Origin of the sequence: Amycolatopsis sp. lyj-112, from assembly GCF_046549055.1 — a bacterium.
In the GTDB taxonomy this organism is placed as follows: Bacteria; Actinomycetota; Actinomycetes; order Mycobacteriales; family Pseudonocardiaceae; genus Amycolatopsis.
This window is the reverse complement of sequence record NZ_JAJPWS010000002.1, coordinates 844,325-900,212: the sequence shown is the minus strand read 5'-3', so window position 1 is coordinate 900,212 and position 55,888 is coordinate 844,325. Positions and strand designations below refer to the sequence as shown.

The window sequence follows — 55,888 nt, the reverse complement described above, 5'->3', positions numbered from 1 at the left end:
TTCGGCGTCTGTGATGGGTTTTGCGTTTCCTTGTAGTTGGAGCAGGTCCTCGTTCGCTACGCAGCGGGCTGGGTAGGTGGCTGAGGCTGCTCGTCGGGTTAGGGCGGTTACGGGGAGTTCTTGGCGTGCGGCGGTGACGACGATGTTGCCGAAGCGGCGGCCTCGTAGGACGCCTGGTTCGGCTAGGAGGGCTACGTGGGGGAACGACGTGGCCAGGGTGGCGAGGAACCGCCTTAGGAAGGGCAGGTTGGGGCCGTCGGAGATGTTGGCGATGTAGGTTCCGGCCGGTCGCAGGACTCGTGCGATCTCGGTGGTGAATTCGGTGGTGGCCAGTCCGCCTGCCAGGACTCCGCGTTCGAAGGCGTCGACGATCACTAGGTCGGCGGAGTCGTCGTACCTGGCGGAGACACCTTCGCGGCCGTCGCCGACGCGGACTTTCAGGCCCTTGAGGCCCAGTTGCTCGCGGACCAGAGTGACCAGTTCGCCGTCGGCGTCGAAGATCAGTTGACGTGAGCCCGGGCGGGTCGCCGCGAGGTAGCGGGGGAGCGTGCAGGCCGCGCCGCCGACGTGAAGTGCGTCGAGCGGGCCTTCGGCGAGGCAGTCGATGACGTCGCCGATCCGGCGGATGTAGTCGAACTCGAGATCCGTGGGGTCGTCGAGGTCGACGTGCGACTGGGCGACGCCGTCGACGGAGATCGTCCAGGCGTTCGGGCGGTCGGCGTCGCGCTGGAGTTCGGCGGTGCCGAACCGGACCGGATACCGGCCCGCTGTCGGTGCTGCTGTCGGTGCTGGTGTCGGTGCTGGTCTCACCCTGTCGGCCCTTCCCGGTAGTCTCGCGCCCGTGGCATTAGCGCTGTACCGAAAGTACCGTCCGGCTACCTTCGCCGAGGTCGTCGGTCAGGAGCATGTGACCGATCCCCTGCGTATCGCGCTCGCGGCCGGGCGCATCAACCACGCCTACCTCTTCTCCGGCCCTCGCGGTTGCGGCAAGACGTCGAGTGCGCGGATCATGGCGCGCTCCCTGAACTGCGCCAAGGGCCCGACGCCGGATCCGTGCGGCGAGTGCAACTCGTGCCGGAACCTCGCCCCCGAGGGCCCCGGCAGCGTCGACGTCACCGAACTCGACGCGGCCAGCCACGGTGGTGTCGACGACGCCCGTGAGCTGCGGGACAGGGCCTTCTACGCCCCGGCCGACTCGCGCTATCGCGTGTTCATCATCGACGAGGCGCACATGGTCACCACGCAGGGCTTCAACGCCCTGCTGAAGATCGTGGAAGAGCCGCCCGAGCACCTGATCTTCATTTTCGCGACCACCGAACCGGACAAGGTGCTGCCCACCATCCGGTCGCGGACGCACCACTACCCCTTCCGGCTGATCCCGCCCAGCGCGATGCGGGACCTGCTCGAACGCAACGTCGCCGCCGAGGGCGCGCAGGTCGAGCCCGCGGTGTATCCGCTGGTCATCCGCGCGGGCGGCGGTTCGGCGCGGGACACGCAGTCGGTGCTCGACCAGCTGCTGGCGGGTGCCGGGCCGGACGGCGTCGACTACCCGCGCGCGGTGTCCCTGCTGGGCGTCACCGACGTCGCGCTCATCGACGGCATGGTCGACGCGCTGGCCGACGACGACGCGGCCGCCGTGTTCAGCACCGTCGAGCAGCTCGCCGAGGCCGGGCACGACCCGCGCCGGTTCGCCACCGACCTGCTCGACCGCCTGCGGGACCTGGTGCTGCTGCGCTCGGTGCCGGACGCGGGCGAGCGCAGTCTGGTGTCCGCGCCGGAGGAAGAGCTCAAGAAGATGAAGGAGCAGGCGGGGAGACTGGAGCCCGCCACGCTCTCGCGGTACGCCGACATCGTCCACAATGGACTTCTGGAGATGCGGGGCGCGACCTCGCCGCGGCTGGTGCTGGAACTGCTGACCGCGCGGATGCTGCTGCCGTCGGTCGCCGAGGGCACCGACGCGCTGTTGGCCCGTCTGGAACGACTTGAGCGTCGCGCCGCCGCCGCACCGGCCCCCGCCGCCCAAGCCGTCCCGGCGGTCCAGGCCGCTCCCGCCGCTCCCGTCGCCGCCGCACCGGCCGTCTCGGCCCCTGCTCCCGCTCCGGCCGCCGCCGCGCCGGGCGAAGCCGGCCGCGAGTTCCAGCGGCCGTCGCGACGACCGGCCACCGCACCCGAACCCGCACAGTCGTCCGCACCGGCTCCCCAGCCGGCCGCGCGGCCCGAGCCCGCCGTCGAACGGCCCGCCCCCCAGCGACCCCCCGCCCCGGCCCCGGCGGCGGCGTCCTCGGGCGAGGAGGACACGGACGGGATCCGCGGCCGCTGGCCGCACGTGCTGGCCGCGATCCGCAAGGCCCCTGGCGGAACGGTGACCGCGTCGATGCTCACGCAGGCGAGCGTGGCGAGCGTCGAAGGCCATGCCGTCACGCTCACGCACAACGCGGAACCGTTGGCGCGCAGGATTTCCGAGCCGCACAACGCCGAACGCGTCGCCGCCGCCTTCAAGGAGGTCTTCGGCGGCGACTGGCAGGTGCGGTGCGTCCACGGTGCCGCCGCGTCGGTCCGGCAGGCCGCCGCGCCCAAGGCCGCGGCGCCGTCCGCGCCCGAGCGGTCGTTCACCCGCCGCTCCGCCGAGACACCTGGTGCGGCGCCCTCGGCGCCGCCGCCCAAGCCGGAGCCTCAGCGGCCGAAGGTGGCGACCGCCGAACCCGACATCCCGCTCCCGCCCGAACCGGTCGAGGACGACGAAGAGCTGTACTCCGAGGACGCGAGCCCCGCTCCGCCGCCTCCGCCTCTCCCGCCCGAGAAGGACCCGGAAGAGATCGCCCGGAAACTGCTCACCGACCACCTCAACGCGCGCCCGCTCGAAGAGCGCTGACCCCGACCTCCCGCGTTTCGTCCTCTAGTTGCGGTCCTTGCACGCGCAACTACCGCAACCAGAGGACTAAACGCAGCCGGTCAGCAGGGTCAGCGGGTCAGGGTGACGCGCCAGGCTGGGTGGTCCGTGCCCGGGATCGTGGTCTTGCCGGAGCTTCCGAAGCCGAAGGCGCCGCCGGCGATGATGTGCTGGACGCTGCCGTCGCCCTTCCGGAACGAGCCCGGCGGCACGCACGCCTGCGCGCTCGGATCCCCGGGGTAGCGCAGGTTCAGGTCTCCGCCGAACACGGTCCCCGAGCCGTACTTCGCCAGCAGCGCCTTCAGATCCTGGCACTGCTGCTCGACGGCGGGCCGTTTCGTCGAAAGGTGCGTGGTGCACGCGTTGACCGTGCCGAACTTCGCGCACAGGTAGGCCCGCTGTTCGGACCCGCCGTCCTGCGGCCCGTAGTACCCGCCTTCGCGCGCCTTCACCGCGCCGAGGTCCTGTCTGGCCAGCACCGCGATGCTGTACTCGCCCCGGCCGCCGGTGCACAGCAGCGGTTTGGTCTGGCCGTCCACCCGCTTCCCGACGGCCTGCCGGACCAGCGTGTACACCCGGCCGGATTGCGCCTTCACGTCGTTGACCAGCTTCGTCGTCTCCGACGAGCAGGCCTCGTTGATCGTCACGACCGCCGGGTTCGCCGAAACGATCGTGCTCGCCGCCTTCGCCATCGGATTGTTCCCGCCCTGGTCGAAGCACTGGGCGACACCGCTGCGGCAGAGGTTCAGCTGCAGCACGGTGAAGTTCGTGGCCGCGGCGGCGGCCGGTGCGCTCGTGCCCAGGATCAGGGCGACGGCTGCGAGTACCGACTTCATGTCCAGTTCCCTTCGTGGATATCGGCGGTGAGGAGCGCCATGCCGAGGCGGGTGAGGTGGTGCAGGATGGCGCCGCCCTGGCGGACGCTGGTGACGAGCCCGGCCTCGCGCAGCACGGCGGCCTGTTTGCTGGCCGTGCCGATCGAGGTGCCGAGACAGGACGCCAGCTTGCTGGTCGTGCGCGGTACACGCAGCGCGCCGAGGCTCTCGGCGCGGGTCCGGCCGAGCAGTGCCACCAGTTCGGGTGTGGTGACGGCGTGCCGGGTGGCGGCTCGCCGGGCGGGATAGATCAGCACCGGTGGCAGCGCGGGGTCGATGAGCGTGACCGGTCTGCCCGCGCAGAAATGGCTCGGGACCAGGATCAGCCCCCGGCCGTCGAGCCGGACGGTTCGTGTCGTGGGATACGCGATCTCGAGCACGTCGCCGTCCCAGCCGCGAACGCCGGGGATACCGCCCAGCAGCGCGCCCGCTCCCTCTCCGGCAAGCGTGCGGATCCGTTTCGCGCGGTCGATGGCGACGGTTTCGCGCACGCTGTGCCAGACCGGCGCGATCATCAGGTCGTAGGCGTCGCGCAGGGCGCCGACGACCCGATGGACCTCCTCACGATCGCCATCGGCGAACCGGTTCACCCACGGTGGGGCGGCCCCGGTGAACACGGTCCGGAGTTCGGTGCGCAGCCGGCCACGAGGCGTGCAAGCCACCGCTTCGCATCCGCTTTCGAGTGAACCCGGCAGGCCGGCCGGGGTGAGGAAATCCGGGAAGTTTCCTTTCGGTGGAACCAGCGTGAACAACGTCTTCAGTGCTCGCGCCGAGTGTTCGTCCTGGCGTGTGCTCAGCTGGACCCGCTGCCGCCAGTGCGACGTCCGGTGCTCTCTCAGCCGGTGCGAACTCAGGACCAGTTCCCACATCGGGTCCGGTGTTTCGGCGACCCGGATCCGTTGGAGATCATCCCGGTCGAAGACCATGCGCAAAGTCATGCCTCGTCCCCCTCAGAACGGCAGTCCATTCCCCGGGGCAACCCAAACGCCCTTGGTACGACGGAGCAAGCGGTTCGGCTCGATCCGGGACGCTGGGATGAGATCCCGACCCTGACCTGCGGAGACGTAGCCGCCTGGGATGCCGGTGTGCTGCCCGGAGGCACGCGGGTTTTCGTCACGGGGAAAAGGCATGTCGCGTCGTTCGCCCATCGATGACGCTTCTCAGGCCACCCGGGAACGCCCGGAGGCGCCGGAAGAATCGAAGGGGAGACGATGAAATCGGTAATCATGAAGCGGGTCGGTGCGATCACGGCCTTGCCGGTCACCGCGGTACTGGCGTTCGGCGGGACGAGCGTGGCCGACACGGCGCCGTCCTTCACTCCGGCGGGGATCTCGGTGATGGGCGGGACCTGCGACGCGGAGCACCACAACTACGACTCCGGCAGCGGCACGCTGGCGGAGGACGCGGCGAGGCGCCCCGGCCCGGGCACGAACTGCGGCACGTTCGGCACGATCAAGAAGGGCAAGCACATCCAGTACCACTGCGAATGGGCCAGCTGGACGCACGGCAGGGTCGACGGCACGAACCAGAACGGCTGGTTCTACTCGGCCAAGCTCGACGACGGCGGCTCCAACGAGAAGTGCGCTCGGTAGCACTGCCGGGAGGGGGAGGACATGCGAGGGAAAGTGACCTTGCTGGCCGCCGTGCTGACGGCGCTGGCACTCGGGGGAGGCACGGCGACGGCCGCACCGGACGTCGCCGTGAGCGAGGCGGAGATACAGGCGGCCAAGCCGAAGTTCCAGTTGCCCTTCACCTGTAAGACCCACGTGCGGGTGGACACCTGGGACGGCGGCCACGACCCGGCGCTGGACATCACCCATCTGCCGATCGGCGAGACCGAGGGCCTGTGGGTCCGCGCTTCCGCGGCGGGGACGGTGGTCCAGTCCTACAGCAATCCCGAGGGAGCGGGGAACATCATCCAGGTCCGGCACAGCGGGAACTGGTTCACCACCTACATCCACCTCAAGTACCGCTCGGTGAAGAAGGGCGACAAGATCCAGCAGGGCAAGAAGATCGGGGCCGTCGGGCATACCGGCGAGACCTCGAACGGACGGCCGCACCTGCACTACGAGCAGAACTACTCCACCGGCACGACCGCCACGTGGGGTTATGAGGGCTCGCAGCGCAAGGCCGCCCACTTCAACGGCACCAAGTACACCGGGTCGGGCAAGACGTGGAAGCTGTACAGCCACAACGTCGGCAGTCAGGACGGCTGCGGCTGACCCGGTGAGACGCCCTCTCTTGCGCCCCATGGGATTATCGGGGCCGGGGAGGGCACATATGGCAGGGGGAGAACACGACAAGGCCTTGGCGGAGACGCTCGAGGAGCTGAAACGGAGTAGCGGCTACAGCTACGAACGGATCGGCGCCAAGGCCCATTTGAGCCGCTCGACGGTGCACCGCTATTGCACCGGTGGCAGCGTTCCGGCCGCTTTCGGGCCGCTGGAACGGATCGCGACGGTCTGCGGTGCCGACCGTGACGATCTGTCGAGGCTCTACCGGTTGTGGGAACGCGCGGACGTGGCACGCGGTGACGCCGCCACGTCCGCGCCTTCCGTGCCCGGGCAGGCCCCGGCGCCGCTTCCCGAGCGGGAACCGGTCATCGCCGCGGCCCCACGGACGCGATGGTGGCCGTTGCTCGCCACCTTGGCCCTGGTCACGCTGGTCGGCGCGAGCGCCTTGCCCGTGGTGAGCGCCGAAGCCCCGTCGTCGCGGCGGATCCAGGCTCCGATGTGGACGGTCCGGCCGGGTCCGGTCGCGGCGGAACTGTTCGGAATGACGGTGAACAGCGCGACCGGCCTGATGCCCACGTTCGGCGTCGGCTCCGTCCGGTTGTGGGATTCACGCACTCGTTGGCAGAACATCGAACCGGAGCGGGGGCGGTTCGAGTGGTCGACCCTCGACGGGTTGGTCGAAGGCGCGGGCAAGGCGGGATTCCCGGTGCTGTTCGTCTTCGGTGGCACTCCCGGCTGGGCCAGCCCGGGCGGGCCGCCGACGGCCTATTCGGACGGCTCGAAGGCCGCGCCTCCCGACGATCTGGCGGAGTGGGACAGGTTCGTCGGGAGGGTGGTCGAGCGCTACCGCGGTCGTATCGAGGCGTACGAACTGTGGGACATGGCCAACCACCCGAAGTTCTTCAACGGCCCGGTCGAGCGCCTGGTGGAGATGACCCGGCGGGCGAGCGGGATCATCAAGGCCGGTGATCCCGAGGCCCTGGTCGCCTGCCCGTCGATGGGACATCTGGCCGAACCCGCCTACCGCCGGATTCTCGAACGGTTCGGCGAACTGCGGGGCTACGAAAGCTGTGACGCGGCGGCCGTGAAACTGCACGCCAGGCGCGCGGCCGACCCGCCCGAGACCATGCTCGCCACCGCCGACGAGATCGAACAGGTCTTCCACCGGGCCGGCGGGCACGCGAACGTGTGGAGCACCGGCACCGATTTCGAAACCCCGTACCAGCCGCCGGTCGCTCCGGACCTCGCCGCCGACTACGCGGCCCGGTTCTATCTGACCGGTCTCTACGCCCGCTACCAGCGGATGTACTTCTACAGCTGGGGTGGCGCGCGAGTGCCGATCGTGGTGCAACCGGTCGGCGGCCCGCCGACGAAAGCGGCCGCGTTCGTCGAACGGCTCGGCCAGTGGCTCGCCGATGCGCGGATCAGCTCGTGCCGCCAGGGAACGCAGGCCGGTCTGCCGGAGAACCTGTGGCAGTGCGAATTCGAGCGGGAAGGCGAGAGGTTCCGGATCCTCTGGACCCACGAAGGCACCGCCCGCCTCGCCTCGCCAGCGCCCGCCGAGCGCCTCGACGGCACCCGTGTCGACGCCGGTGCCCTCGAGATCACCGGGACGCCGGTGTTGTTGCGGGCTTAAGAGCCTCAGCCCGCGAGGTAGTCCTCGATGGCCTTCGCGATGACGGCGGCGTAGCGCTGACGGCCTTCTGCGCTGGCCATCGCGGCCGCCTCGCCGGAGTTGCGCATGTTGCCGCATTCGACGAGCGCGGCAGGCCGGGTCGAGAGGTTGAGCCCGGCGAGGTCGGCCCGCGGCGCGAGCCCGTTCGAGCCGATGTAGTTCGCCGTCGTGAAACCCCCGGCGCGGAGGCCGTCCCGCAACGTCGTCGCCAATTTCGTCGAGGGCGCGCCCTGCTGCGCGTTCAGCGGCGGAGCCGAGTAGGCGACGTGGAATCCGTTGGACCCGGCGGAATTCGAGCCGTCGGCGTGGATCGACACGACGGCGTCCGCGCCTGCCTCGTTCCCGATCGCGGCGCGTTCGTCGACGCACGGCCCGATCCCGCTGTCGTTCTGCCGGGTGAGCACGACCCGGACCCCCTTGGCGCTCAACGCTTCGGCGACCCGCTGGGCGACGTCGAAGGTGAACGCGTGCTCGGGATAGCCGGAATTCGTCGACGTTCCGGTGGTGTTGCACGGTTTAGTCTTGCCGCGGCCCGCGGGCACCTTGCGGTTGATCTCCCCGGGATTGCCGGAGTTGCCGCCGTTGTGCCCGGGATCGAGCACCACGACCTTGCCGGCCTTCGGCGGCTGCTGCGTCGAAGGCGGGGGCTTCGGGGCACTCGACGGTGGCGTGCTCGGCGCGGAACTCGCCGAAGGGGAGGAAAGGGAGGGCGGCGCGGGCGGATTCCGCGGCTCTGGCGCGGGGGTGTCCACGCCACAGGCCGTGAACAGCACCAATCCGATCGCCACCAGGAGGCTCAGCCGTCGTCGCACGGCGACCACGGTGCCATACGAGTGACGGCTAGGCTGGTAGGCGGCACAGGATTTTCCAGGAGAGGACCGATCGGATCATGGTGCAACCCGGTGGCGGCTTCGACCTGTCGCAGATCATGCAGCAGGCCCAGCAGATGCAGCAGAAGCTGGTCGAGGCCCAGGAAGAGCTGGCCAACACGGAGGTGACCGGCACCTCCGGCGGTGGCCTGGTCACCGCGACCGTGTCCGGTGACAGCCAGCTCAAGTCTTTGTCCATCGACCCCAAGGTGGTCGACCCCGACGACGTCGAGACCCTGTCCGACCTGGTCGTCGCGGCCGTGCGGGACGCTTCGGCCAACGCGCAGAAGCTCACCGAACAGAAGCTGGGCCCCCTCGCGGGTGGCCTCGGCGGCGGGATGCCGGATCTCGGCGGCTTCCCCGGGCTCGGCGGCTAGCTTGTACGAGGGTGTCGTCCAGGACCTGATCGACGAGCTCGGGCGACTGCCCGGCGTCGGTCCCAAAAGCGCGCAGCGGATCGCCTTCCATTTGCTGGCGGCGGATCCCGCGGATATTTCGCGCTTGCAGGAAGTACTCGGCAAGGTCAAGGAAGGCGTGCAGTTCTGCGAGATCTGCGGCAACGTCTCCGAGCAGGAGACCTGCCGGATCTGCCGCGACACCCGCCGCGACCTCACGGTCATCTGCGTGGTCGAGGAGCCCAAGGACGTCCTCGCCGTCGAGCGGACGCGCGAGTTCAAGGGCCGGTACCACGTGCTCGGCGGTGCGCTGGACCCGTTGTCCGGCATCGGCCCCGAGCAGCTGCGGATGCGGGAACTGCTCGCGCGGATCGGTGGCGCGGAGATCAGCGAGATCATCATCGCGACCGACCCGAACACCGAGGGCGAGGCGACCGCGACGTACCTCGTCCGGATGCTTCGCGACTTCCCCGGCCTGTCGGTGACCCGGCTCGCGTCGGGGCTGCCGATGGGCGGGGACCTGGAGTTCGCGGACGAGCTCACGCTGGGCCGGGCACTCTCGGGCCGGCGGGTTCTCTAGGTTCCGGATGCTATGAACGACTCGTTACTTGCAAAATTTGCAAGTAACGAGTCGTTCATAGCACGCCGTGGCCGGGAACCTCAGCAGTAGCCGAGGCGCGCCAGGGTGTCGACGATGATCTCCGACGGGTGGAACTTCTCGACCCAGGACTCGCCGCGGCGGTTCTGGTAGGTGTCGAGGAAGTTCTGCAGCTTGTCCCCGCGCATCTCGGTCAGCACGACGGTCTCGCCGAGGTGCTGCGGAGTCTCGGTGCGCTCGCGGTGCACGGCGCACGGCAGGCCGAGGTAGTAGCACTCGGCGGACAGGCCACCCGAGTCGGTGACGACGTATTCGGCGCGCGCGACCAGCGGCAGGAACTTCAGGTACCGCATCTTCGGCTGGATGATGAAGTTCTTCTCGTCGAAGAGGTTCGCCAGGCCCAGTGCGCGGATCTTCTCGCGCTCGGGCGCGCCGGCCATGTAGAGGATCGGCATCTGCTTGCTCTGCTCGCGCAGGATCTCCAGCGCCTCGCGGTACTTGTCCGCGCGCGAGACCAGCTCGAAGCGGTGCAGGGTGGCGAGGCCGAACTTCTCCGGCAGCCCCTCGATGTCGAGCGGCCCGTTGATGGCCAGCCGCATCGCGTCGATCGCGGTGTTCGCCTCGGTGTCGACGACGACGCCGCGGGCGTTGCGGAGGTTGTTCACCTCACGTGCGCTCGGCGCGAAGTGCATGTCGACGATCTTCGCGGCGATCTTCCGGTTCAGTTCCTCCGGCAGCGGCGACATGATGCTGCCCGACCGCGCCCCCGCCTCGACGTGCCCGACCCGCGACTTGAGGATCCGCTTCCCGATGAGCGAGCCGTACGGCGTGGTGAAGGTGTCGCCGTGCACCAGCACCAGCGGCGGGCGGCCGTCCTCGACCAGTGCGGCCTTCAGCTCGGCGCGGCGGCTCCACGCGGTGCGCAGTACCTGCGCGGCCCAGCCCGGCACCTGCGCGGGCGACTCCAGGTTGTGCGCCTTCTCCTTCGGGACCAGCCAGACGTCGGGCTCCGGGAGGTTCAGGTCGGCGAGCACGTCGGAGACCTCGTCGACGTGCTGGGCGGTGAACCAGATCTTCGGCCGGACACCCCGCTCGAGGATGCCGTGGTAGACCGGCGCGATTTTGATCAGTTCCGCCGTGGTGCCGAGAATGAAGGAAATCACCGGAGAGCCATTCTGTCGGGGGACTGCAAGTCTGCGGTGCCCGAAGGATACTGGTCGGCCGCGCAAGGTAGCCTCGCCGGGGTGAGTGCGAATTCGCTCCTCCCGGCCCTGTCCGTGGTGATCCCGGTCTACAACGAGCAGAACTGGATCGATCGCAGTGTGGGCGCGCTGATCGCGTCGGCACAGGCGGCGAACTGGCCGGTCGAGGTCGTCGTGGTGGACGACGGCAGCACCGACGCCACCCCGGAAAAGCTCGCCAAGCTGCAGGAGCTGTACGGGATCACGGTCCTCTTCCAGGCGAACAGCGGCCGGTTCGAGGCACGCCGGGCGGGGATCGCGAAGGCGTCCGGGCGGCAGATCCTGCTGCTGGACAGCCGCGTGATCGTGGACGCGGATTCGCTCACCTTCCTGCGGGACCAGCTCGTGGACCACCCGGAGCGCACGGTGTGGAACGGCCACGTCAACGTCGCGTCGGAACACAATCCCTATGCGGGATTCATGGCGGGACTGGTCAAGATCCCGTGGCGCCGTTATTGCGCGAACCCGCGGTTGATGTCGTTCGGTATCGAAGAGTTCGACGTGTTCCCGAAAGGCACCGGATTCTTTTCCGCGCCCAAGGACGTTCTCGAGGATTCGTCCGACGCGTTCGTCTCGCTCTTCGAAGACGTCCGATTCGCCAGTGACGACACCGGTGTTCTGCGCTGGATCGCCGAACGTCACCGCATCTTCCTGTCGCCGGAGTTCTCCGCGACCTACCACGGCCGCGATTCCTTCAAGAAGTTCCTCGGGCAGTCGTATTTCCGCGGCACCACGTTCGTCGATTCCTATCTCGCGTCCCCCGGCCCCGCGCGCAACGGCCTGTTCGCCGCGATGGCCGTCGGCACGGTCGGTCTCGTCGTCGCCGCGAAGCGCCCGAAGACCGCCGTCACGCTGGCCGCCGTGGGTTCGACGGCCGCCGGTTTCGCGGTGACGAAGTTCGGCGCGACCAAGGCCGAGGCCAACGCCGTCGCCCGGCTCACGCCGGTGTTCGCCGCCGGCTTCGGGGCCGGTGCGCTCCGGGGCCTCTTCATGGCGCTGCGAGCCCGGCTGAGTCGGCAACAGCAGGGTCGATGAGCGCGGAGCCGATGAGCAGCGAAAAACTGGCCAAGGACACCGGGAAATCCGCCGGGCGGATCGGCGTCTACCTGCTGGTCGCCATCGCGCTCGGCTATGTCCTCACCGTCGTCTGGGGCCGGACGCTGTCGAAGCCCGACAACGCCGTCCTGCTCTCCTTCTGGGGTGTGCTGATGGGACTGGGCGCCGCCCTGTCCCCGCTCGAACAGGAGCTTTCCCGCCAGTCCGCGCACGCCGCGCTCGAAGGCCGCAAGGCCGGACGTCCCGCGGTGATCGCCTTCGTCACCAGCCTCGTCGCGGTCACGGTCGCGGCCCTGTTCACGCTGATCCCGGCGGTGACCGACAAGGTCTACGGCGGCCAGTTCGCGCTCGCGGTGATCGTGCTCGCCGGCGGGGTCTCGTTCGCCTTCCAGTTCGCCGCGCGCGGCCTGCTCATCGGCCAGGACCACGTCCGGTCCTACTCGTGGCTGATCCTGGTCGAGGCCGCCGTGCGGATCCTCGTGGTCGCCGCGCTGGTGGTCGCCGGGCTCACCCAGGTGTTCTGGTTCGCCATCGCCGCCGCGACCGGGTCGTTCGCCTGGCTGCTGTTCGCCCGCGGCGCCGTCCGATTGGTCGACCCCAGGCTCGACGCCGCCGAGCCCGCGAAGCCGATCGTCGCGAACATGCTGATGCTGCTCGCGGGCGCGGGGCTCACCGCGAGTGTCATCACCGGCTACCCGGCCCTGGTCAGCCTGCTCACGCCCGGTGGCGACAAGGAAAAGCTCGGCGTGCTCTTCCTGGCCCTTTTCGTGGCCAGGACGCCGCTCACGCTGCTGTCCCCGGTCCAGGCGCTCGCGGTGCCGACCGTGGTGCGCCTGTCCAGCACCGATGAGGGCAAGCACCGGCTTCGCAGGCTGCTCGCGCTCGGTTCGGTGGGTGCGCTGGCGCTCGCGGCCCTCGGCGCCCTGGTCGGCTACCTGATCGGCCCGTGGGCCGTCCGGCTGGTCTACGGCGCCAAGAACGACCCGGAGGCCTGGTGGATGGCCGGGCTGGTCTGGTCGTCGGTCCTGCTGGCCGCGATGCAACTGCTCGCCGCCGTGCTGGTCGCGCAGGCCAAGGCCGTCAAGGTGCTGATCACCTGGGCCGCCGTCGTCGTGGCGACCGCCCTGGTGCTGCTGTTCTTCCCGGGCGACACCATCGTGCGCGCCGTCGTCGGCCTCGCGGCCGGCCCGACGGTCGGGCTCCTGGTGGTCATGGCCTTCGTGGTCCGCGGCCCTGCCGAGACCACGCGTTAGGTATCCGCCAGTCCGTGAAGGCCTCCTTGAGGGACTCTGAGTCCCTCAAGGAGGCCTTCACGGACTGATTCGCGGTCAGCCCTGGGTCGGGGGCCGCGGCGGAAGGTCGAGCCGGTAGACGCTGACGCTGCCCGAGGTGAACGTCTTCGTCAGACCGGGCAGCCCCGCGAGGTCACTCAGCCCCGGTGCCAGGTCGAAGGACCATTCGCCGCTCCAGTGGCGGCCGTCGGTCCCGACCGTCGGCGCGACGGTGTCGACGTAGACCCAGCGCACGTTCTTGCGCCGCAGGATCTCCTGCACCTGGGGATTGCCCGGGAAGGTGTTGAACTGCGCGAGCAGCTGCTCGTTCTCCTTGATCGGGCTGTGCCCGTCCGGGACGATGTTGACGATCGGCAGGTCGTAGTCGACATAGAGCAGCGTCGAGCCGTCGTTCGCGTTGTTGAGGATGGTCTCGCCCGGTGCCGCGTGGTCTTTCAGCCACTTCGCGGCGGCGTCGTCCTGGTCGGAGTACCGGACGAACTGCGGGGCGGCGTAGCGCTGGCTGAGCGAGTACGCGGCGGTGTTCATGTAGTCGCGGAACGTCGTCACGGTGAGCGCGCCGAGCAGCACCACGGTCAGCGCGAAGGCGATCGTGGGCCGGGCGCGGACCGGGATCGGGTTCCGCAGCTTGCCCGAGACCAGCACCAGCCCGATCACCGCGAACGTGACGCCGACCAGCGACGGGATCAGCAGGTAGAGGTGGCTGTCGATCCGGCTCGCGACCCGGTAGTAGTAGCGGCCGATCATCGCGCCGAAGCCCGCGTTGGGCGAGTTGTGGAAGGTCACCACGACGGCGGCCCAGAACACCCAGGCGGTCACCAGCGTCCACGCGCGGCGAGAGAGCACCGCGAACACCACGCCGACCAGGCCGAGCACGCCGAGTGCCAGCTGTCCCAGCGTGCCGGCGGGATCGAAGTAGCCGCCGTAGGGCAGCTTGGCGAGCAGGGCGAAGGCGTCGCCGATCGGGACGCCGCGGATGTTCGCCGGCGCGTCGGACACGGTGCCGCCGCCGAGGCGCAGCAGCGCCAGCACACTCGGGACCAGCAGGACCACCGTGACCACGGCGGCCAGCACCAGCGGCAGCAGCGAGCGGACGAAGGCGAGCCTGCCGTGCCGCGTGACCAGCAGGCCGAGCATGGCCGCGACGGTGGTGAACGCGATCGAGGTCAGCGCGCTCGGGTGCAGGTTGAACGCGCCGGCCATGGCGACGCCGATCAGCACGGCCCGGCCCCAGTGGCGTTTGCCGATCACCAGCATGACGGCGACGAGGCCGGGGGTGAGCGCCAGCGCGGCCGCGTTCGGCAGGACCCCGCCGTCGTGCGCGAAGGCGATGGCCGGGCGGTACAGCTGCACGGCGACGAGCGCGGAGACACCGGCGGCGAGTTCGACCCAGCCGCGGCCGACCCGGCCGTGCCGGAGGACGGCGGCGGTGAAGGCGGCGACCGAAAGCGGTAGCACGATCACGGTGAACACGACGGTCGTCAGGTTGATGGCCATCATCGTGTCGCCGAAGATGTCCGTCAGCAGCGCGGCGATGTCGGTGAAGCCCGGCGGGTAGTACTGGATGACGGTGTCGTTCACGACGTCGATCGGCAGCACCTGCCAGGGCGCGGCATGCCCGGTGAAGTGCGTGTACGCCGTCAGCACCGCGTGCGTGACGGTGTCGTGCTCCTGGGCCGGGGTGGCCCACGAGCCCAGGCCCTTGTGCCACATCCGGACGCCGAGGCCGACCCCGGCGAGCGCGATCAGGGCGCCGATGACCTGCGCGAACCGTCCGGTCCGGCCGGTCAGCTCCCGGAGCCGCTCGTCGGTGACCTCGGCGGGCTCGGTGGACGGCCTCCCGCGCCGGATCAGCAGGCGCGCGCCACCGGCGAGGACCAGCACCACCACTAGGGCGATCAGGACGGTGAGCAGCCCGAAGTGAAGGCCCGTGACGCCGGTGAAGAGCGACACCACCAGCACGAAGCCCATCGTGAGCGGAGCCGACAGACCGGCGAGCCACAGACGCTCGCGGAGGCCGACGGCGAGCAGGATCGCGAGCCCGGGGACAAGGACGACGAGAACGCCGACTGCAAGCCGGGCAGCTTCGGACAGCATGCCTTCTCCGATCGAAAAATGCCGCTAACGCGGCGAGTCTATGAGGAGTACCGATAGGTCTTGGATGCGGGTAAGAAGCCCTGGACGTGCCCCGGTAGCGTGCTCGGAATCATGACCAACGGTCATCGCCGCAAACCGTGGTCGATTCTGGGACGGATGCCGGCGGAAATGGTGTGCGAATGAGTTTCTTGCTCGTTCTGGCCGCCTTTTGGCTGCCGGGTGTCGTTTTCGGTCTGGCGATCGGCCTTCGGGGGTGGACGCTGGCCGCGGCCTCGCCGCTGCTCGGGTTCGGGGTCGTGGCGATCGGTATCCCGCTGCTGGGCGGGGCGGGGATCCCCTGGACGCTGGCGAACGTCGCGCTGTGGACCTTGGTCATCTCGGCGGCCGGTTTCGCGGTGGCCTGGGGCGTGAGCCGGTTCACCGGGCGGGAGACGGACGTCGACCGCCTGCGGTGGTCCTGGCGCGCGCACGCGCTGACCGCGGCCGGGGTCGCGACCGGAATGGGTATCGGCGCCTTCACCACGCTGCGCGGCATCGGCCCCGTGAGCACGGTGAACCAGGACTGGGACGCCGCCTTCCACGCGAACCTGGTGCGCTGGATCGCCGAACGCGGGGACGCGCGCCCGAGCACCATCGGCGCCGTCGCGAACAAGGCGGGCGAGACCCAGTACTTCTACCCGGACACCTATCACGCGCTGCTTTCGCTGCTCTTCGGCAAGGGCGGCCTCGCGATCATGCCGATCATGAACCTGGCGTCGGTGGCGGTCGTCCTCTCGCTGCCGCTCGGGATCGCCGCGCTGTGCCGCGCGTGGCGGTTGTCCCCGGTCGCCGCCGCTTCGGCCGCGGCGGTTTCCACCTGCTTCACGGCCTTCCCCTCGGACCTCTTCTGGCACGGCCCCTTGTGGCCGTACGCCGCCGGGATCGCGCTGATCCCCGCGATGCTCGCGCTCGTGCGTCTCCTGCTGGATCAGGGCGGGGCGGCGGCGCCGCTCGCGATCGGCGTGGGCACCGCGGGCCTGGCGGCCCTGCACACGAGCATCGTCTTCGTCGTGGTCGTGTACTGCGCACTGATCCTCGTCGCCCTGCTCTTCAAGTCCGAGACGATCGACTGGCGGCGGGCCTGGCCGTCATTGGCCGCCGCCGCGGTGCTCGCCGCCGTGCTCGGCCTGACCCAGGTGCTGCCTTCGCTCTACAACGTCAAGGGCGTCACGGGAACCGTGTGGCCGACGGCCGCGACCATGTCCGGCGCGGTCGGCCAGACCGCCTTGTTCTCGCCGATGGCGGACTTCCCCCAGTGGTGGATCGGCCTGCCCGCGCTCTGCGGGCTGGTCCTGCTGGTGCGGCAACGGCGGATGCTCTGGCTAGTCGGGTCCTACGTCGTCCTGGGCGGCCTCTTCGCGGCCACGGTGTCGCTGGAAAACCGGCTCGTCCATTTGCTGAGCGGCCCGTTCTACAACGACCATCACCGGCTCGCCGCGCTTCTCCCGTTGGCCGGAGCGGTGTTCTTCGGGGTGTTCGCCGACTCCGCGTCGGCCTGGTTCGCGGCGAAGGTGCGGCATCGGCTGCCGAAGCTCAACCCCGCCGTTCCCGTGCTGGCCGGCCTCGCGCTGCTCGCCGTCGTGCTCGGCGGGCTCAGCGGAGGCGGCTACATCCGGCTCAACTCCGTCCACGTGAACATCGCCTACCGGGGCTTCCCCTCGGTGAGCGCGGACGAAGAGGTGGCGTTCGGCTGGCTGGCCCGGCACACCGTGCCGGGGGAGCGCGTGCTCAACGACCGCATCGACGGATCGGTCTGGATGTACGCGCTGCAGGGCGTCGAGCCGCTCCAGTGGAGCTACTACGGCGCCGAACCGGAAACCGACGTGGGTTACGTCAGCAAGCACGCGAACGCGGTGCGCACCGATCCCCGGGTGCGGGAGATCCTCACCGGGCTCAAGGTCCGATACGTCTTCGTGGGCAAGGGCAACGCGATGCCGAACCGCCCGAACGACCCGGGTCTGATGGGGCTCGACGAGAGCCCGGAGTTCAAGCTCGTCTACCGCAACGAGGGCGCCTCGATCTACGAGATCGAGGGACAGCGGGGAGTGATCGAGCGGGGCGCGGCCGCTCACGGCCGGTGAGACGATAGGCTGATCGAGTGTCCAGCACGTCCGTGACCACCCGCCGCGTCCTCATCGTGATGCCCGCATTGAACGAGCAGGCCAGCGTCGGTTCGGTCATTTCCCAGGTCAAGCAGTCCTTGCCGGGCATAGACGTGCTGGTGGTGGACGACGGTTCCGCCGACGACACGGCCAAGCTCGCCCGCGCGGCGGGCGCGGAGGTGGCCCGCCTGTCGGTCAACCTCGGCGTCGGCGGGGCGATGCGCACCGGCTTCCGGTACGCCGCCGCCCGCGGCTACGACGTCGTCGTCCAGGTGGACGCGGACGGCCAGCACGACCCCGATGAGGTCAGTGCCCTGCTGGACGCGCTCGACGACGCGGACATCGCGATCGGCTCGCGGTTCGCGGGCAAGGGTTCGTACAAGGCGAGCGGCCCGCGCAAATACGCGATGGTCGTGCTCTCGCTCGTGTTCTCCCGGCTCGGGAAGACCAAGCTCACCGACGTCACCTCCGGGTTCAAGGCGATGGGCCCGCGCGCGATCAAGCTCTTCGCTTCGTACTACCCGGCCGAATACCTCGGCGACACGGTCGAATCGCTGGTGATGGCGATCCGCGCCGATATGAAGATCAAGGAAATCCCGGTGATCATGCGGGAGCGGGCGGGCGGGACACCGAGTCATTCTCCGGTGAAATCGGCCGTCTATCTCGGCCGCGCCGGGCTCGCCCTGCTGCTGGCGCTGGTGCGCCGCCGTCCCGCCGTCGACTCGTCGGATTCGGCGTAAAAGGAGCCCTTCATGGATGGCTGGCGCATTCTCAGCATCGTCGTCGCCTGTCTGGTGCTGTTCGTCGTCCTCGAGATGATGCGACGCCGGAAACTGCGTGAGAAGTACGCGGGTGTGTGGCTCGTCCTCGCCATCGGCGTGATGGTGCTCGCGCTCGTTCCGCAGGCCGCCGACTTCCTGGCTCGGATAACCGGCGTGCAGACGCCGTCGAACTTCGTGTTCCTTTTGGCAGGCGTGGTTCTGGCGCTGGTCGCGCTGCACCTGTCCACCGAGGTCGGGCACCTCGAAGAAGAGGTCCGGACCTCTGTCGAGGAGATCGCGCTGCTCCGCTGCGAACTCGCCGACGCCCAGCGTGACCTGGAGAAGCGGGTCGCCGCGCTGGAAGCCGCAGTGCATGATCCAAAAATGGCTGCCCCCGACAACGTCAAAGGGCTCTCCGAAGTGAGCGCCGCACGCGCACGCTGATCGACGCCGTTCTGGCGGCCCCGCCGAGGCTGGGTGCCGTCCGCGTGCTCGCCGTCGACGGCCCGTCCGGGGCCGGGAAGTCCACGCTGGCCAGGCAGATCGCCGCCGAACTCGTCGAGCGCGGTGTCCGGGCCGAGTGCGTGAGCACCGACGAATTCGCCACCTGGGACGAACCCGTTTCGTGGTGGCCGCGGCTGGAGACCGGGGTCCTGGAGCCGTTGCGCGCCGGCCGGCCCGGGGTCTACCGCCGGGTGAGCTGGTCCGACGGCGTCCCCGGACCGGGTGAAGAAGTCGAGATCGCCGTCCCCGACGTTTTGGTGCTGGAAGGCGTTTCCAGCGGCCGGGCGCGGATCCGGCCGTCCCTGTCCCTGCTCCTGTGGCTGGACGGCGGGACCGAAACCGAGCGGCTGGAACGAACCGTCGGCCGGGACGGCGAGGAATCCCGTGCGGAACTGCGTCGCTGGCAGCTCTTCGAACGCGGTTGGTTCGCTGTCGACGGGACTCGGAAAGCCGCGGATGTCCGTTCTTGTCAGTGACCCGAAGAGCCTAGTGGTGGACACCCATTTGTGTTAGTGACCCGGCACTCTACGCGTTAGTGGTCGGGAATTGATTACGCTCCGTCCGGAATTGCGGACACTTTGCGGTCGTATTGGCCTTCGCGTAGCGCGATCGTAACCTCACGTGCTTAAGTGCGAGCCGAGTTCCCGCTAGTGTCGGCGGGCACACCGATCGTCCGCGGAGTTCGAGTTTCCGACCGACCGGACGGTGACTAAAACACCGAAAATTCTCCTCAAGGGGTGCCAGATGCAGCAACTGCGGGTGACCCGAGCACGCCGTGTGGCCCTGATCGGGCTTGCCGGCGCACTCGCGGTCTCCATTTCCGCTTGTGCCGAATCGAAGCGTGAAGAAGGCGCAGGAGGTGGCTCGGGAGGAACCATGGTCTTCGGTGCCGCCGGTAACCCGAAGACCTTCGACCCGTTGTTCAACGACGACGGGGAGACGTTCCGCATCATCCGGCAGATGATGGACACCCTGATCATGAACAAGCCGGGCACCGCGGACCTCGAGCCCGGCCTCGCGGAGAAGTGGGAGGGCAGCAACGACGGTAAGACGTGGACCTTCAGCCTGAAGAAGGGCGTGAAGTTCCACGACGGCACCGCGTTCAACGCCGAAGCGGTCTGCTTCAACTTCAACCGCATGTTCAACATGAAGGGCGCCGCCGCCCAGAGCCAGATGATCTACTACGGCGACGTCTTCGAAGGCTTCGCCAAGAACGAGGGCGACGCCGGCGGCGACCCGGTGTACAAGGACTGCCAGGCCAAGGACGAGGCCACCGCGGTCCTGAACCTCAACAAGAACAAGGGTGCCTTCCCGGCGGCCTTCACGCTCCCGTCGTTCTCGATCCAGAGCCCGGACGCGCTGAAGAAGTACAACGCCGACGCCGTGACCCAGAGTGGTGACTCGTTCTCCTACCCGGAGTACGCCACCGCGCACCCGACCGGTACCGGCCCGTTCAAGTTCGACAGCTGGGACCAGGCCAAGGGTGAGATCACGCTCTCCAAGGCCACCGACGGGCCGACGCAGACAGCCAAGCTCGACAAGCTGATCTTCAAGGTCATCCCGGACGAGAACGCCCGTAAGCAGGCACTCAAGGCCGGTGACATCCAGGGCTACGACTACCCGTCGCCCGCGGACTACGGCCTGCTGCGCAACGACGGCGAGCAGGTGCTCATCCGCCCGTCGTTCAACATCCTGTACATGGGTATCAACCAGTCGGGTAACCCGAAGCTGAAGGACGTCAAGGTCCGTCAGGCGCTGGCCTACGGCATCAACCGCGAACAGTTCGTCAAGTCGAAGCTGTCCGAGGGTTCCGAGGTCGCGACCGAGTTCGTCCCCAAGGCGATCTCCGGCTACACCGACGACGTCACCAAGTACCCGTACGACCCGGAGAAGGCCAAGTCGCTTCTGAGGGAAGCCGGCGCCGAGGGTCTGACGCTGAAGTTCTACTACCCGACCGAGGTCACCCGGCCGTACATGCCGAACCCGGCCGACACTTACACCTCGATCTCCGAGGACCTGAAGAAGATCGGCATCAACATCGAGCCGGTCGCGAAGCCGTGGAACGGCGGCTACAAGGACGACGTGCAGAAGTTCGGCAAGCACGACCTGCACCTGCTCGGCTGGACCGGTGACTACAACGACGCCGGTAACTTCGTCGGCACGTTCTTCGGCCGTGAGAAGAAGGAGTTCGGCTTCAACAACGCCGAGCTGTTCAGCGCGCTCGGCGCGGCGGACGCCACTCCCGCCGGTGAAGAGCACGCGAAGGCCTACCAGGGCGTGAACAAGCAGATCATGGACTTCATGCCCGCCGTCCCGATCGCGTTCCCGACCCCGGCGATCGTCGTCGGGCCGAAGGTGAAGGGCCTGGTTGCCAGCCCGCTGACCGACGAGCGCTTCTACACCGTCACGGTCAACTGATCCACCACCACTAGCGGTCGCAGGGGGTGGGTGCTACCGCACCCGCCCCCTTCGGCCCATTCCCGGGCTGGCAACAAAGGAACGCACGTGCTCCGTTTTCTCGTGCGTCGGCTGCTACAAGCGATACCGACGCTCTTGATCCTGTCCATTTTGGTCTTCGCGTGGCTCCGGTCACTGCCTGGTGGCCCCGCCGGCGCACTGCTCGGCGACAAGGCAACGCCGGAGAAGATCGCCGACCTGAACCGCATTCTCGGCCTTGATCAGCCGATCTTCATCCAGTACTTCAAATTCCTCGGCCGGGCACTCACCGGCGACTTCGGCAGCTCGCTGGTCTCCGCCCAGCCGGTGATGTCGGAGATCGGGAACTTCCTTCCCGCCACCATCGAACTCGGCTTCTGCGCGATGCTCATCGCGGTGGGTCTCGGTATCCCGTTCGGATACCTGTCCGCCCGGTTCCGCGGCGGGCCCGTCGACAACGTGATCATCGTCCTCAGCCTGGTCGGCGTCGCCGTGCCGGTGTTCTTCCTCGGTTACATGATGCAGGACCTGCTGGCCGGGCCGCTGGGCCTTCCGTCGCAGGGCCGCCAGATGGCCGGGCTCGACGCCACCACCATCACCGGTTTCGCGGTCTTGGACGGCGTCATCACCCAGGAGTGGGACGCCGCCTGGGACGCGATCACCCACCTGATCCTCCCGGCGTTCGCGCTGGCCACCATCCCGCTCGCGGTGATCGTCCGGATCACCCGTGCGTCGGTGCTGGACGTGCTGAACGAGGACTTCATCCGCACGGCCAACTCCAAGGGCCTGACCCAGCCGGTCGTCCGGCGCCGTCACGTGCTCCGCAACGGCCTCCTGCCGGTGGTCACCACCATCGGCCTGCAGACCGGCGCGCTGCTCGGTGGCGCCGTGCTGACCGAGCGGGTGTTCAACTTCCGCGGCCTCGGTTTTCTGCTCGCCGAAGGCATCGAACGGCGTGACTATCCGCGGCTGCAGGCACTCCTGCTGTTCGGGGCACTGGTGTACGTGCTGGTGAACATGCTGGTCGACGTCTCGTACGGGCTCATCGACCCGAGGGTGCGTGTCCGATGAACACACTGCTGAACAAGAAGAAGGAGCCGATCGACAGGCTCGCCGCGTCGGCGGCCAAGGGGCACAGCCTCGGTGGCGAGGCGGTGCGCCGGATGCTGCGCAGCCCGGTCGCGATCACCGGTGCGGTGATCACCGGTCTGTTCCTGCTGGTGGCGATCTTCGCGCCGCTCCTCGCGCCGAAGGATCCCTACGAGCGGTACCTCCAGAGCGAGGTCATCCTCGGCCAGGGCATCATCCCCGGCGCGCAGGCCGGCTTCCCGCTGGGCGTGGACGACTTCGGCCGTGACTACCTTTCGCGGCTGCTGGTCGGTGCGCAGAACACGCTGCTGGTCGGTGTGCTCGCCACGATCATCGGTGTCGCGGTCGGCATGCTGATCGGCGGGCTCGCCGGGGCGTTCGGCGGCTGGGTCGACACCGCCCTGATGCGGCTGGTCGACGTCATGCTGTCGGTGCCGTCGCTGCTGCTGGCGATCTCGGTGGCCGCGCTGTTCCAGAAGCCGAGCCAGTGGACCGTGATCGTCGCGGTGTCGATGGTCAGCGTGCCGATCTTCGCGCGATTACTACGCGGTTCGATGCTGGTACAGAGAAACAGCGACCATGTGCTGGCCGCGACGTCTCTCGGCGTGAAGCGCGGGACGATCGTGATGCGGCATATGCTGCCGAACTCGCTCGGCCCGGTCATCGTGCAGGCCACGCTGACCCTGGCGACCGCGATCCTCGAAGCGGCGGCGCTGTCGTTCCTCGGTCTCGGCGACCCGGACCCGAACCGGGCGGAATGGGGCATCATGCTGAGCCGCGCCGCTCGGCAGTTCCTCGACATCCGCCCCGAGCTGGCGTACTACCCGGCCATCGCGATCATCGTGGTCGCGCTCGGGTTCTCGCTGCTCGGTGAGTCCTTGCGTGAAGCCCTCGATCCGAAGAACAGGCGGTGATCTCTCATCATGGCACTCCTCGAAGTTCGTGACCTCAAGGTCGTTTTCCAGCGGCGTGGCGAGAAGCCCTTCGCCGCGGTGGACGAGGTCAGTTTCGACGTCGAACCGGGCCAGACCGTCGGCCTCGTCGGCGAATCCGGTTGCGGCAAGTCCGTGACGTCGCTGGCGATCATGCGGCTGCTCGCGAAGCGCGGCAACAAGGTCAGCGGTTCGGTCTCGTTCGAAGGCACGGATCTGCTCGGCCTTTCGGACCGGGAAATGCGGGACCGCCGGGGTCGTGACCTCGGCATGGTGTTCCAGGACCCGCTGTCCTCGCTGAACCCGGTCATCCCGATCGGCCTGCAGATCACCGAGGTGCTGGAGCGCCACCGCGGGATGTCCCGCAAGGTGGCGTCGGTGGAAGCGGTGGGACTGCTGGAAAAGGTCGGCATCCCCGACCCGGCGCGGCGGCTTACCGAGTACCCGCACCAGCTTTCCGGCGGAATGCGGCAGCGCGCGCTCATCGCGATCGCGCTCGCGTGCCGTCCGCGGCTGCTCATCGCCGACGAGCCGACCACCGCGCTCGACGTGACGATCCAGGCGCAGATCCTCGCGCTGCTGCGGGAACTGGTGCAGGACACCGGGACCGCGCTGATCATGATCACGCACGACCTCGGTGTCGTCGCCGGTCTCTGCGACGAGGTCAACGTGCTCTACGGCGGCAAGATCGTCGAGCGGGCGGAGCGGCACGCGCTGTTCGCCGAGCCACGGCATCCGTACACGCACGGCCTGCTCGCCTCGATCCCGCGTCTCGACGCGGGCCGCGGCGAGAAACTGGTTCCCATCAAGGGATCCGTCGCCGACAACATCCCGTGGGACGGCGGTTGCGCCTTCGCGCCCCGCTGCCCGAACGCTCTCGGCGTGTGCCGGGAGGTTTCACCGCAGCTGACCCCTGATCGCGGCGGGCTGCTGCGCTGCCACAACCCGGTGATCCCGGCCGTGGCCGCACGAGGAGGGGCCCGATGACGAACACGGTACAGCCGCAGGAAGTGCTCCTGGAGGTCAACGACCTCAAGGTGCACTTCCCGATCAAGCGCGGCATCGTGGTCGACCGGACGGTCGGGCACGTGTACGCCGTCGACGGTGTCGACCTGGCCATCCGCAAGGGCGAAACCTATGGCCTGGTCGGGGAATCCGGTTGCGGAAAGTCCACTTTGGGCAGGGCGATCCTCCGGCTGACCGAGCTGACGAACGGCAACGTCGTCTTCGACGGCACCGATGTGGCCGGGCTCAAGGGCGAGGACCTGCGCAGGGCGCGCCGCCGGATGCAGATGGTCTTCCAGGACCCGATGTCCAGTTTGGACCCCCGGCAGTCGGTGGAATCCATTCTGACCGAAGGAATGAAGGCGCACGGCCTCGACAAGGACAAGGAAACGACGGCCCGGCGGCTGCGCGAACTCCTTTCCGCCGTCGGGCTTCCCGAGTCCTCGCTGCGGAAGTACCCGCACGAGTTCTCGGGCGGACAGCGTCAGCGCATCGGCATCGCGCGGGCACTGGCCGTCGAGCCGGACCTGATCGTCGCCGACGAACCGGTGTCCGCGCTGGACGTCTCGGTGCAGGCGCAGGTGGTCAACCTGCTCGAAGACCTGCAGCAGAAGCTCGGGCTCACGTACCTCGTGATCGCGCACGACCTCGCGGTGGTGCGGCACATCTCCGACCGGATCGGCGTGATGTACCTCGGCTCGCTGGTCGAGGAGGCCGACGCCGACGCGTTGTACGAGAACCCTCTGCACCCGTACACGCGGGCGCTGCTCTCGGCGATTCCCGTGCCGGACCCGGTGGTCGAGGACAGCCGCGAGCAGATCCTGCTCGCCGGCGACCTGCCCTCGCCGGCGCGGCCGCCGTCCGGGTGCCGCTTCCACACGCGATGCCCGTGGAAGCAGCAGAGCCTGTGCGACACCGACCGCCCGCAGCTGCGGGAGATCGGCGCCGGACATCGGGTCGCCTGCCACTATGCGGAAGACATCCGTGACGGCCGGATCCTGCCGCACGAGGTCAAGGCGGAACTCGTCGGTGCCGGGGAGCTGAACCCCGACGTCGGTGGCCTGCCGGATGTCGGCTCGGCCGCCGAGATCCTCTAGTTTCGCCGTTGGTCGTGAGTGATTTGGGTCGTTAGAACGACCCAAATCACTCACGACGACCAGGCGCCGCCCGCGGGTTTCGGGCAGACTCGCTGTCATGCGGGTCACAGTGCTGGGTGCTTCGGGGCGTACGGGGATTCACGTGGTCCGGCTTCTGCGAGGGCGGGGGCATCAGGTGCGGGCGGGCCTTCGCAGCCGTAGCCGCGCCGAGGAGGTCGCCGGTCTCGGCGCCGAGACCGTGGTCGCGGACGTCACCGCCGACGCCGACGATCTCGTCGAGGCGCTCGCCGGGTCCGAGGTCGTGATCAACACGATCGGCGCGCCCGATCCGGATCAGGCGTCGGTGAACCTCGTCGACCGCGATGGCGTGATCACCGCGATCCACGCCGCGGAGAAGGCGGGCGTCTCGCGGTTCGTGCAGCTTTCCGCCCAGTTCGCCGATTCGCCGGATCAGGGCGACCGGCTGGTGCGCTCGATCCTGATGGCGAAACAGATCTCCGACAGCAAGCTCCGCCGGTCCAGCCTGATCTGGACGATCGTCCGCCCCGGCACGCTCACCGACGACCAGCCCAGCGGCCGCGTCAAGATCGGCGGGCATCTCGAACCGGGCCGTGTCGCTCGCGCCGACGTCGCAGCCGTCCTGGTCGGCACCCTTGAGGAGCCGCTCACCGAGAATCAGGGCTTCGACGTCCTCGGCGGCGAGATCCCGATTCAGTCGGCCCTGGCTTCTTTCAGCTGAGAATCCTTCTTCCGTTCCCGCGATGCCCGCAGGTTCGCGACGTTCCCGCAGGTGCGGACGTCGTGCCAGACCCCGCTGTTATTGCGCGAGACGTCGTAGAACGCCGAGCGGCAGCCGTCGAGCCGGCACAGTTTCAGCCGCTGCCAGATCCCGGCCTGCTGCGCGAGCAGCGTCTCCGTCCACAGCGCCGAAGTGAGCCACTGCCGTCCGGCGCCGGAGGGGAACAGCCGGACGACGCCGTCCCGCAGCACCAGGTCCGCCTTGATCGGTTTCACGGCCGACGCGTCGCCGTCGTCGACGAGCGAAACGAACGACTCGCGCAGGTCGCGAAGGGCGCCTAAGTCTCCTGAGCCCACGGTGATCTCCGGCACTTCGGTGTCGCGTGCCCGCGACCATTCCGCCAATGCCTCCGTCACCCAGGGCCGCGCGAGGTCGGCGTCGCTGAGCAGGTCGAGGCCGTGGGCCTTGATCGCCTTCGTGTTGAGGAAGTCCTGAACGAGCGCCAGCCCCGAGGGGGCGGTGCGCAACCGGTACCGGTCCGTCGCGGTCCATGACATAGGTCAAGAGTACTTGACTCTGTCGTGTCGCGTCGGCATTCTGGCGACAGAGGTAAAAGCCAAACACTTCTGTCAAGAGGAGCACATCATGACCTCCATCGAGGGAGCCGTAGTCCTGGTCACCGGCGGACAGCGCGGACTGGGCAAGGCCTTCGTCGCCGAACTGCTCGAACGCGGCGCGGCCAAGGTCTACGCGACCGCCAGGGCGCCGCGCGAGGAGACCGATCCGCGGATCGTGCCGCTCCCGCTCGACGTCACCGACCCGGAGTCCGTCCGCGAACTGGCCGGGCGGGCGGGCGACGCGACGATCGTCTTCAACAACGCCGGCGTCCTCGGGCTCGGCTCGCTGCTGACCACGGACGTCGACGCGCACCGGCCGGTCTTCGAGACCAACGTCTTCGGTGCCGTGCGCATCGCGCAAGCGTTTGCGCCGCAGCTCAAGGACGGCGGAGCGCTGGTCAACATCCACTCGGTCCTGTCGTGGGCGGCTGGCTCGGGCTCGTACGGCGCGTCGAAGGCGGCCTTCTGGTCGCTCACCAACTCGCTCCGCATCGAGTTCGCCGAGCAGGGCACCCAGGTCGTCGGCGTCCACCTCGGCTACACCGACACCGACATGACCCAGGGCTTCGACGTCGAGAAGAACGACCCGCGCGACGTCGCTCGCCAGGTCGTCGAAGGACTGGAGAAGGGCGAGACCGAGGTGCTCACCGACGACCTCACCCGCGCGGTCAAGGCCGCGCTGTCCGGTCCGGTCGAGCACCTGGGCACCAGCCGGGTCGGCGCGTAAAACCGTTGGCGGGAGCTCATCGGCCGGGGTAGTTTCGCCGCCATGTGTGCTTCCGCCTTCACCCGGACCCGCCGCGCCTAGCGGCGGATCCCGCGCATTCAGCAAGGAACCGCCGCCCGAGCGAGTCATCGCCGGGCCTGCTTCAGGCTGCCCGGCTCACCTCGAAGCCGCGGAGATCCCTTGCGCACACACCGTCCTGGCCGTCATGAGCTCGGCCAGAACTTTCTCATCGACCGGACCATCATCGACACCGTCGTCGGGCTCGTCGCGGACACCGGCGGGCCGATCGTGGAGATCGGCGCCGGTGATGGCGCGCTGACCCTTCCGCTGCAGCGGTTGGGCAGGCGCCTGATCGCCGTCGAAATCGACGACCGGCGCGCCGTCCGGCTGGCGAGCCGCGTCCGGCCGCCGACGGAGATCGTCACCGAGGACTTCCTGCGGTTCATCCCTCCGCGGGCGCCGCACGTGCTGGTCGGCAATCTGCCGTTCCCTCTGACCACCGCGATGCTGCGCCGCGTCCTGCACGCGCCGGGCTGGACCGAGGCCGTGCTGCTCGTGCAGTGGGAGGTGGCGCGCCGCCGCGCGGGCGTCGGCGGCGCGACCATGATGACCGCTCAGTGGTGGCCGTGGTTCGATTTCCGGCTGGTCACCAGGGTTCCCGCGTCGGCGTTCTCCCCGAAGCCCGGCGTCGACGGCGGAGTGCTGACCATGACCCGCCGCGCGCTTCCGCTCGTCGAGCACCGGGATCGCGGGCGCTACCAGGCGTTCGTCCAGCGGGTGTTCACCGGTCGGGGCCGGGGAATCGACGAGATCCTGGCCGCACCTCGCGAGACGCGCCGCTGGCTCCGGGAAGAGGGGATCGCTCCCACCGCGTTGCCCAAGAGCCTCACCGCACGCCAGTGGGCTGAGGTGTTTCTGCTTCAGCGAGGAAGTCCGGCTCCCGTGCGCGGCGCTTCGTCGAGCCGAACAGCACGCCGCCGATGACCACGACCGCCGCGATGACTTCGAGCAGCGACGGCCGCTCGTCGAGCACGAGGAACGCCATCGACAGCCCGACCACCGGCACCAGAAGGGAGAACGGCGCGACCACGCCGACCGGGTTGCGGCGCATCAGCGACGTCCAGATCCCGGAGCCGACGATCGTGCCGAAGAGCACGACGTAGGTCAGGCCGCCGAGGCCGATCAGCCCGGTCGGCGTGCCCAAAGTGCTCAGCGAGTGGCCGATTTCCGCCGGGCCCTCCATGGCCAGCGACAGCGCGAACATCGGCAGCGGCGGCACCACGGACATCCAGAGGACGAAGTTCAGCGGGTTGTCCGGTGCCGCCTGTCGCGTGCTCAGGTTGCCGAACGCCCAGCTCAGCGCGCCGAGCAGGGTCAGGATCACCGGCAGCAGGGTGGCGTTCCCGGCCTGTTGCCAGGCGATCGTGGCCATCCCGGCGACGGCCAGCAGGATCCCGCCGAGCTGTCGCTTGGAGACGTGTTCCCGCAGGAAGACGGCGCCGAGCAGGACGGTGAACGGGGCCGAGGCCTGCAGCACCAGCGACGCCAGGCCGGTCGGCATGCCGGTGTCCATCGCGATGAAGAGGAACGCGAACTGCCCGGTGCCGAAGCCCAGCCCGTAGCCGAGCAGGTGGCGGATCTTCACCTTCGGCCAGGGGACGAACAGGATCGTCGGGATCGCGATGACCGCGAACCGCAGGCCGCCGGCGAACACGGGTGGGAACTGTTCGAGGGTGGCGTGGATGGCGAGGAAGTTGCAGCCCCAGAGGACGGCGACGAACAGGGCGAGCAAACGGTCGCGGACGGGCATACCTTCACTCTTACGGGTGCATACCGTGAAGGACAAGCGATAATATTTTCAGTGATCGTTCAGTTCTGCTTCACATATGCTGGCGGCATGGACATCGGCCGGTTGCGGACCCTGCGGGAGTTCGCCGACCGCGGCAGCGTGACGGCGGCCGCGAAAGCTCTGCACTGCACGCCCTCCGCGGTTTCCCAGCAGCTACGGGCCCTGCAGGGCGACGTTGGCCTCGCGCTGACCGAGCCGGCGGGCCGGGGCCTGCGGCTGACCGACGCGGGCCGCGCGCTGGTCGCCCGTGCCGACGACGTGCTCGCCGCGCTCGACCGCGCGGAGTCCGAATTGGACGTTTACCGGAGCGCGCCACGCGGACAGGTCCGGATGGCGATCTTCCAGTCGGCCGGGCTGATGCTGCTGCCCGGGCTGCTGCATCGGACGGCGGAGTTCGACGGGCTGGACATCATCGTGCGCGACATCGACATGACCCCGCCGGACGTCCCCGGGCTCGTCGCGGACTACGACATCGTGGTGGCGCACCGGGACGAGCACGCGCCGCCGCTCGGTTCGGAGCGGCTGGAGTCGCGGCACCTGTTGCGTGAGCCGCTCGACGTCGCGCTCCCGGCGGGCCACCGGCTGGCGAAGCGGCGCCGGATCGAACTGGCCGAACTCGCCGGCGAACGCTGGATCAGCGTCAACGCCGGGTTCCCGGTCGACGACATCCTCCAGTCGCTGATCATCCGCACCGGCATGCGCCCGCAGGTCGTCCAGCGCATCAACGATTTCCGTATCACCGAACGACTTGTCGCCGCCGGGCACGGGATCGCACTGCTGCCCCGGTACACAATGGACACTCGTCGCGGCAGCGGTCTGGTCTGCCGTCCGCTGGCCGGGATCAAGGCCGCGCGACACGTCGAGGCGGTCTGCCGACTCGGCGCGTCCTCGCGGCCCGCGGTGGCGAAGGTGCTCGACGCGCTGGCCGACGAGGTCGCCGCGCTCACCGGCGAGCGTGACTCTTCAGGTGATCCAGCGCGAGTTTGAGCGCGTCGGCGATCGGGGTGATGTCGTGCCGGAGGTGGGCCATCAGCAGGCCTCCCTGCACGCAGGCCATCGCGGTCTGCGCCAGCCGGGCCGGGTCGGCGTCCTTGGCCAGATTTCCCTTTTCCTGCAAGGACTTCAGGCCGTTTTCGAGGTGTGACTCCCACTCGCGGTAGGCGCCGTCGAGCAGCGGCGCGATCTTCGGGTCGTCCCCGAGTTCGCCGGTGAGGTTGCCGAGCGGGCAGGCGATCGGGCCCTTCGGCGTGCTCTGGATGGCCAGGATTTCCTGGGTCCACTGCTCGAAATCGGCCCAGGAGTGGAGTTCGAAGATGGTCGGCTGGTGGCCGAGGATCGACTCGAGATAGCGCTTGATGACCGCTTCGACGAGCTGATCCTTGTTCTTGAAGTAGTGGTACATCTGCGATTTCCCGGCCCCGCTCGCCGCGAGCACCTTGTCGACGCTCGTCCCGGCGACGCCGTTGACGTACATCAGTTCCGCCGCCGCGTCGACGATCGCGTCCCGCGTCAGGCGCCCGCGCGGGGTCGAAGCAGCCGGTTGACCATCCATGTACCGGATAGTACAGTCGGGCTCAATGTACCGATCAGTACAATCAAAGGAGCCGACCATGGGGGATCTCAACACCGACCTGGCCGAATTGCGGGGCAACGTCGCGAGCCACGTTCCGGCGGAGATCGCCGAAGTGCTCAAGGCCGACCGCGAAACGTTCGTCGGGGTGGTCGCCGAGGCGGCCGCGAAACCGGGGACGGTGATGCCGGACTTCACGCTGCCGGACGCGGGTGGCGCCCCCGTGTCGCTCGGCGACCTGGTCGCGGACGGGCCCGCCGTCGTGGTGTTCTACCGCGGGGCGTGGTGTCCGTACTGCAACCTGGCTCTGCGCACGTATCAGCAGGAAGTGCTGCCACAGCTGGAGAACCTGGGCGCGAAGCTGGTCGCCGTCAGCCCGCAGCTCCCGGACGACTCGCTGTCCACAAAGGACCTCGAGTTCGCCGTGCTGTCCGACACGGGCAGCAAGCTCGGGCGTGCGCTCGGCATCACGTTCCGGCTCGCCCCGGAGACGAAGCCGGCGTTCGACACGCTCATCGGCGACGTCGAGAAGATCAACGGCGAGCAGGACTGGGAGCTGCCGTACCCGACCGTCCTGGTCGTGGACCGCGAGCGCGTCATCCGCTACATCGACGTCCACCCGGACTACACCACCCGGACCGACCCGGCCGATGTCCTGGCCGCGGTGAAAGCTCTCTAGAAGTCCGTGAAGGACTCCTTGAGGGAATCTGATTCCCTCAAGGAGTCCTTCACGGACTACGCAGACCTAGCGGTTGGCGCGGTTCACGGCCGAGACGACGGCCCGCAGCGACGCGGTCACGATCGACGAGTCGATCCCGATGCCCCAGAACACCCGGTCGGAGATCGCGCACTCGATGTACGACGCCGCCCGCGCGTCGTCGCCCGGTGTCAGCGTGTGCTCGCTGTAGTCGAGCAGCCGCAGGTCGAACCCGACCGTCGACAGCGCGTCGAAGAACGCCGCGATCGGGCCGTTCCCGCGCCCGGTGACCTCGTGCTCGTCACCCTCGACCCGCACGGTCGCGGTGATGTCGTACTCGCCGTCCCCGTTGTCCCTGACGTGCTGGCGCACCAGCTCCAGCGGCGTCTTCGGCTCCAGGTACTCGGCCGAGAACGCGTTCCACATCGTCGTCGGGTCGACCTCGCCGCCCTCGGAGTCGGTGTGGCGCTGGACGACCTTGGAGAACTCGATCTGCAGGCGCCGGGGCAGGTCGAGCTGGTGCTCGGCCTTCATGATGTAGGCGACGCCGCCCTTGCCGGACTGCGAGTTCACCCGGATCACGGCCTCGTAGCTGCGGCCCAGGTCCTTCGGGTCGATGGGCAGGTACGGGACCTCCCACGGGTGCTCGTCCACCGGCGATCCCGCCTTGTCGGCGGCGGTCTTCATCGCGTCGAGGCCCTTGTTGATCGCGTCCTGGTGGCTGCCGGAGAAGGCGGTGAACACCAGGTCACCGGCCCACGGGCTGCGCTCGTGCACCGTCAGCTGGTTGCAGTACTCGACGGTCCGCTTGATCTCGTCCATGTCGGAGAAGTCGATCTGCGGGTCGATGCCCTGGCTGTAGAGGTTCATGCCCAGCGCGACCAGGTCGACGTTGCCGGTGCGCTCACCGTTGCCGAACAGGCAGCCTTCGATCCGGTCGGCGCCCGCCTGGTAGCCCAGTTCGGCGGCGGCGATACCGGTGCCGCGGTCGTTGTGCGGGTGCAGCGACAGGATCACCGAGTCGCGGCGCTCCAGGTTGCGGTGCATCCACTCGATCGAGTCGGCGTAGACGTTCGGCGTCGCCATCTCGACGGTGGCCGGCAGGTTCAGGATGACCGGCTTCTCCGGCGTCGGCTGCCAGATCTCGGTGATCGTGTTGCAGACTTCGAGCGCGTACGACAGCTCGGTGCCGGTGTAGGACTCCGGCGAGTACTGGAAGCGGAAGTCGGTGTCCGGCTGCTTCGCCGCGTAGTCGACGACCAGCTCGGCGGCCTGCGCGGCGATCTTCGTGATGCCGATGCGCTCCTCGCGGAACACGACGCGGCGCTGCAGGATCGACGTCGAGTTGTAGATGTGGACGATCGCGCGCGGCGCCCCTTCGAGCGACTTGAAGGTGCGCTCGATCAGCTCGGGGCGGCACTGGGTCAGCACCTGGATGCTGACGTCCTCCGGGATGGCGCCTTCCTCGATGATCTCGCGGACGAAGTCGAAGTCGGTCTGCGACGCCGCCGGAAAGCCGACCTCGATCTCCTTGTAGCCCATGCGGACCAGCAGGTCGAAGAACTTGCGCTTGCGCGCCGGCGACATCGGGTCGATCAGGGCCTGGTTGCCGTCACGCAGGTCCACCGCGCACCACAGCGGGGCGGTGTCGATGCGCTTGTCCGGCCAGGTGCGGTCGGGCAGGTCGATGTTCTCGACCACCTCGAACCAGGGGCGATAGCGGTGTACGGGCATCGAAGTGCCGCGCTGGGTGTTCCACGAAGGCTGTTCGGACGGGGCCGGGCGCGTGGGCTTGCGAATGCTCATGAGGGGTCGGTTCTCCTGAAGAATCGGGTGCGAACGACCGGCACCACGAAGCCCCGCGACGGGGAGCCGGTCCGATCAGGCCCCGTCGCGGCAGCGAAGCAGGAGAACTCGAGCCACGAGGCCACCTTAACCGCGTGATCTCCCGAAAGGAAACCCGGGCCGCGATCGAACTGTGACCACGGTGGCGCCCATTCGGGTTACTCGCGGGTAGCAATCGGACCTGGCGGCGTGCCACACTCCCCGGCATGGGCGAGCACGCTGAAGAGAAGGAAACCGCAGATCAGGAGACCAGGCGCAAGGTCGACTGGCGTGCGGGCGGCGGTCGGGCGGCCGGTGTGCTGGCCGGGATCGTCCGCTGGGTCGGCCTGATCTTCGCGGCCATCCTGGTCCTGCACGTCGTCTTCGTGATCGGTGAGGCGAACCCCGACAACGGCATCGTCTCGTTCGTGCGCGGCTGGGCCGACGGTCTCTTGCTGGGCTTCAAGGACCTGTTCATGCCCGAGGACGCCAAGCTGCGGGTGCTGATCAACTACGGCATCGCGGCGGTCTTCTGGATGGTGGTTTCGGCCATCATCGCCAAGATCATCCGCCGCGTGGGCGGCTCCGCCTAAGTCCTGGGGGCACTAGGCTTGGACCATGACCGGCCCGGCCCGCCTTGAGGTGACGGCGTACGAGATCGTCGCCATCGGCTCTTCGGCGGGCGGAGTCAAGGCGCTCTTGGCGATTCTCGGGAGCCTGCCCGCCGATTTCCCGGTGCCGATGGTCGTCGTCCAGCATCTCGACCCCAGACATGACACGCTCCTCGCCGAGATCCTCGACCGCCGGTCGCGTCTGCGGATCAAACTGGCCGAACTCGGCGAAGTCATCGTGCCCGGCGTCGTCTATGTGGCTCCGCCGAACCGTCATCTCCTGGTGAAAACCGGTGGCGAGCTCGATTTGTCGGAGACCGAACAGGTGCGCTTCGTCCGGCCGTCGGCCGACCTGCTCTTCCGGTCCGCCGCCGCCGTTTACGGTCCCGCCGTGCTCGCCTGTGTCCTGACCGGGACCGGTTCCGACGGTGCGGCGGGTGCCGGTGTCGTGAAGTCGCAGGGCGGTACCGTGGTGGCCGAAGATCCGGAAACCGCCGAATTCAAGGGCATGCCACAGGCCGTGGCGAGGGCCGTGGCGGTCGATCTGGTACTCCGGCTGGACGAAATCGCCGGTGCGCTCGTCGGCCTGGTGAAGGGAACAAGAACACTGTGAACGAGCCCGACGGCGAAGTCGAAGACGTTCGCGACCTCGAGGCCCTGCTGACGTTCATCAGGGATTCCCGTGGCTTCGATTTCACCGGCTACAAGAGGGCCTCGCTCGCTCGCCGGATCCGCAGGCGGATGCAGACCATGAAGATCGAGGGGTACGCGGAATACCGGGATTTCCTGGAGATCAATTCCGAGGAGTTCCTCAAACTCTTCAACACCATTCTGATCAATGTCACCAGTTTCTTCCGTGACATCGAAGCCTGGAATCACCTGCAGACGATCGTCGTGCCGGAACTGATCGAAAGGGTCAGCCCCGCCGACGAGATCCGGATCTGGAGCGCCGGATGTTCCAGCGGGGAGGAGGCCTACTCCCTCGCGATCATCTTCGCGGAGCACCTTGGCATCGAGGCGTGCGCCACCCGCATCAAGATCTACGGAACCGATGTCGACGATGAGGCCCTGCGAGAGGCGAGGGCGGGGGTGTACCCCATGAAAGCCCTGGAGCGGCTTCCCGAGGGAATCAAGGAGAAGTACTTCGAGCCGAGCGGTGAGCTGTTCGTCTTCCGCCGTGACCTCCGTCGCCGGGTGATCTTCGGCAGGCATGACATCACCCGCGACGCCTCCATTTCCCGGGTCGACCTGCTCACCTGCCGCAACACCTTGATGTACTTCAACGTCGAGGCGCAGACGAAGATCATCGAGCGCTTCCATTTCGCGCTCAACGAAGGCGGCTACCTGTTCCTTGGGAAAGCCGAGATGCTGCTTTCCGAAGGCGACAGGTTCGACGTCACCAATATGCGGAACCGGGTGTTCAAGCTTCGGTCGGGCGGCGTGATTCCGCCGAAGGCGCCGCGGTTCGACGTGCGGGCGGGCGCGGGGATGCGGGATGCCAACCGAAGGCGGCTCGTGAGCGAACTCGCCTTGGCGTCGTCTCCCGATTCGGTGCTGGGCATCGAACGCGACGGCACGGTCACCCTCATCAACGGCTCGGCGAGGCTGCAGTTCGGGCTCTCCTCACACGATGTGGGCAGGCCGTTCCACGACCTCGAGATCTCCTACCGCCCGATCGAACTCCGGTCGGTGATCGACCAGGCGCACAGTGAGCGCCGCAGCATCCGGATCAATTCCGTGCGGCGGCAGAAGCCCAACGACGAGGGGCAGTACTTCGACATCGTCGTCCGGCCCCTGCTGACCATCGACGGTGACGATATCGGCGCAGCGATCACGTTCATCGACACCACCGAGGCCACCCGCCTCCAGCACGAGGTCAAGCGAGTCCAGGAGGATCTCGCGACGGCCTACGCCGAAGTCCAGTCGACGAACGCGGAACTCGAAACGGTCAACGAGGAACTTCAGTCGAGCATCGAGGAACTCGAGACCACGAACGAGGAACTCCAGTCCACCAACGAGGAACTCGAGACCACCAACGAGGAACTCCAGTCGGGCAACGAAGAACTCGAAACGATGAACGAGGAGATGCGCATCCGCGGCGCGGAACTCGACGAGACGCGTATGTTCCTCGAAGGTGTGCTGTCCAGCGTCGAGGCCGGGGTGGTCGTGCTCGACGGCGATCTCCAGGTGCGCGGCTGGAACCGCGGCGCGGAAGAGCTGTGGGGCCTGCGCGCAGACGAGGTCTACGGGGAGGACTTCTTCTCCCTGGACTTCGGTCTGCTGACGGAAGACCTCCGTCCCTCCGTCGAAACCTGCAACGAGACCGGGCACCGGTCCGGCCGGGTCGAGATCGACGCGATAGACCGCAAGGGCAGGGCGGTCGTGTCCTCGGTCAGCTGTTCGCCGCTGCGCGGGCAGGGCGGCGGAGTCGTGCTGCTGATGGAGAAGCGACCGCGGAACTGATCATCTCCGGCGGCCCGTTTTCATCACGTGCGCCTGGAGCGAGGCCGCCAGAGCGGCCGCCGTCAGGTCGCGGCTGACCAGCTGTCCGGCGACCTCGCTGATCCGCTGGTTGTGTCCGCGTGCGTAGCGGCGCATTAGGAGGAACGCCTCGTCCAAGCCGATCTCCAGCCGGGCGGACACCAGGCCCTTCGCCTGTTCGATGATCACCCTGCTGCTGAGCGCTCCCTGCAGTTGCTCGGAGGTCGCGGTCAGCCCGGCGATCGCCCGGTGGTTGAGCATGCCGATCGTGGCCGCGTCGGCGAGTGCGGTCCCGATCCGTATGTCGGCGTCGGCCAGCGGTGTGGTCTCCGTGGTCAGGATGGTCACCGCGCCGAGTACGTGTTCGCGGCGGCGGAACGGAAACGCGTGCAGGGACCGGAAGCCGAGGGACAGCGCCGCCGGAGCCAGGTGTGGCCACCGGGTCGCCGCCTCGTCGAGGAGCACGTTGACGACCTGCTCGCCGTGGGATTCGGGGCCTTCTTCGGTGAGAAGTCCGCTCAGTGGCGGCATTTCGAGCCGCGCGTCGGTGTTCACCACGATCAGCGGGGCGTTGCCCGTCCCCGACGGCGGAGAGCCGGACCGAGGACGAAGAGATCAGAGGTGAGCTGACAACGCTAGCCCGTCGCGGAACGAAGTGAAACCCGATGCGCTCAGCCGTTCGGGTCTCTTCCTGTGGCGGTATCGCGGCGTACGCTCGGCCTATGAGGGATGGTGCCGACGGTCGATTCGACTCGTCCGCCATGCGTAAGTTCGTCGAGGCCGAAACCGGGCGTGAGGCCCGAGCGGCGGCCGTCGCCCAGCGGCATGAAGGCCTGGTCGACACGGCAGGTGAGCCGATGCGTGCCTTTCACCTGCGGATGGCCGAACTGCACCGGGCGACCGAGCGCCAGCACCGGGCCGCGGCCGAGTTGCACGCCGCCCACGCCGACGCCTTGAGCCTGTGGACGGAAAGGCAGCGGTACACGCGCACTCTCCCGCCGAAGTTCATGGCGGCGGTCGCCACGGCGACCGGCAGCCCGAGTATGGCCATGACCCTGCTCGGCCTGAAGCGGGACGAGGCCGCCGTCGCGGTATCCGACTCGGTCGCCGAAGCGGCTCACGACCTCGAGTACGTCTTCGGTGAAGGCCCGGCCCAGACGGCTCTTGATGCCTCCGGGACGTTGAACGTCTGCGGTGAGGAAGAGCTTTCGCGTCAGTGGCCCCAGTTCGGCCCGGCCCTGTACGGACTCGGGGTCCACGCGGTGGTTTCGGCTCGGCTGGGGAGGCCCGAGGCACCGCTGGGTGCCCTCACCGCCTACCGGCCCGACGCCGCCTCGGACCTCGTGGTGACCAGTTCGGTGGCGACGGTGGCCGGGGCGCTGACAGCCACCGCTCTGGACCTCTCGGTGGCTGTCGACGCCGAGGACGGGTTACCCGCGCATCCGCTGTTCGACGACGTGGATCTCCGCGCCGTGGTGCACCAGGCCACGGGAATGGTCATGACCTTGCAGGAGTGCTCCGCCTCGGACGCGCTGGCCCTCCTCCGCGCGCACGCCTTCGCCCGGAACAAGACAGTCACCGAAGTCGCCGTCGCGATCGTGAACCGGACCGCACGGTTCAGCTGACGTCGTGAGTGATTCGGGTCGTTCTAATGACCCGAATCACTCACGAGTCCCGTGCCACGCGATACCGCCGCCTCCCCGGACGTGACCGGACGGACGACACCTGTGACTGGACGGACGACACGCCCGCGGCCGGGCTTCCACCCCGTGTCGTCCATCTGAACACGCTCGCCGTCCGCCTGGACACGCGTGTCGTCCCTCCAATCACGCGAAACCGCCGCCTGCGCACCGACCAGCAGAACCGCCACCCGACGTAGGCACCTCACGACCCCGAATCACTCACGACCCGCAGGGTGTCGGCGGAACCCGGGTCGTTCGGCGTATAGATCTCGAGCCGGTGATCGGGGCTGTCGGGCTGCAGCCACACCTGATAGTCGACGCTCAGCGTGCCGGCGGTGGGGTGCAGCAGGTGCATGGCCCCGACGGTGCAGTCGGCGACGTCGCCAGTCGCCCACAGCGTCGCGAAGTCGTCGCTGCGCATCGACAGTTCGCCGATGAGCCCGGCCAGCCGGGCGTCCGTGGGATACCGGCCCGCGGTGAGCCGCAGGTAGGCGACGTGGATCCGGGCGAGCTCGGCCCAGTTGCGGTACAGGTCGCGGGTGAGCGGGTCGAGGAAGAACATCCGCGGCACGGACGGGCGCTCCTCGGCGTTCTGCGGCGCGTCGAAGTCGAGGTGTTCGGCCATGAGCGCGTGCCCGGAGTGGTTCCAGGCGAGGACGTCGCCACGCCGCCCGAGGACGAGGGCGGGCATGGCCTCGCCGAGGTTCTCCAGCAGCGCGAGAACGCGGGTGTGCGGCTGCTCCGGGCCCGGGTCGGACAGCCGGGGCATGGCGGGCTGCCGGGCGAGATTGTGCAGGTGGACGGTCTCGACCTGGTCGAGGTTCAGCGCCCGGGCCAGCGCGTCGAGTACCTGCTGGGAGGCCGTCTCGGCCAGGCCCTGCTCCAGACGCGTGTAGTAGCCGGCGCTCACCCCGGCGAGCTGGGCGAGTTCCTCCCGGCGCAGGCCCGGCACACGGCGTGAGGTGCCGTAGGTGCGCAGGCCGATCTCGGCCGGCGTCACCCGGTCACGCCGGCTCTTCAGGTACCCACCGAGACTCTCCACGCCACGAGCCTAAGTTCCCCGCATGGCTCGTGGGTGTACCTGCTGGGTCTACCCACGGCAAGGGGATGGTCGCCTGGCGCGCGGTGCCACACCGTCGACGTCATGACTTCTCGAACGCCCGGCCCGCGCGCCTGGTTCGGCCTCCTCGTGATCCTCTGCCCGGTCCTCCTGGTCTCCATGGACGGATCGATCCTGTTTCTCGCGATGCCCCGCATCGGCCAGGCGCTCACCCCGGGCGCCGACCAGGCGTTGTGGATCCTGGACGTCTACGGATTCGCCGTCGGCTCCCTGCTGATCGCGTTCGGTGCCCTCGGCGACCGGTACGGCAGGCTGAAACTGCTGATGATCGGCGCCACGCTCTTCGGCGTGGCCTCCGCGGGCGCGGCGTTCGCCCCGACTCCGGAACTGCTCATCGCGTTCCGCGCGCTCATGGGTCTGGCGGGCGCGACGCTGCTGCCGTCCGCGCTGGCCGTGCTGAGCGAACTCTTCCCCGACCCGCGGCGACGGGCACGGGCCATCGGCATCTTCGCCGCCGCGTTCGCCGCCGGTTTCGCGATCGGGCCGATCGTCGGCGGTGTCCTGCTGGAGCGGTTCTGGTGGGGCTCGGTGTTCCTGGTCAACCTGCCTGTCATCGCGGTGTTCCTGGTGCTCGCGCCGGTGTTGCTGCGGGAGGTCCGGCCCACCGGCTCGGGCCGCGTCGATGTGCCGAGCGTGGTGCTCTCCGCCGTCGGCCTGCTGCTCTCGATCTACTCCGTCAAGCACGCCGCCGCGGAGGGCCTGTCGTTCATCGCGGTGGCCGCGGGGATCGCCGGAGCCGGTCTGCTGGTGTGGTTCGTCCGGCGTCAGCGGAGTCTCGAACACCCGCTGATCGACTTCTCCCTGTTCCGCGACCGGGTCTTCACGATCGCGATCATCACCGGGCTGCTGCCGCTGGCGGCGTGGTCGGCGGCCGCCTACCTGGCGGGTATCCACCTGCAGTCCGTCCTCGGCCTTCCCGTCCTGCACGCGGCCCTGCTGGCACTGCCCGGGGCGGCCGTCTTGACGGTCATGTGCGTCGTCACCCCGGCGCTGGTCGAGCGCGTCGGCAAGCGCGCGGCGCTGGCCGGATGCCACTTCTCCATCGCCCTCGGCCTGCTGTTGCTGCTCATGACCGGCGTCGACGGCGGGGCAGGCTGGTACATCGCCTCCACGGTGGTCGCCGGTGTCGGCTACGGCATCTCGTTCAGCATCGTGGCCGACACGGCCGTCGCCGCGGTGCCGCCCGAGCGGGCGGGAGCCGCGGGCGCGATCGCCGAGACCAGCAACGAGATCGGCAACGCGCTGGGGATCGCGCTCATGGGCTCACTCGCCGCCCTGGTGTTCCGGCTGAGCGGCCCCGATCTCGCCCCCACCCTCGACGAGACGCTGAACCTCCCCGGCCTGGTGCCCGGAGTCGTGGCGCAGGCAAAGGAGGCCTTCGTCACCGGGCTGCACACCGTGGCCGGGGTGCTGAGCGTGCTGCACCTCGCCCTCGGGGGCCTCGCCCTGCGCTGGCTCTCCTACTCGGAGAAGGCGCTCGTGCCCCAGACGTCCGAGTAGGCGAACTTCGCCAGCGGGACCCGCTCCCGCGGTGCCTTCTCGCGCTCGATCCGCCAGTCCTCTTCGAGCACCGAGGGGTCCGCGGGCGAGCCGACGGCGATGGCGACCTTGGGGATCACGTCGTCGGGGAGCCCGAAGAAGTCCTTGGCCGCCTCGGCCGAGAAGCCGGCCATCTGATGCGCGATCAGGCCGAGATCGACGGCCTGGAGCACGAGGTTCTCGCTCGCCAGCCCCAGCCCGTACTCCGCGTAGGGGACGTCGCCCTTTTCGTTCGTGGTGACCATCACACCGATCAGCAGCAGACCGGCGCGCCGTGCCCACGCGCGGTTACCCGAGTTGAGCGTCGAGAGGATCCGGTCGAACGACGGCGTCCCCCGCAGGCCGACGAGGTAGCGGGCGGGCTGGGTGTTGCCGAACGAGGGCGCCCATCGAGCCGCCTCGAGCAGCGCGCGGAGCTGCTCCTCGGTGACGGTGGCTGACTCGTCGTAGGCGCGCGGGCTCCAGCGTGCGGCCATGATCGACGCGATCGGAGTACTCGTCCGGGCGGGTTTGTGCATTGGCGGACGATAACAAGGGGTGCTCTCCGTCACTAAAGTGAAAGGCCTCCGACTATTTCGTTGGTGTTAAGGAAGATTTACTTCCAGGAGTCCTCGAACTAGTGGTCAGGACCACTTACGAGGGTGGCGAGCGTGCGTGACCCCGGTAGGCTTTCGCCCAAATAAGGGACGCGGGGGCTCCTTTGGTGCCCACCATGGAGCCGCCCGGCCCGTCGAGGAGGTTCGGGCGTGGCCCTCGTGGTCCAGAAGTACGGCGGTTCGTCGCTGGAAAGTGCCGACCGGATCAAACGTGTCGCGGAACGCATCGTCGCCACCAAGAAGGCGGGCAACGACGTGGTCGTCGTCTGCTCCGCCATGGGCGACACGACGGACGAGCTGCTCGACCTGGCACAGCAGGTCAACCCGGCGCCGCCGGAGCGTGAGATGGACATGCTGCTCACCGCGGGTGAACGCATCTCCAACTCGCTCGTCGCCATGGCGATCTCGGCGCAGGGCGCGGAGGCGTGGTCGTTCACCGGTTCGCAGGCCGGTGTCGTGACGACGTCGGTGCACGGCAACGCGCGGATCATCGACGTCAGCCCCAGCCGCGTCACCGAAGCCCTCGACCAGGGCTACATCGCGCTGGTGGCGGGTTTCCAGGGCGTGTCCCAGGACACCAAGGACATCACCACGCTCGGCCGCGGCGGTTCGGACACCACCGCCGTCGCGCTGGCCGCGGCGCTGAACGCCGACGTCTGCGAGATCTATTCCGATGTGGACGGTGTGTACACCGCCGATCCCCGGGTCGTGCCCGACGCCCGCAAGCTCGACACCATCGCCTACGAGGAGATGCTGGAGCTCGCCGCGAGCGGTTCGAAGATCCTGCACCTGCGCTCGGTGGAATACGCGCGCCGCTACGGCGTCCCGATCCGAGTCCGTTCTTCCTACAGTGACAAGCCGGGCACCACGGTGACCGGTTCTATCGAGGAGATCCCCGTGGAACAAGCGTTGATCACCGGTGTGGCGCACGACCGCTCCGAAGCCAAGATCACGGTGACCGGCGTGCCGGACCACGCCGGTGCCGCGGCCAAGATCTTCCGGGTGATCGCCGACAACGAGATCGACATCGACATGGTGCTGCAGAACGTGTCGAGCACTTCCTCCGGCCGGACCGACATCACCTTCACGCTGTCGAAGGCCAACGGGGCGAAAGCCGTGCAGTCGCTGGAAAAGATCAAGGGCGACATCGGTTTCGAGTCGGTCCTCTACGACGACCACGTCGGCAAGGTGTCGCTCGTCGGCGCGGGGATGCGTTCGCACCCCGGTGTCACGGCGACCTTCTGCGAGGCGCTCGCCCAGTCGGGCGTGAACATCGAGATCATCAATACCTCGGAAATCCGGATCTCGGTCCTGATCCGGGACGCGCAGCTCGACGACGCGGTGCGCGCGATCCACGATGCATTCGAACTCGGCGGCGATGAAGAAGCCGTCGTCTACGCGGGGAGTGGGCGCTGATGGCCACGAACGGATTGCGGGTAGGAGTCGTCGGGGCGACCGGCCAGGTCGGTGGCGTGATGCGCCGTCTGCTGGCCGAACGGGGTTTCCCCGTCGCCGAGATGCGGTACTTCGCTTCGGCGCGGTCCGCCGGTTCGAAGCTTCCTTGGCAGGACGAGGAAATCGTTATCGAGGACGCGACGACCGCGGATCCGTCCGGTTTGGACATCGCGCTGTTCTCCGCCGGTGGCTCGACCTCGAAGGCGCAGGCCGAGCGGTTCGCCGCGGCCGGTGCCACGGTGATCGACAACTCTTCCGCGTGGCGGATGGACCCGGACGTCCCGCTGGTGGTCAGCGAGGTCAACCCGGAGGCGATCAAGGAAGCGCGCAAGGGGATCATCGCGAACCCCAACTGCACCACGATGGCCGCGATGCCGGTGCTCAAGCCGCTGCACGCCGAGGCCGGTCTGGTGCGGCTGATCGCCAGCACCTACCAGGCGGTCTCCGGCAGCGGGCTCGCCGGTGTCGAGGAGCTGGAAGGCCAGCTGGCCGCGGCGGCGCCGAACGCGGGCGCGCTGACCCACGACGGTGCGGCGGTGAAGTTCCCCGAGCCGCAGAAGTACGCGCGGCCCATCGCGCACAACGTGCTCCCGCTCGCCGGGTCCATTGTGGACGATGGCGAGTTCGAGACGGACGAAGAGAAGAAGTTCCGCAACGAGAGCCGCAAGATCCTGAGCATCCCGGAGCTTCGGGTGTCGTGCACCTGTGTGCGCGTGCCGGTGTTCTCAGGGCACTCGATCTCGATCAACGCCGAGTTCTCGCAGGCCCTTTCGGTCGCCCGCGCGACCGAACTGCTGACCGGCGCTCCCGGCGTGGAACTTTCGGACATCCCGACCCCGCTGCAGGCCGCCGGCCAGGACCCGTCCTACGTCGGTCGTCTGCGGACGGACCCGGGTGTCGAAGGCGGACGCGGCCTGGCGCTGTTCCTGTCGAACGACAACCTGCGCAAGGGCGCCGCCCTCAACGCCGTCCAGATCGCCGAACTCATCGCCGCGAACTCCTGACACCCGGGCTCCGCGCGTCACGACAGCAAAGTCCGTGAAGGCCTCCTTGAGGGACTCAGAGTCCCTCAAGGAGGCCTTCACGGACCGTCGGGTCCCACGCAATTAGAGGACTACTTGCGTCAGGGTTGGGTGGCGCCGAAGCAGGCCGCGTACCGCGTAGCGAGGAACTCGCCCTTCGCGTCTCCGCTGTAGGCCCACATCCCGCCGTCGGCCCGCGTCCCCAGGTGCCGGAACTGCTCGACGGCCTCGTCGAAGCGCCCGTTCTCCACAAGCGCTTTCGCCGCGTACGCGCGATCTGACCGCGTCGCCGGGTGGTCGCGCCCTTCGCCGTTGAGCCAGGCCACGATTCCGTCGAGTGCGCCGGCGACGCGAGGATCACGCCAGACGGGCACGTCCCGGTGCTCGGATTCGTGCGCGGCGATCAGCAGCAGCGGAGCCAGCTTCGGCGATTTCGCCGCGGCGGTCCCGGCGAACTCCCACATCAGCTCGTCCGAGCCGAACCACTTCGGGCACCAGTACTGCAGCGCCCGGGTGTGCGCCCCGCGGTGCTGCGGGTCGCGCGCGGCGAGTTCCGCCCAGATCTCGCGGTACTGGTCGTTCTCGTACTGCCGCCCCATCGCGATCGCGAGCGCGGTCACCCACGGCGTCGGGTCCTGGGGAGCGAGCGCGGACGCCTCACGCACGGCTTCTTCCGCCTGTTCGAGGACCCGGAAGAACGCGGCGAACTGCTCCTCGGTGACGTGTTTCGCCTGGAGCCCGCTGCGCACCTCCCACGCCACGTGCACCAGCGATTCGGCGTTGACGAGCGCCGCGCCCGGGTCGCCGGGGCGGGCCTTGCGCCACGCCCGCAGCCAGCCGTCTTCGTTCGCGGCCGCTTCGCCGAGCGCACCGTTCACCGTGCTGCGCCGGTCCCAGTTCCCCCAGGTCGACGCCAGCAGCGCCGCGGCGCCTTCCCACTCGCCGCGGGCGGTCGACTCCTGAACGGCCAGGACTTCCCGGTCCGTCCAGTAGCTCTCGGTCGACACCTCGCCGTCGGCGGGAAGACCCCACCGCGTGACGTCCGGGATCTTGCCCTTGAACTTGGACTTCTCCGGCGGCAGCATCGCGGCGAGCTCTTCCGGCGTCATCACGTCGGTGAGTTCGTCGACGCTGATGCCGCGTCGCTTCGCCTCCTTCATCAGGGCGAAGACGGCCTTCCGTTCACGGGATTTGAGCAGCCAAAGCATGAGAACTCCTAGTTTCGAACAAGAGTGGGAGACGGCCGGTAGCCGGTGGACACCCCGGCGGCCGTCAGCAGCGCGCGCAGCGGCGCGGTGTCGGATTCGGCCGAGGTGGCCTTGTCGAGCGCCGGCGAAAGCCGGTCCTTGAACGGCTCGTCCAGGGTGAACGGCGCCGGCCCGGACCAGGACAGCGACCACCGCGCCACCCCGACGTCGGTGAGCGCCGCGTAGACCACGACACCCAGCCGGCGGCGCACGGAGACGGCGGCGAACTCGCGCCGGGCACGGGCACCCGCTCCGGCGGGCGGCTGCTCGTCGGTGTCGGAGGGGTCGGCGAGCTCTTCGTGCCTGCCCGCGTCGAGCAGGTCGAGGGCCATGTCGAGGGTGCGTTCGCCGAGGATCTCGGCGGCCGCGCCGGACGCGACGTGACGGCGGCCGATCGCGACCAGCGATTCCCAGTCGGTCCGTCGCTTCGTGTGCGCCTCGTCGGAGAACACGGTGAACAACGCCTCGTCGAGCATCTTCTCGGCGCCGGTCAGCAACTCGGTCGCGGGACCTCCGCCGCCTTGACGGACCGGCACCCGCGGGGCGGCATCGAGCTTCGCGACGCGGTCCTGGGTGGCCGGGTGCGTGTCCCAGCGCGAGGTCGGCTCGTCCGACGGGTTCTGCCGCATCTCCTCCATCTGCCCGGCCCTGGTCGGGTCGGTGAGCAGCGCTCGGTAGCCCTCGCCGAACCGGTCGGGGAGGTAGCCCGCGTCCCAGCCCACAGCCGCGTAGTTGTTCATGAAGAACCGCCAGGTGACGGCCAGCGCTTCGATCTCACGCAGCGCCGAGGTCGCCGCTTCGGTACCGGCGAGACGCGCCGAAACCGTGTCGGCGGCGATTTCCTGAGCACGGCAGACACTCATCGAGACGGCGAAATACAGCTTCGCGTACAGCCCGAAAAGCCAGCCGACGAAGCGTTCGAAGTAGCCGTCGCGGCCGAGGCCGCTGACCACTCGCGCGATGGACTTGCGCCCGCGATAGGTCAGTGCGGAGAAGCGGGTGTCCTTGTTGCTGTAGTGCCCCAGTTCGTGGGCCAGCACCGCGCGGAACTGGTCCTGGCGCAGGCCCATGATCAGCGGGACGCCGATGACCATCCGGCGGCGCAGCACCCGCAGCCCGAGCCATGAGGTCCGCTCGGCGACCGCGGCGTTGACGTCCGCGTCGAGGTAGATCTCGTCCGGCGGCCTGGTGCCCGCCTCGTCCGCCAGTTCACGGACCAGCGCCCAGAGCGCGGGCTGGTTCTCCGGTGTCACCGCGACACCGGGTACGTCGTCATCGGTCGCCCGCTCGACCGTGAGCAGGGTCTTGAGCAGGATCCACCCGACCGGAACGGTGATGATGCCGAGCTTCACCGCCGCGAAGATGTTGTGCTGCAACGCCAGCACCTCGAGCGCCACGATCCCGCCCACGAACGCCAGCACGAGCAGCGGGAACCCGGCCAGCAGGACGGCAGCGAGCAGCCCACGAAAAGACTTCACTGTGAAACGGACCTTCCCCAGAGTTGGTGTACCCCCGACACCGAGCGCTCATTGTGCCCGAACCACCCGCCGCGACCGATCACTTTTCGAATACGATCGAAGGCATCGCGATGAACATCACCTCACGGACGATGGTCGCGTGTGGACTGTCCATTGTGGATAGCGGTAATTCCCTTGTCCGGAGTTGTCGCCGGGTGCATGCTCAGTGACGGCATAACGTAGTCCACGAAAGGGAAAGTCATGTACACGGCGGTCGAAGGCGCACGGGTTCCGATCCGGATGTGGGCAGACCCCGCATCGGTCGAGGATCAAGCCATGCGACAGCTGCACAACGTCGCCAACCTGCCGTGGGTGCACGGCGTCGCGGTCATGCCCGACGTCCACTACGGCAAGGGCGCGACCGTCGGCAGCGTGATCGCCATGCGTGACGCCGTCTCCCCGGCCGCCGTCGGCGTGGACATCGGCTGCGGGATGAGCGCGGTACGGACCTCGCTCACCGCCGCCGACCTGCCCGACGACCTGCTGAAGCTGCGCCGCCGGATCGAATCGGCCGTACCGGTCGGTTTCGGCCTGCACAAGACGCCGGTGAACCCGGCGAAGGTGCACGGTGTCGGTGGCTGGGACGCCTTCTGGAAGTCCTTCGGCGACCTGCACACCGGTGTCCAGGAATTGCACGACCGCGCGGCGCGCCAGATCGGGAGCCTCGGTGGCGGTAACCACTTCATCGAGGTCTGCCTCGAACAGGGCGGCGAAGACGAAGGCCGCGTCTGGCTGATGCTGCACTCGGGTTCGCGCAACATCGGCAAGGAACTCGCGGAACGCCATATGGCCGTCGCGCGGAAGCTGCCGCACAACGCGGACCTGCCGGATCCGGACCTCGCGGTGTTCGTCGCGGGCACGCCGGAAATGCAGGCGTACCGGCGAGACCTGTTCTGGGCGCAGGACTACGCGGCGCGTAACCGTGCCACGATGGTCGCGCTGGTGAAGCAGGCGCTCAAGGACGTCGTCCCGCAGACCACGTTCGGCGACGCGATCTCCTGCCACCACAACTACGTCGCCGAAGAGACCTACGACGACGTCGAACTGCTGGTGACCCGGAAGGGCGCGATCCGGGCGGGTTCGGGCGACCTCGGGATCATCCCGGGGAGCATGGGGACCGGTTCGTACATCGTGCGCGGGCTCGGGAACTCCGCGTCGTTCCAGTCCGCGTCGCACGGTGCGGGCCGCCGGATGTCGCGGAACAAGGCCAAGAAGCTGTTCACCGCCGACGACCTCGCCGCGCAGACCGCCGGCGTGGAATGCCGCAAGGACTCCGGTGTGGTGGACGAGATCCCGGCCGCGTACAAGGACATCGAAACGGTCATCAAGGCGCAGACCGACCTCGTCGAGGTGGTCGCTCATCTCAAGCAGGTCGTTTGTGTGAAGGGGTGATTCGGGGGTGGTGTGCCGGGGGAACCCGACATACCACCCGCGAAATCGCTACCCTGGATTTCATGAAGAGGTTGGGAATCGCGGCGCTGCTGGCGGCCGCCGGGCTGACGCTGGCGGGCTGCAGCGAGATCACGAACGCCGTCGACCAGACGGACAAGGCCGCGACCAAGGTCGGTGCGTGCGCCGAGGCACTCAGCCTCGTCGACCTCAACCCGGACCCGGCCACGCTCAAGGAGCGGGCCGCGGACAAGGAGAAGCGGCTGCGCGAGCTGGCGACCAGCGTCGGCGAGCAGAACGTGGCGGGCGCGCTCACCGGCATGGCCGACTCGTACCTGCAGGTCCAGAAGGAGAACATCAACGACGCGGGCAAGATCGCGGACTGGACCAAGCGCAACATCGACCGGGTCGACGCCCTCCGCAAGGTCTGCGCCTAACGCGTTTAGTCCTCTAGTTGCGCTAGATGCACACGCATTGACCGCAACTAGAGGACGAACGCATTCGGTCAGGACACCAGGGCCGGGACGCGCTCAGGGGTCCGCGACCGGCGCCAGAACAGGCCGATCGACGCGATCGCCAGCGCCCCCAGCCCGGAAGCGGCGAAACCCCAGCCCGGGCTCGAATGGTCGATGACGAACCCGATGATCGGGCTCCCGATCGCCAGCCCGATCCGCGAGGCCGCGTCCAGCAGGCCCATCGCCTCGCCCCGCACCCTCGCCGGAGCCGCGGCGCTGACCGTCTCGGTGCTCGCCGCGAGCGTCGGCGCGCACAGCAGGTTGCTGGGGAACAGCACGATCGCCAGCAGCCACCACGGCTGGTCGACCAGGCCGACCGGCAAGGTGAGCACCGCGAGCAGCACCATCAGCGCGCCCTGCGAGAGTGACCGTCGTACCGCGCCGTGGATCGCCCCGCCGATGACCGACGCGATGCACATCAACGTGATCAGCAGGCCGGACCAGGCGATGTCGCCACTCGCCCGCACCGTCGCCAGCGCCGCGAGTTCCATCCCGACCAGGCAGAACAACGCGCCCGCGCCGATGAACATCGCCATCACGAGCCGTCCGGTCAGCCAGCTCCGCACCTTCGGCCGCTCGCCGGTGAACACCTCGGTGTCGGCCTCGGCGCGGATCGGCGGGTTCGACCAGTAGATCAGCGTCGCGGACACCGCGAAGCAGACACCGATACCCGTGAGCGCGTAGACCGCGGGCAGCTGGGTGATCGCCATGATCCCGGCCGACGGCCCGATCATGAACGACGCCTCCACCAGGATGGTGTCCAGCGAGTACGCCGCCCGCCGTTGCTCCACCGGGACCAGCGCGGTGAGCACCAGCCGCGCGAGCGTGCCGGCCGGTACCGAGAGGATCCCGGCCGGGAGCGCGACCACCACGAGCGTCGCGTACGAGAGATGTGGCGAGCTGATCCAGAACGCCGTCGAGCCCAGTCCGCAGATCGCGACCACCGGCCGCAGCCCGTACCGGTCGACGAACCGGCCGACCAGCGGAGCGCCGAACGCGCTGCCGAGCGTGGTGGCGGCCCCGATCAGCCCGGCGGCGCCGTAGCCGCGGCCGAGGTCGTTGACCACGTACAGCGTCATCGTCACGCCCATGGCCGTCATCGGCAGCCGCGCCAGGAACATCAGCAGCATCGAGCCGCGGACTCCGGGCACGGCTAAGACGCGACGGTACGGAGCGAGGGCCATACCCCGATGAGAGCGCAACGTGGTACGCCCGTGCAACTTTATTTCCGGCGCGGGGCGTCACCCGACGCGGGGTCTTTCTTGACTCATTCCAGATAAGAGGGGAGGGTGGGTGTACCACCACGAAACAGGAGGCACCGGCGTGACCTTGCCGACCACGAACAACGTGGGCATCCCCGTCGCGAGCGACAACGACTCGCTGACGCTGGGGGCCAATGGCCCGATCCTGCTCCAGGACCACTACCTGATCGAGAAGAACGCCCAGTTCAACCGCGAGCGCGTGCCCGAGCGCGTCGTCCACGCCAAGGGCGGCGGCGCCTTCGGCTTCCTCGAGGTCACCGAGGACGTCAGCCAGTTCACGAAGGCCGCGCTGTTCCAGCCTGGCGTGCGCACCGAGAGCGTCGCCCGCTTCTCGTCCGTCGCCGGTGAGCACGGTTCGCCCGACACCTGGCGCGACCCGCGCGGTTTCGCGGTGAAGTTCTACACCAGCGAGGGCAACTACGACCTCGTCGGCAACAACACCCCGGTGTTCTTCATCCGCGACCCGATCAAGTTCCCGGACTTCATCCACTCGCAGAAGCGGCGCGCCGACAACCACCTGCGCGACCACGACATCCAGTGGGATTTCTGGACGCTGCGCCCGGAGTCGGCGCACCAGGTCACCTGGCTGATGGGCGACCGCGGTATCCCGTCGAACTGGCGCGAGATGAACGGCTACGGCTCGCACACCTACCTGTGGGAGAACGCAGGCGGCGAGAAGTTCTGGGTGAAGTACCACTTCAAGACCGACCAGGGCATCGGCTACCTGCCCCAGGCCGACGCGGACCGCATCGCCGGCGAGGACTCGGACTTCTACATCCGCGACCTGTTCAAGAACATCGAAAAGGGCAACCACCCCAGCTGGACGCTGCACGTCCAGGTGATGCCCTACACCGACGCCGCGGACTACCGCTTCAACCCGTTCGACCTGACCAAGGTGTGGCCCCAGGCCGACTACCCGCTCATCAAGGTCGGCCGCTGGGTGCTCGACCGGAACGCGGCGAACTACTTCGCGGAGATCGAGCAGGCCGCGTTCGAGCCGTCGAACCTGGTGCCGGGTATCGGCCCGTCGCCGGACAAGATGCTGCAGGGCCGCCTGTTCGCCTACCCGGACGCGCACCGCTACCGGATCGGCGCGAACTACACCCAGCTGCCGGTCAACGCGCCGAAGTCGCCGGTGAACAGCTACTCGCGCGACGGTGCGATGCGCTTCAGCAACCCGGGGAACCCGGTGTACGCGCCGAACTCCTTCGGCGGGCCGCACGCGAACGCGGAGATCGCCGCCGAGACCACGTCGGGCTACGGCGTCGAGGACGAGGTCATCCGGTCGGCGTACAAGCTGCACGCGGAGGACGACGACTTCGGCCAGCCGGGGACGCTGGTCCGCGACGTGCTGGACGACGAGCAGCGTGAGCGGCTCGCGAACAACATCATCGGCCACGCCTCCAACGACGTCTCGCGGCCCGTGCTCGAGCGCGTCTTCGAGTACTGGCGGAACGTCGACAAGGACCTCGGCGACAAGGTCGCGGACGCCTTCCCCAGGTAGACGTCTCTTTCTCCAGAGGCTGCTCCCACCACGAACGCACCCGGTGCGCGCCATCCCGGCGCACCGGGTGCGTTCCATGTCTCCACTCGCATGTGAAACGAGTTGCGCCATACAGGTGGCGGGGTGTGAGTGGGGGACAACCCGAGTGGAGCAGTGGCGACACGCGGTCCAACGGAGTGATGAAGGCGAAGAATCACCGGTTACACCGGTGTGAGTGAACGAACCGTCCTACCGTGTCCCTCGGTCACCCCCGGTCATAAAAAGAATCGATAATGATGATCTTCAGGGGGAAGGACAAGATTTCGACGTTAATCAATTGCGAGGGTCTTCCGGCAGAATGGATCCGGCACGTAAGGGTTAGAAATCTGTTCCAATCGGTGATCGGGTGGTGTTCGGCCGATACGGCGGGTATCGATTTACCTCGTCAGGTCTCAGAGGCCAGGAGGTAAGGGAATGAAAGGCAACATTGCCCGGACGATTGCCGCGGTCGCCGCAGGCAGTCTGTTGGCGGTGGCCTCAGCCGGCGCCGCAACGGCTAGCACCGAGGGTGGGAAGGGGTCGTCGAGTACACAGGCACTGGCTGCGCAGGTGCTGCAGATGCGAGATGGCCTGACCAAGGTGGCCTACGCCGGCGATGTCGGTCGCACGCGGGCTGACTTGGACAAGCTGAGCCCTGTGCTCGGGGACATCGCCGCCGGCAAGCGCTATCAGATCCAGACCGAAACCCAGAAGCTGGGCGACCTGGCCAAGGGCCGCTCCGACGAGTCCAGCAGGCTGCTGGCCGACCCGACGGCGAAGGCGCGGCAACTCCCGCCTCTGCCGTTGCCGATCCCCTCGCTCCCGGACCTGCCCGGACCGTTGAAGATCGTCAGTGACCTGGTGAAAGCCCTGTTGGCGGCCGTGACCGGCATCCTCGGCGGACTGCTCGGCGGGCTGCCCGTGCCGCCGCTGCCCCTGCCGCCGGTGCCACTGCCCACGCCCTAGACCGCGGGAGTCGCGAGTCCTGTATTCGTCTGGTTCCGCCGTGCAGGGCGGCGGGCCACAATATGGGGGCCGGAGCCCGAGTGGGGACATTTCTCCTCACTCGGGCTTTGGCCGTCACCGGGGTGCGAGGCCCAGCCGCAAGGCGCCCGCGGCTTCGGCGGTGGCTTCACGGAACCGCTGCCCGACACCCAGGAAATTGATGTATCCGTGGATCAGGTCCGGCTGGCGGCTGAGCGCGACCGGCACACCGGCCTTCCGCAATTTCTCCGCATAAGCCTCACCCTCATCGCGCAACGGGTCGAAACCGGCCGTCGCGATATATGCCGGAGGCAATCCGGAAACGTCGCCGTGCAGCGGCGAAAGTTTCGGGTTGTACAGATCGGTACCCTTCGGCACGTAATGCGCTTCGAACCAGCTCATGTCCGAGTCGGTCAGGAACAGGTCTTCGGCGAACAATTCTCGGGAACGGCGGCGCACGGTGAAATCGGTCGCCGGATAGAACAGCAGCTGGAACGCCGGGACCCCGGTGCCGCGTTTCACCGCCTGCTGCGCCGTCACCGCCGCCAGGTTGCCGCCCGCGCTGTCGCCGCCGACGGCGATGCGAGCCGGGTCGGCGCCCAGGTCCCGCGCCTTCGCGTAGGCGTACTCGAACGCTGTGATCGCGTCTTCGGTCGCAGCCGGGAACGGCACCTCGGGAGCGAGCCGGTACTCCACCGAAAGAACTCGCACGCCCGCCTGTTTCGCCAGGTAGCGAACGGTGTTGTCGTGGGATTCGCGGCTCCCGACCACCCAGCCGCCGCCGTGGAAGAACACCAGAAGCCCGGACGGATCCGGCAGCCCGGCCGGCGTGTAGAGCGTCGCGGGGAGGTCGCCGTCACCGGTCGGGATGATCACTTCCCGGGTGGCTACCGGTTCGATGGTCTTGCCGCTGACCAGGTGACGGCTCGCCAAAAGCAGGCTGCGCGACTCCTCGACGGTGCCCCGCACCAGGCTGGCCTTCGCCAGCTTCTGCAGGCGCAGCAGGAGCTGGGCGTCGAGGGCGAGTTCCTGTCCGTCCAGACGGAGCGGCGGTCCGGCGATGGCCCTTCTGACCGGCCTCGGGAGCCAGAACGCGAGCTGCGAAAACGCGGCCTCGGCACGGATCTGGAGCGGTATCGCCATGCTTCCTCCTGGGGGGCTTCTCGTCAGGTTACTTACGAGTAGGTAGCCCGTCCAGTCGTGACCAGCACACTTGCGACGAACGGGTGTGACGCAGACCTCGGTTCCAGATCGTGGTTCTCCACTTAAGTAGAGGGGTTAGCCTCGAAAGCGTGACTTCGACGAACGCGGTTCATGTCCTCGGTATCGGCGGCTCTCTTCGGGAGGGCTCGCAATCCGAGCGCGCGCTGCGCATCGCGCTGGGCGGTGCGGCCGAGGCCGGAGTCACCACCGAACTGATCACCGGCCCCGAACTGGTGCTGCCGTTCTACGACACGGCCTTGGGAGAGCGTCACGAACGGGCCGTGCGGCTGGTCGAGGCGATCCGCCGGGCCGACGGGATCATCGTCGTCTCGCCCGGCTATCACGGCGCCTTGTCCGGACTGGTCAAGAACGCCCTGGACTACGTCGAGGACCTGCGTGACGACGACCGCCCGTACCTCGACGGCCGCGCGGTGGGCCTCGCCGCCGTCGCGTTCGGCTGGCAGGCCGCGGTCACCACACTGGAGCAGCTGCGCACGATCACGCACGCGCTACGCGGCTGGGCCACCCCGCTCGGCGGTTCGATCAACTCCGCCGAGACCAAGTTCGACGAGGGCGGCGGCGCCTCCGACGACCGCACCGTCCGCACGCTCCGCCTGATCGGCGGCCAGGTCGCCGAGTTCGCGACCAACCGGGCCCGCGGCTAGCCGTTTGTTTCATCCATCCGCCGGGTATTCCCGGGCGTGATGCCTGCCATGGGGTGGCAAGGTTTCGTAGGTTCGAGACGTTGGCACCAGAGAGACGCTCAACGGGGCGTGTCTTGAATCCAGGAGGTAGGCGAAGAATGGCTGAGGCTCTGTACACCGCTGTTGCGACCGCTCGCGGCGATGGCCGCAACGGTGAGGTCACGTCCTCCGACGGCGTCATCGACGAGTCGTTGGCGATCCCGAAGGAGATGGGCGGACCGGGCGGTGACAAGACGAACCCCGAGCAGCTCTTCGCCGCCGGCTACTCCGCTTGTTTCCACTCCGCGCTCCAGCTCGTCGCGCGCCAGGCCAAGGTGACGCTGGACGGTTCGACCGTCACCGCCGAGGTCAGCGTGCTCAAGCAGGACGTCGGCTTCGGCCTCGGCGTCGCGCTCAACGTCTCGCTGCCCGGTCTCGACCAGGCGCAGGCCGACAAGCTCGTCGAGCAGGCGCACCAGGTGTGCCCCTACTCGAACGCGACCCGCGGGAACATCGAGGTCGCGCTGTCCGCGACGGTCTGACCCCGCACGCGGCAGGTCCACCCGTACCGGCAACCCTGAAAGGAACGACCATGGGCAAGTCCCCGATCAAGAGTCCGCTGTCCGACGCCGACAAGGAGATCACCGGTAACGCCTTGCAGGCCACGCTGGTCGATCTGGTGGATCTGTCGCTGATCGCGAAGCAGGCTCACTGGAACGTCGTCGGCGCGAACTTCCGCAGCGCGCACCTGCAGCTCGACGAACTGGTCGCCACCGCGCGCCAGTACACCGACGAGGTCGCCGAACGCGCCAACGCCATCGGTGTCTCGCCGAACGGACAGGCGAAGGCCGTTGTCGAGAGCTCCGGCCTGCCGGGCTACCCCGACAACTGGCAGTCCGTCGAGGCCACGGTGGGCGCGATCGTCGACATCCTCACGGCGCTGATCGAGCGGCTGCGCAAGCGCATCGACGAGACCGACAAGAGCGACCTGGTGACGCAGGACCTCCTCATCGCGATCACGCAGGAACTCGAGAAGGCGCACTGGATGTGGCAGGCGCAGCAGGCCTGACCCGCTCCGGTCCCGCGTGCCATGAACGACTCGTTACTTGCAAATTTTGCAAGTAACGAGTCGTTCATGGCACGTCCGGGCTAAGCGGCGTGCCCCCGGAAGCGACCGGGGATAGGTTCGGGCCATGGTGCTGCACAAGGGAAAAGCGACCGGCCAGGACCGCAAGGGCGGGGCCAATCCGCTGCACGCGGGCGCGTACCCGGCGCTCGCCGCGAGTATCCGTCTCCCACACGACAGCCTCGCCGAGGATCCGTTGCCGCCCGACACCGCGCTCCAGCTGGTGCGCGACGAACTGATGCTCGACGGCAATGCCCGGCTCAACCTCGCCACGTTCGTCACCACGTGGATGGAGCCGCAGGCCCGCGAGCTGATGGCCGAATGCGTCGACAAGAACATGATCGACAAGGACGAGTATCCGCAGACGGCGGAACTCGAGCGGCGCTGCGTGAACATCCTCGCCGACCTGTGGCACGCGCCCGATCCCACCGCGATCATGGGCTGCTCCACCACCGGCTCGTCCGAGGCCTGCATGCTCGCCGGAATGGCGTTCAAACGCCGCTGGTCGAAACTGGGGCGCACCGGCAAACCCAATCTGGTGATGGGCGCGAACGTCCAGGTCTGCTGGGAGAAGTTCTGCGAGTACTGGGAGGTCGAGCCGCGGCTGGTGCCGATGGACGGCGACCGCTTCCATCTCACGGCCGACGAGGCGATCGCCCGCTGCGACGAGAACACGATCGGCGTCGTCGCGATCCTCGGGTCCACTTTCGACGGTAGCTACGAG

The 55,888-nt window shown here is 68.4% G+C and carries 54 protein-coding genes (2 of these 54 cut by a window edge); 37 read left to right on the top strand and 17 right to left on the bottom strand.

The window, feature by feature from the left end:
* Window positions 1-810, bottom strand: partial view of a spermidine synthase gene (locus tag ACLJRL_RS11110; RefSeq protein ID WP_410656002.1) — the 5' portion only. Its footprint begins 48 nt before the window's first position; only the first 810 of its 858 coding nucleotides appear in the window; its start codon is at window positions 808-810; its stop codon lies beyond the left edge, outside the window.
* A 31-nt stretch (window positions 811-841) separates the two neighbouring features.
* Between ACLJRL_RS11110 and ACLJRL_RS11105 the strand changes: the two genes are divergently transcribed.
* On the top strand, window positions 842-2,872 hold the full coding sequence (locus ACLJRL_RS11105; RefSeq protein WP_410656001.1) for a DNA polymerase III subunit gamma and tau: 2,031 nt from the start codon (window positions 842-844) through the stop codon (window positions 2,870-2,872).
* Between the two features lie 89 nt (window positions 2,873-2,961).
* Here ACLJRL_RS11105 and ACLJRL_RS11100 read toward each other — a convergent pair whose 3' ends face one another.
* On the bottom strand, window positions 2,962-3,726 hold the full coding sequence (locus ACLJRL_RS11100; RefSeq protein ID WP_410656000.1) for an endonuclease/exonuclease/phosphatase family protein: 765 nt from the start codon (window positions 3,724-3,726) through the stop codon (window positions 2,962-2,964).
* Window positions 3,723-4,703 (bottom strand): ArsR/SmtB family transcription factor, encoded by a 981-nt coding sequence (locus tag ACLJRL_RS11095; RefSeq protein WP_410655999.1) that lies wholly within the window; start codon window positions 4,701-4,703, stop codon window positions 3,723-3,725. Before ACLJRL_RS11095 ends, ACLJRL_RS11100 begins: the two co-directional genes overlap by 4 nt.
* Window positions 4,704-4,976: 273 nt before the next feature.
* On the opposite strand from ACLJRL_RS11095, the gene ACLJRL_RS11090 reads away from it, so the two are divergent.
* The 3 genes from ACLJRL_RS11090 to ACLJRL_RS11080 are packed head-to-tail and all read left to right on the top strand — an operon-like array spanning window position 4,977 to window position 7,635.
* Window positions 4,977-5,357, top strand: coding sequence for a hypothetical protein (locus ACLJRL_RS11090; protein ID WP_410655998.1), 381 nt, complete (start codon window positions 4,977-4,979; stop codon window positions 5,355-5,357).
* A 21-nt stretch (window positions 5,358-5,378) separates the two neighbouring features.
* Window positions 5,379-5,987, top strand: coding sequence for a M23 family metallopeptidase (locus tag ACLJRL_RS11085; RefSeq protein ID WP_410655997.1), 609 nt, complete (start codon window positions 5,379-5,381; stop codon window positions 5,985-5,987).
* Between the two features lie 58 nt (window positions 5,988-6,045).
* Window positions 6,046-7,635 (top strand): helix-turn-helix domain-containing protein, encoded by a 1,590-nt coding sequence (locus ACLJRL_RS11080; RefSeq protein ID WP_410655996.1) that lies wholly within the window; start codon window positions 6,046-6,048, stop codon window positions 7,633-7,635.
* Window positions 7,636-7,640: 5 nt separating this feature from the next.
* Here the strand turns inward: ACLJRL_RS11080 and ACLJRL_RS11075 are convergent, their stop codons facing one another.
* A complete protein-coding gene (locus ACLJRL_RS11075; protein ID WP_410655995.1) occupies window positions 7,641-8,495 on the bottom strand; it encodes an N-acetylmuramoyl-L-alanine amidase in 855 nt (284 codons plus the stop codon).
* Between the two features lie 68 nt (window positions 8,496-8,563).
* Between ACLJRL_RS11075 and ACLJRL_RS11070 the strand changes: the two genes are divergently transcribed.
* Both ACLJRL_RS11070 and recR read left to right on the top strand, forming a co-directional pair.
* Window positions 8,564-8,920: a YbaB/EbfC family nucleoid-associated protein gene (locus tag ACLJRL_RS11070; protein ID WP_007035126.1), complete on the top strand. Its 357-nt coding sequence runs from the start codon at window positions 8,564-8,566 to the stop codon at window positions 8,918-8,920.
* 1 nt (window position 8,921) lies between these two features.
* Window positions 8,922-9,518 carry a recombination mediator RecR gene (recR, locus tag ACLJRL_RS11065; protein ID WP_410655994.1) on the top strand — a complete coding sequence of 199 codons (597 nt, stop codon included), beginning with the start codon at window positions 8,922-8,924 and terminating at the stop codon, window positions 9,516-9,518.
* Window positions 9,519-9,598: 80 nt separating this feature from the next.
* On the opposite strand, the gene ACLJRL_RS11060 is transcribed toward recR, so the two are convergent.
* Window positions 9,599-10,699, bottom strand: a complete 1,101-nt coding sequence (locus tag ACLJRL_RS11060; RefSeq protein ID WP_026467102.1) for a UDP-N-acetylglucosamine 2-epimerase — start codon at window positions 10,697-10,699, stop codon at window positions 9,599-9,601.
* Between the two features lie 81 nt (window positions 10,700-10,780).
* On the opposite strand from ACLJRL_RS11060, the gene ACLJRL_RS11055 reads away from it, so the two are divergent.
* Both ACLJRL_RS11055 and ACLJRL_RS11050 read left to right on the top strand, forming a co-directional pair.
* Window positions 10,781-11,812 carry a glycosyltransferase family 2 protein gene (locus tag ACLJRL_RS11055; RefSeq protein ID WP_410655993.1) on the top strand — a complete coding sequence of 344 codons (1,032 nt, stop codon included), beginning with the start codon at window positions 10,781-10,783 and terminating at the stop codon, window positions 11,810-11,812.
* Window positions 11,809-13,086, top strand: a complete 1,278-nt coding sequence (locus tag ACLJRL_RS11050; protein ID WP_410655992.1) for a hypothetical protein — start codon at window positions 11,809-11,811, stop codon at window positions 13,084-13,086. The genes ACLJRL_RS11055 and ACLJRL_RS11050 overlap by 4 nt, the downstream gene beginning before the upstream one ends.
* A gap of 75 nt (window positions 13,087-13,161) precedes the next feature.
* On the opposite strand, the gene ACLJRL_RS11045 is transcribed toward ACLJRL_RS11050, so the two are convergent.
* Window positions 13,162-15,222, bottom strand: coding sequence for a DUF6541 family protein (locus ACLJRL_RS11045; RefSeq protein ID WP_410655991.1), 2,061 nt, complete (start codon window positions 15,220-15,222; stop codon window positions 13,162-13,164).
* A 179-nt stretch (window positions 15,223-15,401) separates the two neighbouring features.
* Between ACLJRL_RS11045 and ACLJRL_RS11040 the strand changes: the two genes are divergently transcribed.
* The 10 genes from ACLJRL_RS11040 (at window position 15,402) to ACLJRL_RS10995 (ending at window position 25,926) form a co-directional block, all read left to right on the top strand.
* Complete coding sequence (locus ACLJRL_RS11040) at window positions 15,402-17,342, top strand: DUF6541 family protein (RefSeq protein ID WP_410655990.1); 1,941 nt, start codon at window positions 15,402-15,404, stop codon at window positions 17,340-17,342.
* A gap of 59 nt (window positions 17,343-17,401) precedes the next feature.
* Window positions 17,402-18,103, top strand: coding sequence for a glycosyltransferase family 2 protein (locus ACLJRL_RS11035; protein ID WP_410656172.1), 702 nt, complete (start codon window positions 17,402-17,404; stop codon window positions 18,101-18,103).
* A 12-nt stretch (window positions 18,104-18,115) separates the two neighbouring features.
* Window positions 18,116-18,568: a DUF2304 domain-containing protein gene (locus tag ACLJRL_RS11030; protein ID WP_410655989.1), complete on the top strand. Its 453-nt coding sequence runs from the start codon at window positions 18,116-18,118 to the stop codon at window positions 18,566-18,568.
* 44 nt (window positions 18,569-18,612) lie between these two features.
* On the top strand, window positions 18,613-19,104 hold the full coding sequence (locus ACLJRL_RS11025; protein WP_410655988.1) for a uridine kinase: 492 nt from the start codon (window positions 18,613-18,615) through the stop codon (window positions 19,102-19,104).
* Between the two features lie 400 nt (window positions 19,105-19,504).
* On the top strand, window positions 19,505-21,046 hold the full coding sequence (locus tag ACLJRL_RS11020; protein ID WP_410655987.1) for an ABC transporter substrate-binding protein: 1,542 nt from the start codon (window positions 19,505-19,507) through the stop codon (window positions 21,044-21,046).
* Window positions 21,047-21,133: 87 nt separating this feature from the next.
* Window positions 21,134-22,135: an ABC transporter permease gene (locus tag ACLJRL_RS11015; protein ID WP_410655986.1), complete on the top strand. Its 1,002-nt coding sequence runs from the start codon at window positions 21,134-21,136 to the stop codon at window positions 22,133-22,135.
* Complete coding sequence (locus ACLJRL_RS11010) at window positions 22,132-23,067, top strand: ABC transporter permease (RefSeq protein ID WP_410655985.1); 936 nt, start codon at window positions 22,132-22,134, stop codon at window positions 23,065-23,067. The genes ACLJRL_RS11015 and ACLJRL_RS11010 overlap by 4 nt, the downstream gene beginning before the upstream one ends.
* Before the next feature lie 9 nt (window positions 23,068-23,076).
* Complete coding sequence (locus ACLJRL_RS11005) at window positions 23,077-24,072, top strand: ABC transporter ATP-binding protein (protein ID WP_410655984.1); 996 nt, start codon at window positions 23,077-23,079, stop codon at window positions 24,070-24,072.
* Complete coding sequence (locus tag ACLJRL_RS11000) at window positions 24,069-25,187, top strand: ABC transporter ATP-binding protein (protein ID WP_410655983.1); 1,119 nt, start codon at window positions 24,069-24,071, stop codon at window positions 25,185-25,187. The genes ACLJRL_RS11005 and ACLJRL_RS11000 overlap by 4 nt, the downstream gene beginning before the upstream one ends.
* A 97-nt stretch (window positions 25,188-25,284) precedes the next feature.
* Complete coding sequence (locus tag ACLJRL_RS10995; RefSeq protein WP_410655982.1) at window positions 25,285-25,926, top strand: SDR family oxidoreductase; 642 nt, start codon at window positions 25,285-25,287, stop codon at window positions 25,924-25,926.
* On the opposite strand, the gene ACLJRL_RS10990 is transcribed toward ACLJRL_RS10995, so the two are convergent.
* Window positions 25,899-26,483, bottom strand: coding sequence for a CGNR zinc finger domain-containing protein (locus tag ACLJRL_RS10990; RefSeq protein WP_410655981.1), 585 nt, complete (start codon window positions 26,481-26,483; stop codon window positions 25,899-25,901). The genes ACLJRL_RS10995 and ACLJRL_RS10990 overlap by 28 nt on opposite strands.
* Window positions 26,484-26,571: 88 nt before the next feature.
* On the opposite strand from ACLJRL_RS10990, the gene ACLJRL_RS10985 reads away from it, so the two are divergent.
* Both ACLJRL_RS10985 and erm read left to right on the top strand, forming a co-directional pair.
* Window positions 26,572-27,270 (top strand): SDR family oxidoreductase, encoded by a 699-nt coding sequence (locus tag ACLJRL_RS10985; protein WP_410655980.1) that lies wholly within the window; start codon window positions 26,572-26,574, stop codon window positions 27,268-27,270.
* 180 nt (window positions 27,271-27,450) lie between these two features.
* Entirely contained in the window at window positions 27,451-28,254 is an 804-nt protein-coding gene (gene erm / locus ACLJRL_RS10980; protein ID WP_410655979.1) for a 23S ribosomal RNA methyltransferase Erm, read from the top strand.
* Here the strand turns inward: erm and ACLJRL_RS10975 are convergent.
* Window positions 28,157-29,080 carry an EamA family transporter gene (locus ACLJRL_RS10975; protein WP_410655978.1) on the bottom strand — a complete coding sequence of 308 codons (924 nt, stop codon included), beginning with the start codon at window positions 29,078-29,080 and terminating at the stop codon, window positions 28,157-28,159. The two genes, erm and ACLJRL_RS10975, sit on opposite strands and share 98 nt — an antisense overlap.
* Window positions 29,081-29,167: 87 nt before the next feature.
* On the opposite strand from ACLJRL_RS10975, the gene ACLJRL_RS10970 reads away from it, so the two are divergent.
* Window positions 29,168-30,106, top strand: coding sequence for a LysR family transcriptional regulator (locus ACLJRL_RS10970; protein ID WP_410655977.1), 939 nt, complete (start codon window positions 29,168-29,170; stop codon window positions 30,104-30,106).
* On the opposite strand, the gene ACLJRL_RS10965 is transcribed toward ACLJRL_RS10970, so the two are convergent.
* Complete coding sequence (locus tag ACLJRL_RS10965) at window positions 30,063-30,671, bottom strand: TetR/AcrR family transcriptional regulator (RefSeq protein WP_410655976.1); 609 nt, start codon at window positions 30,669-30,671, stop codon at window positions 30,063-30,065. The two genes, ACLJRL_RS10970 and ACLJRL_RS10965, sit on opposite strands and share 44 nt — an antisense overlap.
* Window positions 30,672-30,729: 58 nt before the next feature.
* On the opposite strand from ACLJRL_RS10965, the gene ACLJRL_RS10960 reads away from it, so the two are divergent.
* Entirely contained in the window at window positions 30,730-31,368 is a 639-nt protein-coding gene (locus ACLJRL_RS10960) for a peroxiredoxin-like family protein (protein WP_410655975.1), read from the top strand.
* A 66-nt stretch (window positions 31,369-31,434) separates the two neighbouring features.
* Here ACLJRL_RS10960 and leuA read toward each other — a convergent pair whose 3' ends face one another.
* Window positions 31,435-33,192, bottom strand: a complete 1,758-nt coding sequence (leuA, locus tag ACLJRL_RS10955; RefSeq protein ID WP_410655974.1) for a 2-isopropylmalate synthase — start codon at window positions 33,190-33,192, stop codon at window positions 31,435-31,437.
* A gap of 245 nt (window positions 33,193-33,437) precedes the next feature.
* Here leuA and ACLJRL_RS10950 point away from each other — a divergent pair, with 245 nt between their 5' ends.
* Genes ACLJRL_RS10950 through ACLJRL_RS10940 form a run of 3 tightly spaced genes read left to right on the top strand, consistent with a single transcriptional unit; the run spans window position 33,438 to window position 36,284 of the window.
* Complete coding sequence (locus tag ACLJRL_RS10950) at window positions 33,438-33,803, top strand: hypothetical protein (RefSeq protein WP_410655973.1); 366 nt, start codon at window positions 33,438-33,440, stop codon at window positions 33,801-33,803.
* A 25-nt stretch (window positions 33,804-33,828) separates the two neighbouring features.
* Window positions 33,829-34,434, top strand: a complete 606-nt coding sequence (locus tag ACLJRL_RS10945; protein ID WP_410655972.1) for a chemotaxis protein CheB — start codon at window positions 33,829-33,831, stop codon at window positions 34,432-34,434.
* Window positions 34,431-36,284 carry a CheR family methyltransferase gene (locus ACLJRL_RS10940; RefSeq protein WP_410655971.1) on the top strand — a complete coding sequence of 618 codons (1,854 nt, stop codon included), beginning with the start codon at window positions 34,431-34,433 and terminating at the stop codon, window positions 36,282-36,284. Before ACLJRL_RS10945 ends, ACLJRL_RS10940 begins: the two co-directional genes overlap by 4 nt.
* Here ACLJRL_RS10940 and ACLJRL_RS10935 read toward each other — a convergent pair whose 3' ends face one another.
* Entirely contained in the window at window positions 36,285-36,857 is a 573-nt protein-coding gene (locus ACLJRL_RS10935; protein WP_410655970.1) for an ANTAR domain-containing protein, read from the bottom strand.
* Between the two features lie 206 nt (window positions 36,858-37,063).
* On the opposite strand from ACLJRL_RS10935, the gene ACLJRL_RS10930 reads away from it, so the two are divergent.
* Window positions 37,064-37,927 carry an ANTAR domain-containing protein gene (locus ACLJRL_RS10930; RefSeq protein WP_410655969.1) on the top strand — a complete coding sequence of 288 codons (864 nt, stop codon included), beginning with the start codon at window positions 37,064-37,066 and terminating at the stop codon, window positions 37,925-37,927.
* Window positions 37,928-38,186: 259 nt separating this feature from the next.
* On the opposite strand, the gene ACLJRL_RS10925 is transcribed toward ACLJRL_RS10930, so the two are convergent.
* Complete coding sequence (locus ACLJRL_RS10925; protein ID WP_410655968.1) at window positions 38,187-39,026, bottom strand: helix-turn-helix transcriptional regulator; 840 nt, start codon at window positions 39,024-39,026, stop codon at window positions 38,187-38,189.
* 102 nt (window positions 39,027-39,128) lie between these two features.
* Between ACLJRL_RS10925 and ACLJRL_RS10920 the strand changes: the two genes are divergently transcribed.
* A complete protein-coding gene (locus ACLJRL_RS10920; RefSeq protein ID WP_410655967.1) occupies window positions 39,129-40,604 on the top strand; it encodes an MFS transporter in 1,476 nt (491 codons plus the stop codon).
* Here the strand turns inward: ACLJRL_RS10920 and ACLJRL_RS10915 are convergent.
* The gene (locus ACLJRL_RS10915; protein ID WP_410655966.1) at window positions 40,565-41,161 is read right to left on the bottom strand and encodes a nitroreductase family protein; all 597 of its coding nucleotides are present in this window, start codon (window positions 41,159-41,161) and stop codon (window positions 40,565-40,567) included. The genes ACLJRL_RS10920 and ACLJRL_RS10915 overlap by 40 nt on opposite strands.
* A 228-nt stretch (window positions 41,162-41,389) precedes the next feature.
* On the opposite strand from ACLJRL_RS10915, the gene ACLJRL_RS10910 reads away from it, so the two are divergent.
* A complete protein-coding gene (locus tag ACLJRL_RS10910; RefSeq protein ID WP_410655965.1) occupies window positions 41,390-42,655 on the top strand; it encodes an aspartate kinase in 1,266 nt (421 codons plus the stop codon).
* Window positions 42,655-43,698, top strand: coding sequence for an aspartate-semialdehyde dehydrogenase (locus ACLJRL_RS10905; RefSeq protein WP_410655964.1), 1,044 nt, complete (start codon window positions 42,655-42,657; stop codon window positions 43,696-43,698). The genes ACLJRL_RS10910 and ACLJRL_RS10905 overlap by 1 nt, the downstream gene beginning before the upstream one ends.
* 119 nt (window positions 43,699-43,817) lie before the next feature.
* Here the strand turns inward: ACLJRL_RS10905 and ACLJRL_RS10900 are convergent, their stop codons facing one another.
* Together ACLJRL_RS10900 and ACLJRL_RS10895 are read right to left on the bottom strand one after the other, a co-directional pair.
* Window positions 43,818-44,924 (bottom strand): DUF4034 domain-containing protein, encoded by a 1,107-nt coding sequence (locus tag ACLJRL_RS10900; protein ID WP_410655963.1) that lies wholly within the window; start codon window positions 44,922-44,924, stop codon window positions 43,818-43,820.
* An 8-nt stretch (window positions 44,925-44,932) separates the two neighbouring features.
* Complete coding sequence (locus ACLJRL_RS10895; RefSeq protein WP_410655962.1) at window positions 44,933-46,441, bottom strand: M48 family metallopeptidase; 1,509 nt, start codon at window positions 46,439-46,441, stop codon at window positions 44,933-44,935.
* 240 nt (window positions 46,442-46,681) lie between these two features.
* On the opposite strand from ACLJRL_RS10895, the gene ACLJRL_RS10890 reads away from it, so the two are divergent.
* Window positions 46,682-47,872 (top strand): RtcB family protein, encoded by a 1,191-nt coding sequence (locus tag ACLJRL_RS10890; RefSeq protein ID WP_410655961.1) that lies wholly within the window; start codon window positions 46,682-46,684, stop codon window positions 47,870-47,872.
* A gap of 62 nt (window positions 47,873-47,934) precedes the next feature.
* A complete protein-coding gene (locus ACLJRL_RS10885; protein WP_410655960.1) occupies window positions 47,935-48,306 on the top strand; it encodes a hypothetical protein in 372 nt (123 codons plus the stop codon).
* 68 nt (window positions 48,307-48,374) lie between these two features.
* On the opposite strand, the gene ACLJRL_RS10880 is transcribed toward ACLJRL_RS10885, so the two are convergent.
* On the bottom strand, window positions 48,375-49,514 hold the full coding sequence (locus tag ACLJRL_RS10880; protein ID WP_410656171.1) for an MFS transporter: 1,140 nt from the start codon (window positions 49,512-49,514) through the stop codon (window positions 48,375-48,377).
* A 193-nt stretch (window positions 49,515-49,707) separates the two neighbouring features.
* On the opposite strand from ACLJRL_RS10880, the gene ACLJRL_RS10875 reads away from it, so the two are divergent.
* Complete coding sequence (locus ACLJRL_RS10875; protein WP_410655959.1) at window positions 49,708-51,150, top strand: catalase; 1,443 nt, start codon at window positions 49,708-49,710, stop codon at window positions 51,148-51,150.
* A gap of 453 nt (window positions 51,151-51,603) precedes the next feature.
* Window positions 51,604-52,134, top strand: coding sequence for a hypothetical protein (locus tag ACLJRL_RS10870; RefSeq protein ID WP_410655958.1), 531 nt, complete (start codon window positions 51,604-51,606; stop codon window positions 52,132-52,134).
* Between the two features lie 114 nt (window positions 52,135-52,248).
* Here the strand turns inward: ACLJRL_RS10870 and ACLJRL_RS10865 are convergent, their stop codons facing one another.
* On the bottom strand, window positions 52,249-53,295 hold the full coding sequence (locus ACLJRL_RS10865) for an alpha/beta hydrolase (RefSeq protein ID WP_410655957.1): 1,047 nt from the start codon (window positions 53,293-53,295) through the stop codon (window positions 52,249-52,251).
* A 149-nt stretch (window positions 53,296-53,444) separates the two neighbouring features.
* On the opposite strand from ACLJRL_RS10865, the gene ACLJRL_RS10860 reads away from it, so the two are divergent.
* From ACLJRL_RS10860 to ACLJRL_RS10845, 4 genes are all read left to right on the top strand, one after another.
* On the top strand, window positions 53,445-54,020 hold the full coding sequence (locus tag ACLJRL_RS10860) for an NADPH-dependent FMN reductase (protein ID WP_410655956.1): 576 nt from the start codon (window positions 53,445-53,447) through the stop codon (window positions 54,018-54,020).
* Between the two features lie 137 nt (window positions 54,021-54,157).
* A complete protein-coding gene (locus tag ACLJRL_RS10855; RefSeq protein WP_410655955.1) occupies window positions 54,158-54,580 on the top strand; it encodes an organic hydroperoxide resistance protein in 423 nt (140 codons plus the stop codon).
* A gap of 50 nt (window positions 54,581-54,630) precedes the next feature.
* Window positions 54,631-55,107 (top strand): Dps family protein, encoded by a 477-nt coding sequence (locus ACLJRL_RS10850; RefSeq protein ID WP_410655954.1) that lies wholly within the window; start codon window positions 54,631-54,633, stop codon window positions 55,105-55,107.
* A gap of 124 nt (window positions 55,108-55,231) precedes the next feature.
* A protein-coding gene (locus ACLJRL_RS10845; RefSeq protein ID WP_410655953.1) for a glutamate decarboxylase crosses the window boundary here: on the top strand, window positions 55,232-55,888 show its 5' end (the start). Its footprint extends 717 nt past the window's final position; 657 of the gene's 1,374 nt are visible here — the first part of the coding sequence; it begins with the start codon at window positions 55,232-55,234; its stop codon lies beyond the right edge, outside the window.

Coding starts and splice junctions, on each gene's coding strand:
- ACLJRL_RS11020 (WP_410655987.1), top strand. CDS start 19,505: ATGGTCTTCGGTGCCGCCGGTAACCCGAAGACCTTCGACCCGTTGTTC.
- ACLJRL_RS10890 (WP_410655961.1), top strand. CDS start 46,682: ATGTACACGGCGGTCGAAGGCGCACGGGTTCCGATCCGGATGTGGGCA.
- ACLJRL_RS10880 (WP_410656171.1), bottom strand. CDS start 49,514: ATGCTGCTGATGTTCCTGGCGCGGCTGCCGATGACGGCCATGGGCGTG.
- ACLJRL_RS10850 (WP_410655954.1), top strand. CDS start 54,631: ATGGGCAAGTCCCCGATCAAGAGTCCGCTGTCCGACGCCGACAAGGAG.
- ACLJRL_RS10885 (WP_410655960.1), top strand. CDS start 47,935: ATGAAGAGGTTGGGAATCGCGGCGCTGCTGGCGGCCGCCGGGCTGACG.
- ACLJRL_RS11100 (WP_410656000.1), bottom strand. CDS start 3,726: ATGAAGTCGGTACTCGCAGCCGTCGCCCTGATCCTGGGCACGAGCGCA.
- ACLJRL_RS10855 (WP_410655955.1), top strand. CDS start 54,158: ATGGCTGAGGCTCTGTACACCGCTGTTGCGACCGCTCGCGGCGATGGC.
- leuA (WP_410655974.1), bottom strand. CDS start 33,192: ATGAGCATTCGCAAGCCCACGCGCCCGGCCCCGTCCGAACAGCCTTCG.
- ACLJRL_RS10900 (WP_410655963.1), bottom strand. CDS start 44,924: ATGCTTTGGCTGCTCAAATCCCGTGAACGGAAGGCCGTCTTCGCCCTG.
- ACLJRL_RS10995 (WP_410655982.1), top strand. CDS start 25,285: ATGCGGGTCACAGTGCTGGGTGCTTCGGGGCGTACGGGGATTCACGTG.
- ACLJRL_RS11080 (WP_410655996.1), top strand. CDS start 6,046: ATGGCAGGGGGAGAACACGACAAGGCCTTGGCGGAGACGCTCGAGGAG.
- ACLJRL_RS11045 (WP_410655991.1), bottom strand. CDS start 15,222: ATGCTGTCCGAAGCTGCCCGGCTTGCAGTCGGCGTTCTCGTCGTCCTT.
- ACLJRL_RS10945 (WP_410655972.1), top strand. CDS start 33,829: ATGACCGGCCCGGCCCGCCTTGAGGTGACGGCGTACGAGATCGTCGCC.
- ACLJRL_RS10975 (WP_410655978.1), bottom strand. CDS start 29,080: ATGCCCGTCCGCGACCGTTTGCTCGCCCTGTTCGTCGCCGTCCTCTGG.
- ACLJRL_RS10865 (WP_410655957.1), bottom strand. CDS start 53,295: ATGGCGATACCGCTCCAGATCCGTGCCGAGGCCGCGTTTTCGCAGCTC.
- ACLJRL_RS11040 (WP_410655990.1), top strand. CDS start 15,402: ATGAGTTTCTTGCTCGTTCTGGCCGCCTTTTGGCTGCCGGGTGTCGTT.
- ACLJRL_RS11050 (WP_410655992.1), top strand. CDS start 11,809: ATGAGCGCGGAGCCGATGAGCAGCGAAAAACTGGCCAAGGACACCGGG.
- ACLJRL_RS10950 (WP_410655973.1), top strand. CDS start 33,438: ATGGGCGAGCACGCTGAAGAGAAGGAAACCGCAGATCAGGAGACCAGG.
- ACLJRL_RS10960 (WP_410655975.1), top strand. CDS start 30,730: ATGGGGGATCTCAACACCGACCTGGCCGAATTGCGGGGCAACGTCGCG.
- ACLJRL_RS10985 (WP_410655980.1), top strand. CDS start 26,572: ATGACCTCCATCGAGGGAGCCGTAGTCCTGGTCACCGGCGGACAGCGC.
- ACLJRL_RS10990 (WP_410655981.1), bottom strand. CDS start 26,483: ATGTCATGGACCGCGACGGACCGGTACCGGTTGCGCACCGCCCCCTCG.
- ACLJRL_RS10920 (WP_410655967.1), top strand. CDS start 39,129: ATGACTTCTCGAACGCCCGGCCCGCGCGCCTGGTTCGGCCTCCTCGTG.
- ACLJRL_RS10905 (WP_410655964.1), top strand. CDS start 42,655: ATGGCCACGAACGGATTGCGGGTAGGAGTCGTCGGGGCGACCGGCCAG.
- ACLJRL_RS11095 (WP_410655999.1), bottom strand. CDS start 4,703: ATGACTTTGCGCATGGTCTTCGACCGGGATGATCTCCAACGGATCCGG.
- ACLJRL_RS10965 (WP_410655976.1), bottom strand. CDS start 30,671: ATGGATGGTCAACCGGCTGCTTCGACCCCGCGCGGGCGCCTGACGCGG.
- ACLJRL_RS11070 (WP_007035126.1), top strand. CDS start 8,564: ATGGTGCAACCCGGTGGCGGCTTCGACCTGTCGCAGATCATGCAGCAG.
- ACLJRL_RS10930 (WP_410655969.1), top strand. CDS start 37,064: ATGCGTAAGTTCGTCGAGGCCGAAACCGGGCGTGAGGCCCGAGCGGCG.
- ACLJRL_RS11085 (WP_410655997.1), top strand. CDS start 5,379: ATGCGAGGGAAAGTGACCTTGCTGGCCGCCGTGCTGACGGCGCTGGCA.
- ACLJRL_RS11090 (WP_410655998.1), top strand. CDS start 4,977: ATGAAATCGGTAATCATGAAGCGGGTCGGTGCGATCACGGCCTTGCCG.
- ACLJRL_RS11030 (WP_410655989.1), top strand. CDS start 18,116: ATGGATGGCTGGCGCATTCTCAGCATCGTCGTCGCCTGTCTGGTGCTG.
- ACLJRL_RS10915 (WP_410655966.1), bottom strand. CDS start 41,161: ATGCACAAACCCGCCCGGACGAGTACTCCGATCGCGTCGATCATGGCC.
- ACLJRL_RS11010 (WP_410655985.1), top strand. CDS start 22,132: ATGAACACACTGCTGAACAAGAAGAAGGAGCCGATCGACAGGCTCGCC.
- ACLJRL_RS11035 (WP_410656172.1), top strand. CDS start 17,402: ATGCCCGCATTGAACGAGCAGGCCAGCGTCGGTTCGGTCATTTCCCAG.
- ACLJRL_RS10970 (WP_410655977.1), top strand. CDS start 29,168: ATGGACATCGGCCGGTTGCGGACCCTGCGGGAGTTCGCCGACCGCGGC.
- ACLJRL_RS11000 (WP_410655983.1), top strand. CDS start 24,069: ATGACGAACACGGTACAGCCGCAGGAAGTGCTCCTGGAGGTCAACGAC.
- ACLJRL_RS10870 (WP_410655958.1), top strand. CDS start 51,604: ATGAAAGGCAACATTGCCCGGACGATTGCCGCGGTCGCCGCAGGCAGT.
- ACLJRL_RS11005 (WP_410655984.1), top strand. CDS start 23,077: ATGGCACTCCTCGAAGTTCGTGACCTCAAGGTCGTTTTCCAGCGGCGT.